Below are 57671 nucleotides of genomic sequence, written 5' to 3' on the forward strand. Positions count from 1 at the left end.
CGGCGGTTTCGGTGGCCATGTCGTGCGGATCAGCCATCTTTGTCAGCTTTCTTGCGAATTTGAATTGGAGCGAATGTTTCGCCCTGTCGGATTTCGATTTGCCCCGCCTTTGCCATTTCAAGCGATGCAGCAAACGTCGCGGCTGTTGCACTGCGGCGGCGTTTCGGGTCTTCACCCCAGCCTTCAGGAAGGTAGGTTTCCAGCCCTGTCCAATCCCCTGCATAGCCGATCAGCCCACGCATTCGATCAAGCGCCTGCTCCATTGTCAGGATGGCGTCACGATCCATCACAAAGGGGCGGAACTCATCTTTGGTACGGATACGGGCGTACCCCTGCATCAAATCCAGCAGCGTGGCCGAATATGTAACCTTACGAACGCGCTCCACAGTTTCCGGAACCCCGCGGGCAAAGAAATCTCGGCCCAGTTGATCTCGTCCCATGAGCTTTGCAGCGCAATCACGCATAGCCTGCAGGCGCTCAAGTTGAAACGCGAGGTGCGCAGCCAATTCTTCGCCGGTCGGCCCCTCTTCGCCTGGTTCTGGTGGCAAAAGCAGACGTGATTTCAAAAAGGCCAACCACGCCGCCATCACAAGGTAATCCGCCGCAAGCTCAATCCGCAGGGACTTGGCATGATCGATGAACCGCAGGTATTGCTCTGCAAGCTCCGTGACGGAGATCACCCGCAGATCAACCTTCTGCGTACGACTCAGTGTCAGGAGAAGGTCAAGCGGCCCTTCGTATCCGCGTACATCAACAATCAGCGCCTCGGCCGCCATCCGTTCGGCAACGGATTGAGTGCTGGCCTGTTCTTCGGAGGCGAATAGATTGTCCATCTGCGGGGGCGGCTCCTCTTTGCTTATCTTGCGATCATCGCGTTACCAGTGGCACACATTCGGAATTTTCAGCCTTAAGCGCAACACAGAAACGCCGCGCGTCGCTTATATCGGCAAAGCCATGCGCGCGCAGGCGGTAGAAGGTTCGGCCACCGCTGCTTGCAGATTGAATGACGCGATCCTTTCCAGCCATAAACCCTTCGTGCTTCAACGACAGCCGCGCCCATTCTGCGCGCGCGATATCAATTGAGGCAAAGGCACCAAGCTGCACGAGGTTGGTGCCGACGGGAATTTTGTCAGGTTCAATATCGCGTACAAGGTCTCCGGCTTGCGGCACCACAACACCTTCTGGCGCGTTAACCGCCTCGGCAAGCGCCGCTTCAACCGCGCTCGCCTGATCTTTCTGTGCACTTACAACTGAAGCGAAATTCGCTGGCCGAACGGCTGGACGCGCGGACTTGGCAAGACCTGGAACACTTGCCGGTAGCCTGTCTTCATGCACGTCATCCGCTTCGGGAACGGCCTCTTCTGCAATCGCTTCGCCAACAATCGGCAGATCATCCGGTGCCGCGGCCACGGCAATCGGCTTTGGAGCCGCAAGTTCCGGAGCTGGCGCTGCGAGCGTTGCAGGATCTTGCTTTAGTGGTGAAGGTTTCGGCACGGGGACGATTGCAGGTGCGGTGGCGACGACGGGGTCGCTTGGCAAAACATCCACAGTTTTCGGCGCAAGTTGAAGACGTTCCGCCGCTGGCTCTGCCTCACCCTCGGCCTGAACTGCATTCACGGAAAGCCCCTGATTTGAGGCGAGTTGCCCTCCCGGATCATCGGGCTGAACACGCGATGGCCCTTCAAGAGCGCGCACAATTGGCAATCCGGAAACATCCCGTACCGCAAGCTGATAGCCCCACACACCAAGCCCAACGACAAGCGCTAGCGACGTTACCGCGCCAAGCACATGCATGAAGGTTGCGCCCTCCTCGCTGCCTTGCCCATCAGATGGCGGCACAGACCCGCCATGCTGGCCGGTGTTCGGTTGTGTGTAATCAGGCTCGGGCTGGTAGTACGCCTCGGTTTGCGGGCGATCTACGCGCGTTGGCTGGCTGTGCGCAGCGTGTTGGAGGGCGTGTGGCTCGGTTGCCTGCGGCGCATGTGTCTGTGAATGTGGGGCGTGCAATGGCGGCTCTGTTGGAGCAGCGCCCAAATGAGGGTACCCCGCCGGCGGCGCATCTGCGCGCGGCTGGAAGTGACCCTGCTCAGATGTGGGATGCCCATCGTGTCTTTGAATGGAGTCTTGCGTACGCCCTTGGTCGCGATCAAAACCGCTCATATCCTGCCTCACCGTCATTACAGGCAGTCGTTGCTGCCTTTCTTGCCGGTACAGTGTGCTGTCCGGCCTCTGCCACAACGCCGGTGGGGGCTGATCATTATTGCGTGGGTGTCTCCCAGGCTGGTGTCAGCGCATTTCCTCGACCGGTGTCACGCCAAGAATACCAAGACCTGAGGAAATAACAACTGAAACGGCCTTTGCGAGCGCGATTTTCGATTGTGACGTGGCCACATCGCCCTCTTGGATGAACCGCAAGCCAACCTCGTCGTTGCCGCGGTTCCATAGCGCGTGGAAATCCGAGGCAAGATCATAAAGGAAGAACGCAATCCGATGTGGCTCGTTTGTGCGCGCTGCAATTTCGACCAAACGCGGCCATTCGGCCAGCGATTTAGCAACCTTTAATTCGGACTCATGCGTAATGCCAGACAAGTCCGCCGCTGCAAGTGTCGCGTCATCAACGTCGATGCCCGCTTCCTTAGCCTTGCGCAGCACCGAATTCACCCGTGCAACTGCATAGTTCACATAGAAGACAGGGTTGTCTTTGCTTTGCTCCAGAACTTTGTCGAAATCAAAATCAAGCGGCGCATCGTTCTTGCGGGTCAGCATGACGAAGCGGGTTACATCAGGGCCAACTTGCTCCACCACATCGCGCAGCATGATAAACGTACCCGCACGCTTTGACATTTTGAACGGCTCGCCATTTTTGAACAGGCGGACAAGCTGCGTAAGCTTGATATCAAGCGGTACCTCGCCAGCGGAAAGCGCCGAAACGGCTGCCTTCATCCGTTTGACATAGCCGCCATGATCCGCGCCCAAAATGTCGATCAACTCATCAAAACCGCGCTCGATTTTAGTGTAGTGATAGGCGATATCGGGGGCGAAATAGGTCCAGCTTCCGTCGGATTTCTTGATGGGGCGGTCCACATCATCGCCATGGGCGGTGGAGCGGAACAGGGTTTGCTCACGCGGCTCCCAATCTTCCGGCATTTTGCCTTTGGGCGGCTCGAGCACACCATCGTAGATCAGGCCTTGCGCTTCTAGCGCAGCAATTGCGCCTTCGATCTGCCCTGTGCCGTAAAGCGATTTTTCGCTATAGAATACATCCATTTCAACACCGAGCATCGCAAGGTCGCTGCGGATCAAATGCATCATCGCATCGGTGGCATAGTCGCGGATTTCAGGAAGCCATTCTTCCTCACGAACGCCGACGAGCTTGTCGCCATAGGCCTCGGCCAGCGCCTTGCCTACGGGAATTAGGTAATCCCCCGGATAGGTGCCGTCTTCAAACGCGACTTCCTGTCCAAGAGCTTCAAGATAACGCAGGTACACAGAGCGCGCCAAAACATCGACCTGTGCGCCGCCATCGTTGATGTAATATTCGCGCGTGACGTCATATCCGGCGAAATCCAGAAGGCTCGCCAGCGCATCACCAAAGACAGCGCCGCGTGTATGACCGACGTGAAGCGGGCCAGTTGGGTTTGCGGAAACATACTCAACGTTAACTTTGCGGCCCTGCCCCATGTTCGAGCGGCCATAGCTTTCGTCCGTGAGAGCCGTGCTAATCACGCCCTGCCAAACACCATCTGCGAGCCGCAAGTTAAGGAAGCCCGGTCCGGCCACTTCGGCCACTGTGATGCGATGATCCTCGGCAAGCTTGGCGGCCAGCGCCTCAGCAATGTCGCGCGGCTTCATCTTGGCGGGCTTCGCCAAAACCATTGCTGCATTGGTTGCCATATCGCCGTGGGCCGCATCACGCGGCGGCTCGACCGCGACGTTCTTCATCTCAAGACCAGCAGGCAGAAGCCCCTCGGCTGTCAGCTGATCAAGGCTATCGATTACAAGCTCGCGAATATCGGCAAAAAGGTTCATCTTACGGCGTCCTATTGTTTATCCGCGCGGTTTAGCAGGATTAGCGAAACATTCAACCACATGCGCGCGGCTTAATCCTTCAACTTCACCCGTCCGGTCACGATATTATCGGGCTTCACACCACCAATCAGGCGTTGGTGTTCCTGAATGGCAAAACGGTCTGTCATCCCTGAAATATAATCGGCCACGATCCGCGCGAGAGTCGTCTCATCCTTGGCTTCGGCGATTTCCTTGCGCCATTGCTTGGGCAACAAATCCGGCTGCGCCATGAAGAGCGGAAACAGCTCATCAATCATGCGCGTCACCTTCTCTCTCATCCGCACGACCGAAGGCGCGCGATACATGCGCACAAAAAGGAACTTGCGGATCACTTTAAGGTCACGCCAGACAGGGTCGGAGAACTGGATCATCGGCTGACCCGCTGCGCGAATATCCTCAACCGATTTCGGATTAATCTCGGCCAGCAATAGGTTGCTCTGGGCAATTACATCCTCAACCAGAACACCAAAGAACCGGCGCAGAGCTTCGTGACGACGGCGGTAATAGTTCAAGTCCGGATACTTTGCATCTACGCGCGCAAAGCAATCATCCAGAAGCGGCAACTCGGCCAGTTCATCGGTTGAGAACAACTCTGCGCGTAGGCCATCGTGTAGGTCATGGCTGTTGTACGCAATATCATCAGACAGCGCAGCAACCTGCGCCTCCGCACTCGCGTAGGTATCAAGCTCAAGGTCGTGGCGGGCGTTATATTCCGCCAGCGCATAGGGCAATTCGCCGGTTTCGGGATCGCCCGTTACGGGGCCGTTGTGTTTTGCGATACCTTCAAGGCTTTCCCACGTGAGGTTCAGCCCATCAAACTCTGCGTAGTGCCGCTCTAAGTTCGTGACGATCCGAAGCGCCTGTGCGTTGTGATTAAACCCGCCATAGGGCGCCATGAGCGCGGCCAGTGCATCCTCGCCTGTGTGTCCAAAAGGCGTATGGCCAAGGTCATGCGCCAGCGCCACGGCTTCGGTCAGTTCCTGATTAAGCCCAAGCGTCCCCGCAAGGGTCCGCGCAACTTGGGCAACCTCAATGGAATGGGTCAGCCGTGTGCGGAAATAATCGCCCTCATGCTCAATAAACACCTGTGTTTTATGCTTGAGCCGCCGAAACGCACTCGCATGAATGATCCTGTCGCGGTCCCGTTGGAACGGCGAACGATGGGCGCTCTCTTCCTCAGCATACAGTCGTCCCTTACTGCGTGCCGGATCGGAAGCAAATGATGCAAGCATTTGTTACCTACCTGTTGTCGCTATGCCTTTTGGACCTTATATGTGACAGGTAACAGAATGGAAACGTGTTATGAATCTACCCCCTAAGGTCACCCCCCGCGCCTTTGAGCGCCTCGCAGAGATCGGAGCCGCCGCGCAAGGAAAAGCGTTGCGCGTTGCCGTTGAGGGCGGCGGATGTTCGGGCTTCCAATACGAGATCGAGCTGGATGACCCTGCCGACGAAGACCTTGTGCTTGAAGGCAACGGCGAAAAGGTCGTCGTTGACAGCGTCTCCCTGCCGTTTCTGGCAAATGCTGTGATCGACTTTACCGAGGAACTGATCGGCGCCCGCTTTACGATCGAAAACCCGAACGCCACCTCGTCTTGCGGCTGTGGCACCAGCTTCTCGATGTAGCGCACCCCAAAAGAGCAGAAACGGGCAATTCTATGAAAATCGCGACCTTCAACATTAACGGCATCAAAGCCCGTATCAATGCGCTTCCGGATTGGCTCAAGGAGGCAGAGCCCGACGTGGTTTTGCTTCAAGAGATCAAATCCATCGACGAAAATTTCCCTCGCGAGATATTCGAGGATATGGGCTACAACGTCGAAACCCACGGCCAAAAAAGCTTTAATGGCGTGGCAATCCTCTCGAAACTGCCGCTCGAAGATGTAAGCCGTGGACTTCCCGGCGATGACAGCGACGAACAGGCCCGCTGGATCGAAGCAACCGTCGTGGGCGAGCAGGCCGTGCGCGTTTGCGGGCTCTACCTGCCCAACGGCAATCCGGTTGAACTCGACCAAGAAGGCGCGCCGATTGAGGGCGGCAAATATGCATATAAATTGGCATGGATGGAGCGGCTTCACACACGTGCGAAACAGCTTCTGGAGGATGAAATGCCTGCATTGATGGCGGGGGATTACAACATCATCCCCCAACCCGAAGACGCCGCCCGACCCACGGCTTGGGAAGGGGACGCGCTCTATCGCCCTGAAAGCCACGAAGCATGGCGCAAGATTCTCAACCTCGGCTTTACCGAGGCGTTCCGCGCCCGCAATCAAGCCCCTGAAAACTATAGCTTTTGGGATTATCAAGCTGGCGCATGGAATAGAAACGACGGCATTCGCATCGACCATTTCCTTCTCACACCGCAGTGCGCCGATCTCTTGCTTGAATGCAAGATCGACAGCGAAGTGCGTGGACGTGAAAAACCTTCGGATCACACACCTGTTTGGGTAGAGCTCGCCGCTTAACCCGCAGGGAGACCGACCCGTCTAGACGGTTTTGGTCACGTCGTGTGCGTAAATCCAGTCAAATTGTTTGGCCGCCATATGGGGGGCAACGGCGGTCCCAAGCCGCAGTGCCGAATGCGCCAGAAACCGAACGGGCCCAGACGGCAAGTGATAATTGCGGGCGTTCTTATTGGCCGCTTCGATCACGCGGGTGACGCGCGGGACGCGCTGCGCCTGATAGTGCGCAAACCCGTGGGCGACCGTATCGCCCATGGCCAATGACGCCGCCAAAACCCAAGCATCCTCAAGCGCCATATTCGCGCCCTGCGCCATAAACGGCAGCGTCGGATGCGCGGCATCACCTAGAATGGCGACCTGCCCGCGTGTCCATGTGGCAGCAACTGGATGGCGGAACAGCCCCCACCGATAGACTGATTGCACCCGATCCAACAGCGCGCGGACATCTGGCGTAAAACCAGAGAAGGCCGCGCGTAGGTTGTCTGGGTCGTCCTCGTGGGACCACCCCTCCTCGGCCCAATTCGCGGTTTCTTGGACAGCGACGAGGTTAAGCTGGTTTCGATCACGCAACGGATAGGTCACGAGATGGCGGCGGTCGCCCATGTAAACCTTGGCCACCGGATCCGCGTCTTGCGTCGGAACAATTGCCCGCCACGCCACCTGCCGCGTAAAAAACGGCTTCGCTTCGCCATTGAGAGCAGCACGAACCTTGGAATGAAGCCCGTCGGCCCCGATCAGAATTTCCGGATGGGCCTCGGCACCTTGAGCCGTGCGAACAACGGGCTGGCCATCTTGAAAGGATACATTTTCAATGTGATGGAGAAGTTTGATCTGTACACCTGCTGCGCGCGCGGCTTCGGCCAGAACGTCAATCAAATCAGCACGATGTACAAATAGATATGGGCGCTCTCCGTCTTGTGGCTCAAGGCCCATACGGAACACCGTTCCGCCGGCCTCACCATCTATGAGCCGCATAGAGCGGGCACGCGGGCTGCGCGTCTCAACAGCTTCGGCAACGCCAAGCGCTTTCAATACGGCGTAACCGTTGGGCGAAACCTGAATTCCAGCGCCAACTTCCTTAACAACTTCGGCCTGTTCAAACACAGTGACCTGCGCACCGCGCAGCGCCAACGCGAGAGCCGCAGAAAGCCCGCCGATCCCCGCGCCTAGAATATGTATTTTTTGCCCAATCAACATAATGAACTGCCCTTACGAAAAAACGCCGCAGCGTGAAAGCCCCGGCGTTTACTTCGTTTTGATCTGTGTCGCGATTAATTGTCGCGTCTAGTCGTCACGGTGGACTTTTTCGCGGCGCTCGTGGCGCTCTTGCGCCTCAAGTGACAATGTCGCGATAGGCCGTGCATCCAGACGTTTAAGCGAAATCGGCTCGCCCGTGTCTTCGCAATATCCGTATTCCCCCTCGTCGATACGGCGTAGCGCGGCGTCGATCTTGGCAACCAGCTTGCGCTGGCGATCACGGGTACGCAATTCAAGCGCACGATCAGTTTCTTCGGAGGCGCGATCCGCCACGTCGGGAATATTCCGCGTGCCGTCTTGCAATCCTTCGATGGTGTCTTTGCTGCCAGCCACCAGCTCGTTTTTCCAATTTAGCAATTTGCGACGGAAATACTCGACTTGGCGTTCATTCATAAACTCTTCGTCCTCAGCGGGACGATAGTCTTCTGGCAAGAAAACTTGTGCTTTCATACCTGCTCCCTCATGCAGGCCGTCTGAACTGTCTCTTGCTGAGTCGGTCATCGGGCTCCTCATTCTGGGGGTGGTCTATTCCAAACCAGAGAGATTGTCACGAGGTTAAAAGCCGCAGTTGAGTCAAAATGTGGCAATTGGTAAAGGTGAGGAAGGAAAACCACATAGGCTATGAAAATCTCAATGAAATTTACCGGAACAGACGCCTATGTGGCGACAGAAGACCTGACCGTTGGCGTAAACGCGGCCATCACACTGGAGCGCCCGCTGCTTGTTAAGGGCGAACCGGGCACCGGAAAAACCGAACTTGCCCATCAAGTTGCCCGAGCGCTGGATATGCCTCTGCTGGAATGGCACATCAAATCCACCACCAAAGCGCAGCAGGGTCTTTATGAATATGATGCCGTTTCCCGCCTGCGCGATAGCCAGTTGGGCGATGAACGGGTCAATGATGTGCGCAACTACATCAAGAAGGGCAAACTGTGGCAGGCTTTTGAGGCCCCAAAACGCGCCCTCCTCCTGATTGACGAGATTGACAAAGCCGACATCGAGTTTCCAAACGACCTGCTGCAAGAGCTCGATAAGATGGAATTCAACGTCTATGAAACCGGCGAAACCATCCGTGCAACGCATCGCCCTGTGGTGATTATCACGTCAAACAATGAAAAAGAGTTGCCGGACGCGTTTTTGCGGCGCTGCTTTTTCCATTACATCCGCTTTCCCGAAATGGAGACCCTGCGCGCGATTGTCAAAACGCATTTCCCGGATATCAAAGACCGCCTGCTCACCACGGCACTGACCCAGTTCTACGAGATCCGAGATACGCAGGGCTTAAAGAAAAAACCATCGACTTCCGAAGTACTCGATTGGCTCAAACTGCTTCTGGCGGATGACCTCAGCCCCGAAGATTTGGCCAAAGACAGCAAAGATGCCCTGCCGAAACTCCATGGCGCATTGCTCAAGAACGAGCAGGATGTCGCCTTGTTTGAGCGGCTCGCATTCCTTGCGCGTGGGCAGAGATAACACACTCGGGTTCACCGGAAAGGATACTTATGGCTCTCGAAATCCGCCCTATTTGCGCTGAAGACAAGCCAGAGTGGGCAAAACTCTGGACAGGGTATCTCGCGTTTTATCAGACCGAACTACCCGAAGAAGTTTTCGACAGCACCTTCTCTCGCCTTCTGAGCGACAATCCACATGATTTCAATGGGTTGATCGCGGTTCTAAATGGCAAACCCGTTGGCCTCACGCACTATCTTTTTCACCGCCACGGCTGGAAAATTGAAAACACGTGCTACCTCCAAGACCTCTGGGCCGAGCCTGATGTGCGCGGTCACGGAATTGGACGCGCTCTTATTGAGGCGGTCTATGCAGAAGCCGACAAGGCGGGCGCCCCGTCAGTTTATTGGCTTACACAAGAAGATAATCTCCCCGCGCGGCAGCTTTATGATAGAGTTGGGAAATTGACACCGTTTATAAAGTATCAGAGACCCTAGGATGCTTCGAAACATCGCCGTTCTCCTCCTGCTCGCAGGGTGTGCCGTCCCGGAGCAATCCGGCGATACCAGCCGCCAAAATTCAACCGAGAAAACAGAAGCCGATTACACGGCGATGAAGACGTTCAGCGGTCCGGTTAAGACACAGCTTAACCGCTCCAACAGTGAAACAGCCCGCGACTTCCTAGACCTTACGTTCGCGCTTGAAACGGGCCGCGAACTGCCCGTCATGACACGTTTCGACACGCCGATCACCGTGCGCCTGAACGGCGCAACGCCACCCGCTGGCCGACAGGAACTATCCCGTCTACTCAAACGGTTACGAACCGAAGCTCAAATAGATATTCGGCAAGTTGACGCCAGCGCTCCCGCCGCCGTCAGCATCGAAACCCTTCCCCGCAAAGACCTGCAACGACACCTGCCTGACGCAGCATGTTTCGTTGTTCCGCGCGTCTCGAGTTGGGAAGAGTACCGCCGCAACCGCCGCAGCAACATAACCGATTGGGCCACGCTGGAAACCCGTACAAAAGCTGCGATCTTTATCCCCTCCGACGTAAGCCCACAGGAATTTCGCGATTGCCTCCACGAGGAACTCGCCCAAGCTATCGGGCCACTCAACGATCTCTATCGGTTGTCAGACTCGGTGTTCAACGACGACAATTTCCACACAATTCTAACAGGCTTCGATATGTTGGTTCTGCGCGCGTACTACTCGCCTGAGCTCGCTTCCGGCATGACCCGTGGCGACGTGGAAGCCCGCCTCCCTGCATTACTCAAACGCATAAATCCTGCTGGCGGCTCCGTAACGCCGCTGACGGCCCAAACAACGCCAGACAGCTGGAAGAAAGCAATAGAAACGGCCATGTCGGCCAATCGGCCCCGCCAAAATCGGCTCGCCGGCGCGTCTAAGGCTTTGCAAATTGCCCAAAACAACGGCTGGACCGATTCCCGCCGCGCTTTCTCGCTTTATGCCTACGGCCGGATGATTATCGCCTCAGACGCCGAGGAAGCCCTTCAGGCCTTCGTCTCTTCGCAACTCATGTACAAAAACCTCGGCAACGCGGAAATTCAACAGGCTCATGTGGGCATGCAACTGGCGGCCTTCGCCCTCACCGACGGCAATCCTGAATTCGCACTGTCCATCGTGAATTCCTATCTTCCTGCTGTTCGCGCCGAAGAAAATGCCGCCCTGCTCGCAACGCTGCTCTTGCTCAAGGCCGAAGCGCTCGACGCAATTGGCCGCGCCTCCGAAGCGCGCGCAACACGGCTCGACAGCTATGGTTGGGCGCGGTATGGCTTTGGCGATGACGCGGTGATCAAACGCCGCCAGAAAGAAATCGCGCAACTAAACCGCCCTCCGCGGATCTAATTGCGCCGTAAGACCTGGCCTTGGGCCGAACTGGAGATCCACATGAACACACTATTCGCTTTGCTTGCCGGTGCATTGGTTGGCGCATTGCTCGCCCGCCGTCGCGATGGGAACCCCCTTGATTACGCGCAGTACATGGTTGTTTTCGCACTCATTTTCGCCGTTGTCGGCATGTTCCTCACAATCCTCGTGACCCGCATGGCCTAAGGATGTTTCTGCGCTTCTTTGAAACCCTAAGATCGGAAAATGTCCCCGTGACTCTACGGGAATTTTTGATGTTTCTTCGTGGGTTACAGGCAGGAATAGCCACATACGACATCGACGAATTCTATTACTTTTCTCGCGCGGCCATGGTGAAGGACGAGCGCCACATTGACCGGTTCGACCGCGCCTTCTCTGCCAGCTTTAGCGGTTTGGCCGAAATCTCGGTCGATGATGTGCTGAACGCCGTTGATATCCCCGCCGACTGGCTTACCAAACTTGCCGAAAAGCATCTAAGCGAAGAAGAAAAAGCCCAAATCGAATCCGCTGGCGGGTTTGAGAAACTGATGGAAACGCTGAAAGAGCGACTTGCCGAGCAAAAAGAGCGCCATCAAGGCGGCAGTAAATGGATCGGCACCGGCGGTACATCGCCGTTTGGCGCCCATGGCTATAACCCCGAGGGCGTGAGGATCGGACAAGACAACAGCCGCCATCAACGCGCCGTAAAGGTTTGGGACAAAAGAGAATTCAAAGACTTTGACGACACGGTCGCCCTTGGAACGCGTAACATCAAAATCGCGTTGAAGCGGTTGCGCAATTGGGCGCGTTCCGGTGCGGACGGAGAGCTTGACCTCGGCGGTACAATCCGCGCAACCGCGCACAATGGCTTCCTTGATATCAAGACCCGCCCCGAGCGTCACAACGCGGTAAAAGTCGTTTTATTTCTAGATGTTGGCGGCAGCATGGATGCCCATATTCAGCTCGTCGAAGAACTGTTCAGCGCCGCACGCAGCGAATTCAAGCATCTCGAGCATTACTATTTCCATAACTGCCTTTATGAAGGCGTCTGGAAAGACAATGCCCGACGCTGGAATCAGCAAACGCCCACATGGGAGGTTCTCCGCCGATTTGGCAGCGACTATAAGTGCATTTTTGTCGGCGATGCCGCGATGTCACCCTATGAGATTGCCTATCGTGGCGGTGCAAACGAGCATTGGAACGAGGAAACTGGCGAGGTCTGGCTGCGCCGTGCGTGTCAGCAATGGCCAAGCCACCTTTGGATTAATCCTGTACCAGAAGCACAATGGCGCTACACGCAATCCACGCAAATGATCCGAGACATTTTTGAAGATCGTATGGTCCCCATGACGCTTGAGGGGCTGACAAAGGGCATGAAAATCCTGACCTAAGCCTTTGGTTTTAAAAAGACACTGCCTTAGCAAATCGCGGCAGCCTTGCCTTTTTAAAGAGCTTGCGCATGTCTTGATCTTCACCCGACAAACGACTTGCCTCGAGCCGGATACGCTCGGCAAGATCCTGCATCGCGCCGGGATCGCGTTGAAACAGGTCGAACAGGAAATGATCAGGGTCCAATCGCTTCACATCTTCCTCCGCCAAAATATGCGCGGGAAAATCTTTGCGGTTAAGAGTGACGATCGCATCCGCATGTCCGGAAACCGCAGCCGCCAGCACGTGAATGTCATTCGGATCAGGTAAATAAAGCCGTGCCTCTACGCCTTTGGCGACAGACACGCTTGCATTTGGAAACTGAGATTTCAGGACAGCAATTTCACCACGGGCAATTGTTTCCGCACCTGCCCCCAGTTTGATCGTTGCGCGTGCCCATTCTTCCAATATCCGTTCAGACCAAAGCGGTGTGTAGAGCCCAGCTTTTGCGGCACCAATCAACGCCTCTCGCATGACAGTTGGATACAGAACGCAGGCATCAAGAAGGATTTTCACTGTCAAAAACCCTTAGATATCAAGGCGGAACGTCAGCGATTTGAGGTAACCGCTTTCGGCAAGGTGCGGGAGCAGCGGGTGATCAGGGCCTGCGAATCCGGTGCGGACAAGTTGCATTCTCCGCCCCGCACGTCCGATACCCCGCGCGCTCGCGTTTCGGAATTTTGTAAGATCAGCAGCATGGGAACAGGAGCAAAGCGTTAGGTAGCCACCGGGTTTCACCAAAGGTGCTGCCAATCGCGCAACGCGTTCATAGGCGCGTAGCCCCGCCTCCAGCGCCTTTTTGCTTGGTGCAAACGCAGGTGGATCGCATACAACTACGTCGAATATCTCGCCCTCTTTGGCCAGTTCTTCGAGCATTGCGAAGGCGTCGCCCTTACGGGTCGCAAACCGATCAGCAACGCCGCTGGCCTCTGCACCCTGCTCCGCGAGCGCGAGTGCGGCTGCGGAACTGTCCACAGCAAGTGCGGATTTAGCGCCTCCAGCGAGCGCGGCAAGAGAAAATCCGCCAACATGGCTAAAGACATCGAGCGTTTTTGCGTCTTTGCAAAGCCGTTGCACAAAAGCGTGGTTTGGCCGTTGGTCAAAGAACAGGCCTGTTTTTTGTCCGCCGAGAATATCTGCCATATAGGTTGCGCCGTTCATTGGAACCGGAACAGGAGCGTCGATGCTCCCCTTCACGACCGTCAACTCTTCGTCCAACCCTTCAAGCGATCGCGCACGGCCAGACCCGTTTTTCACGATGGTCGAGACGCCGCTCACCTGCTCGAGCGCTGCGGCAAGAACGTCGAACATGCCGTCTGCATAAGCGGCATTCGGCTGGATAACGGCAACATCACCGAAGCGATCAACAATCACACCCGGCAGGCCATCAGCTTCGGCATGCACGAGGCGATAGAATGGTTCGTCAAACAGCGCAGTCCTATGGGCCAAAGCGCGTTCAAAGCGTGTCTCGAACCAGTTCTGATCGATTGTCGCGGTCGGGTTGCGGTCCAACATACGCGCAATGATCTTGCTACCTGTGTTCACCGTCACAACGCCCATGGCTTTGCGATCGCTGTCTTCAAGAATCGCAATGCTTCCCGGTTCGAGCGCTTTTGTACGTCGGTCCGTTACGAGTTCATTTGCATAGACCCAAGGAAATCCATGCCGGATGGCACGCGCTTCTGCTTTGGGTTTCAGTCGGACAGTTGGATAGGCTGAATGTGTCATGCCCCCTCATAGGATGTTAAACACCGCTGCGAAAGAGGCATTCCGCGCCAGACCGCTATGCGCCGCTCTCCTCAAGGTAAATAACCGCGAGTTCTCGCTGAATAACGAGCGCCAAGTGGTTGGTAACGCGCACCTTCTGGGTTTGTCCGTTGAAATCGGCTCTAACAGCGTCATCCCCGCCAAATGCTTCCAGATCGGCATGAACTTCGCGCGCGGGCGCAATTGGCTGCCCAGTCGCGGCATCGGTTACCGATAGAATAAAGCGAATTGAATGGGTGCCACCGTAAGCATAGCGCGCGCGCTCCGTTAGCGAATGAAAACGCGTAACCTGAACATTTACGTTCACAGATTTGCTGCCGCTGAGCGCCTTGGCACCGCGGCCCATGCCCTCTTCAAAGATGGCTTTCACTTGCTTGTGGCGATCACCAGGGGGATCACCGCGCCAAACGATATCCGCATTCGGGTAGTACTGATTGGCCTCTGAAACCACGAGTGTTTCCGGCACGCTGATGTTTATGCTGGAAATTGTATAGGTGTTTTGCGGAATTTTTCCGTCCGGAAACTCATATTTGGTTTTGCCTCCGCCGGAACACGCGGCCAAAACAAAAGCAAAAGCAACGGCCATAGTCGCCTTGAGTACAGACATATAAATCCTCCAAAACGCAAACTGGTTCGAACCAACCACATAGCCAATGCTCATACAGGTCGATTTTTGAAATCACCAGAAGCGAACTCATTAAAAACATTCGTCTTCTGAAAGAGTATCGTTGCAAATCAGTTAAGAAAACAAAAAAAGAGGCACGAAATCGCGCCCCTCTTCAATTAGTTGTTAGGTCTCGCCGAGCTTTGACGCTGACTTATGCCGCAACAGGCTTTTTCCGCCCTAGAAGCGTAAATGGCTTCGCGATTGCGCGGCCCAATGCAACTGTGAGGTCGCGGGCCATTTCCGCACGCATGCGGTGCGCACGCTTTTCGATTTCGTGCATGTCGATTGCGTCGATGTCTATATCTGTGGTCACTTCGGGCATTTTTGTCTCCGATCACCTTCAATTTCGTTAACCTTAATTTAGGTCAACAAGACTGTCCTTACTACTGACAGTTTCACATTTCCGTATTGCGCTGAGCGAATGGCTCAATCGAGGCCGGAATTGTGCTATCGTTGAAAAGAAGTGTCTGGCAGGGTATTGTTAGCGCTAACAGGATATGCTATGTGCCCGGTGAAGCAACACGACTCTCTGGCCCAAAGGTAAGTCACATGTCTCTGAATCCAACTGTAGCCGCCGTAACCGAGCGCATTATCGAGCGGTCTCGTCCGACCCGAACGCAGTATCTTGCCCGTATGAAGCAAGCCATCGAAGAAGGCCCGCGCCGTGCGCATTTGTCCTGCGGCAACCAAGCTCACGCCTATGCGGCGATGGGGGGTGATAAAGACGCTCTGGTCGCGGAACGTGCCGCGAACCTCGGGATTGTGACGGCTTACAATGACATGCTGTCGGCCCATCAACCCTTCGAAACATATCCGCAAATCATCAAGTCTGCGGCCCGCGAAATCGGAGCAACGGCGCAGGTTGCAGGCGGTGTACCCGCCATGTGCGACGGCGTCACCCAAGGCCAAGTCGGCATGGAGCTCTCGCTCTTCTCGCGTGACACAATTGCGCTGGCCGCAGGGATCGCTCTAAGCCACAACACGTTTGATTCCGCAGTTTTCCTTGGCGTCTGTGACAAAATTGTGCCCGGTCTTGTGATGTCAGCGGCAACGTTCGGATACCTTCCATCGGTGTTTATTCCAGCGGGCCCAATGTCGAGCGGCTTGCCAAACGATGAGAAAGCGCTGGTTCGCAAGCAATTCGCAACTGGTGAAGTTGGGCGTGATGCGCTGATGGCGGCGGAGATGGCGAGCTATCATGGTGCCGGAACCTGTACCTTTTACGGTACCGCCAACTCCAACCAGATGCTGATGGAATTCATGGGACTGCACCTTCCCGGTGCAAGCTTTGTGCCGCCAGAGGGTGATTTGCGCGAGGCTCTGACCCGCACCGCCGCACAGCGCGCGCTGGCGATCACTGCACTTGGCAATGAGTTTACACCGGTTTGCGACGTTCTGGACGAGCGCGCATTTGTGAATGGAATCATCGGCTTGATGGCAACGGGTGGCTCAACCAACCTTGTGCTGCACCTTCCTGCGATGGCGCGCGCTGCGGGCATCATCCTTGACCTGCAAGATTTCGAAGACCTCTCGAAAGTCGTACCGCTCATGACCAAAGTTTACCCCAACGGCCTTGCCGACGTGAACCATTTTCACGCAGCCGGTGGTCTCGGATTTGTCATCGGTGAACTGCTTGGCAAAAATATCCTGCACGATGATGTGAAAACTGTCGCGGGTGACGGCCTTAGCCGTTATGCGCAAGACCCGAAGCTGGTTGACGGCAAATTGACATGGGTTGAGGGGCTTGGCCGCTCGGAAAACGAAAAGATCCTGCGACCTGCATCTAACCCGTTCAGCGAATCCGGCGGCCTCAAGCGCCTGTCCGGCAACGCGGGAACCGGCATGATGAAAGTCTCCGCCGTAAAAACAGAGCATCAAAACATTACGGCCCCCGCCCGCGTTTTCACCACGCAAGATGCAGTTAAAGACGCATTCAAAGCCGGCGAATTTACCGAGGATACAGTTGTCGTTGTCCGCTTTCAGGGTCCAAAATCCAACGGCATGCCAGAGCTTCATGGCCTGACGCCGTGCCTGTCTGTGCTGCTTGATCGTGGCTTGAAGGTCGCGCTCCTGACGGACGGACGCATGTCCGGTGCATCGGGCAAAGTGCCTGCCGCAATCCATGTGTCTCCGGAGGCCGCTGTCGGAGGACCGCTTGCTAAAATCCGCGATGGCGACATGGTTGAAGTCAACGCAATCACTGGCGAAATCAACGTGCTCGAAGATGATTTCGAAGCGCGCCAACCCGCCACGCCGGACCTTTCAGACAACAGCCACGGCATTGGACGTGAACTCTTTTCCGTGTTCCGAGACACCGTTGGCGCATCAACCGACGGGGCAGCAGTTGTCGTTTAGGCAAGCGCGCACTATAAGGCCACCACGGCCCAACACAGATGCGCTTTCCGCGCCCCAATTCATTCAGGAGATCCAAGAGTGACCCCGCAAGAAGCCAGCCTCCGTGCCGCAGAAATCTGCCGTTTGGCCCCCGTTGTTCCCGTACTCGTTGTTGACGATGCCGCACATGCCCAACCTCTGGCCGAAGCGCTAGTCAAGGGCGGCCTACCCGCACTCGAGGTTACACTGCGCACAGATGCAGCCCTTGATGTGATCCGCGAGATGGCAAAAGTCGAAGGCGGCGTTGTTGGTGCTGGCACACTACTCACCCCAGACGATGTTAAAGCTGCGGTTGATGCAGGCGCGAAATTCGGCGTGTCCCCGGGCGCGACGGACACGTTGCTCGACGCTTGCGAAGAAGCTGGCCTGCCGCTGCTTCCTGGTGTTGCGACGTCTACCGAGGCCATGCGCCTGTTGGAGCGTGGATATACAACGCAAAAATTCTTCCCCGCAGAAGCGAACGGCGGCGCCAAGGCGCTCGGTGCAATCGGTGCGCCACTTCCACAGGTCAAGTTCTGCCCAACTGGTGGCGTCTCCCTTGCCAACGCACCGGATTACCTCGGCCTGAGCAACACGCTCTGCGTCGGCGGCAGCTGGGTTGCGCCGAAGACCCTCGTTCAATCTGGGGATTGGGCAGGGATCGAAAAACTCGCTCGCGAAGCAGCAGCCCTTTAGGCCTGAGTTTTCCGCACCTCAAAGCTATTCTATTCCAAGGGCGCCTCGGCGCCCTTTTTCACATCTAGGATTTAACGCGCGTCTTGCGGCCGCCCCGCCGCCCTTTGATCTCTGGCGTCAACAACCCATCGCGCAGGATTTCCAGCATCGGATGATCTTCCGGCGCGCTTTTGTGCTGTTCCAACAATTCGGCAATCGCCGCCTTCGGATCAACTTCGTTTGGCAAGCTCAACGACCAATCGATAAAGATCGACCTGCATTCTGCCGAACTAATTCCTTCAATCCGAAAACTCTCACGTATTAGCCCCTTGGGGTCGGCGGTCGTGTTTTTATGAGTTTTATCAATCATAAACGTCAATCTTGCTCCGGAACGGGAAACAGCCGATCAATAACCACGCGGGCCTGATCGGCAACCTTTGCGACGGTTTCTTCCATGTCCGCAACGCTGCTGCAACCAGTTTCGCGCAGTAGGAACTCGCGCCCCCCTTGTTCGATCTCATCGGCGCCCACGGGCTGCTCCATCAAAAGGCGAGACGCTGCCTGAAGCCGCCACATCAGGTCGCCTGAGTTCACCAATGCACCGGTGTCAGACGCTGGCAAATCGCCCGAAGCAATCTGCGCATTCACGCCGCGCCCATCAAATCCCGCCATAAGCGCGATTGCCTGCGCGGTAAGCTCCACATCCTGAAGCCGCCCCTGTCCGAGTTTCGCCTCGTAGGGGGAGTTCGCAGGTGTCGCAGCTTTGATCCGCGCGCGCATTTCACCTGTTTCTTTGATCACACGCGCCTTATCGCCCTTCTCGACCAGAACACGTTTGCGGAAAGCGTCAAAATCCGCAGCCAACTCCGCACTTCCAGCAACTGGTCTGGCGCGGGTGAGCGCAAGGTATTCCCACACCCACGCCTCAGTCTCCTGATAGCTCTGATAGGCGGCCCAGCTTGTGGCGACGGGCCCCGCCTTCCCTGATGGGCGCAGCCGCATATCAACCTCATAAAGCCGACCTTCGGCCATCGGAACCGTAAGAGCGGTCACAAATGCCTGTGTCAAGCGCGCATAATACGCCCTTGCCATTAGGGGGCGGCGACCAGTGCTTTCTTCGGTGCCGTCGGCATCATAGATAACGATCAGATCAAGGTCAGAGCGATAATGTAGCCGCTTGGCCCCAAGGCTACCCATACCCAAAACGATCGCGCCACGTCCCGGGAGCGGCCCGTGTTTCTCCGCAAAGTTCTCGCACACAACGGGCCAGAGTGCGGCCAGCACCGCATCGGCCAAATCCGCATATTGCGCGCCCGCTTGATCGGCATCAATCAAGCCACGAAGATGATGAACGCCGATACGGAAATGCCATTCCTTGGCCCACCGCCGTGTTTCATCAAGGCGGCTTTCATAATCTGCAAGCGGAGCAAGCTGCGCGGTCAACGCCTTGGTGAGTGCTTCTTTTCCTGGCCAATCGCTAAAGAAAGACCCGCCAATCACCGCGTCGAATACACTTGAATTCCGCGACAGATAGCTCGCCAAATCAGAGGATGTGCCAACGATATCAAGAATAAGATCAATAAGTTGCGGATTGGCCTCAAACAGGGAGAACAGTTGAACGCCAGCGGGCAATCCTTTTAGAAACCCGTCAAACTGGCGCAGCGCCTCATCCGCGCGGGCGGATTTCTGTATGCGAGCCAGCAGGTCAGGTTTGAGACGCTTGAAAATCTCATTTGCACGCGCAGAACGTAACGCGGGATAAGCATACCACCCCTCGACGATCTTGCGCGTTTCCTCGGGAAGCTCGGGCTCAGGCACCGAAAGTCCCGGCGCAAAGAACCCCTCGGTAAGATGATGAACCTCTTCAAGTCGCGCTTTGATATCGGCCTTGAGCTTTGTGACATCGCCCTCGCCCATGAAATTGGCAAGACGTTCGAAATCCTCCTCGGTTTTTGGAAGGCAATGGGTCTGGGCGTCCGCAATCATCTGAAGGCGATGTTCCACTTCACGGTGCGCCTTGTAATGGTCGGTCAAAACCTCAGCTGTTTCCGGCTCGACCCATCCTTTCTCTGCAAGCGCTGCCAAGCCGTCGACCGTACTGCGCACCCGAAGCGATTTATCGCGGCCGCCCGCGATCAGCTGTCGTGTCTGGGTAAAAAACTCTATCTCGCGGATACCACCACGCCCCAGCTTCATATTATGCTCTGGTAGGCTGATTTCGCCCGTAAACCCATTGTGCGCACGGATTTTCAAACGAATGTCATGGGCATCTTGAATCGCGGCAAAATCCAGATGCTTGCGCCAGACAAAGGGCGATAGCCGTTTAAGATATGCTTCACCCGCCTCGATATCGCCTGCGGCCGCTCGTGCTTTGATATGCGCGGCCCGCTCCCAAGTGCGCCCCAAACTCTCGTAGTATCGCTCCGCAGGATCCATCGCCATACAAACAGGCGTTGAACTCGGATCAGGCCGAAGCCGCAAATCTGTGCGGAAAACATAGCCCTCCGCCGTATTGTCATTCAGCAGCGCTGACATGCGTTTTGTCGCGCGGATCAAACTCGTGCGGGCATCGAAATAGAGATCGGGGTCATATTGGCTCTCGTCAAACAAGCAGATGAGGTCAATGTCAGAGGAATAGTTCAACTCCCCCGCACCCATCTTGCCCATCGCCAACGCCACAAGACCACCTGTCGCCTCTTCGGTATCGCGCGCATAGCCGGGAAGTTTGCCGCGTTTGGCCTCTCGGGTTACTTCGGCCTTGATCGCGCGATCCACTGCTAGATCAGCCAGATCAGTAAGCGCACCCGTCACGTCCTCAAGCTGCCATACCCCTGCCAGATCGGCCAAACCCGCCAAGAGAGCAACCCGCCGTTTGGCCACGCGCAATGCAACGCCAAGCTCATCCGGCGCGGTTGCACGCACATCCTCAAACACTTTCGCCAAGGCGTCCTCGGGCGAACCCGCCAAGGCCTCCGCGAGCCAATCCCCCTCCCGTGTCATGAGGTGAAGCAAATAAGGCGAGCACCCGCCTGCCCCTGCGACCAAATCAGCAAACTCCGGTGCAAGCTCCGGCACACAGGCAAGCGCATCCTTGCTGCGTTCGAGGTCATACGGAATCGGGGAACGGGTCATTCGGCTGGCAAAAGTCATAGCGCAATCGTGATGCCCATTCAGAGGGGCGTCAATACGGCTTGCAGCCACATGCAATTTTTGAAACCCTCCGCGCAAAGAAAACACATCTACGGACATCCCATGAGCAAAAGCCTGAAACGCGTGAAAGCCGCCCTAGAGGCCGCAAACCTTCCCCAAAACGTTAAGGAGCTAAGCGAGGGCACAAAAACCGCACAGGCCGCCGCAGATGCCGTTGGCGTTGATGTGGACCAGATCGCGAAATCCATTATCTTCGCCAATGCCGAAACCGGCGAGGCTGTTTTGTTTATCACGGCGGGCGGCCAACAGGTATGTCCGGAAAAAGCCAGCGCTCTCGTTGGCGCAGATTTGGGCAAGGCCGACGCCAAACTCATCCGCGCCCAAACAGGGTTTGCCATCGGCGGCGTAAGCCCAATCGGACACCTCACGCCACCACGCACATTTTTCGACAAAACCCTGCTTCAGTTCGACGAAATTTGGGCTGCTGCGGGTACTCCACACCACGTTTTCGCGGCAAACCCCGAAACACTCGCAAAAATTTCCGGCGCAGAAGTATCTGAATTTATTGTATAAATAAAGTTAATGTAAAAAACATTCACATTTTCTCTTGCATTTCACGGCTACGTGACCATTTCTGTTAATGTGAAAACGCTTCACATTGAACAAAACAGAGGAGAGACACGCATGAGCACCGTCGGCACTTGGCCCACCCAGGCAGAAACCTGGCTGGATGAAAAAGGGAAAGGCGCATGGATCGCTGCAATGATCCTCGGCTTTATCTTCTTCTGGCCTGTTGGCCTCGCCCTTCTTGCATATATGATCTGGAGTAAACGCATGTTCGCAAAATCCAATGGTGGCTGTGGCCGCCGCTCTCGCCGCTATAGTTTCCGCTCCTCCGGCAACACCGCGTTTGACGCCTATAAGGCCGATACGCTGTCGCGCCTAGAAGAAGAGCAGCAAAACTTTGAAGCGTTCCTTACGCGCCTTCGCGAAGCAAAGGACAAAGCAGAGTTCGACGATTTTATGGACGAGCGCGAGAAGAAAGCACGCGACGCCAAGAAATCAGAGCAGGACGACACAATCGAAGCCTAATCCCGCTTCTTAGGGTGTAGCGCTCCCCGTTCCTTAGCGCTCCCTCTGTGTCACATCGGCCCCGCCGCCTTTCCAACGCGCTGCGGGGCCGATATACGCCACTTAGGCTCAACTTCCACCAACGGCCCTCCACCCATCAACGGACACCGAAATGTCATACGACGATTTTTCCCAAAGATCAGATTTTAACCAACGCACGTCCGGCCTTCCCGATCCGGAGTTTCACGCCGAATTCTATCAGGATGTGACGGCCAAGCGCTTTTTCGCATGGGTGATTGATACCATCGTCATTGGCATCCTGACCGCACTGGTGATTGTATTCACCGCTTTCTTAGCGGCGTTCATCGCACCGCTGGTATTTATGGTGATCGGGTTTGTTTACCGAACCGTCACCATCGCAAAGAACTCAGCGACCCCAGGTATGTGGCTCATGGCGATCGAATTGCGCACCCATCGCGGCGAGCGCCTCGACACCTCCATGGCACTTCTGCACACCTTGGCCTTTACCGTGTCGTTCTCGGTCGTGATCCTGCAAATCCTGTCGGTCGGCCTCATGGCACTCTCGCCGCAGGGCAAAGGCCTAGGCGATCACCTCCTTGGCACCGCCATGATCAACAGAATCTCGCGCTATTAACTCAAATTTTAGCTAGGGCTTGGCGCATGCAAACTCGCTTGCTATCCTCTAAATCAGGAAACAACACGAGTAACCATGCGCCACAGTCTTCCCATTGCGCCGCAATTCTATGTAACGGCCCCGCAACCCTGCCCCTATATCGATGGTCGCAAGGAGCGGAAACTGTTTACCTCGCTCCAAGGCGAGTTCGCCACACACCTCAATGACAGCCTGTCAAAACAAGGGTTCCGGCGCAGCCAGAATGTGCTTTATCGCCCGTCATGCGCAGAATGCGCAGCCTGTTTGTCAGCGCGCATCCGCGTAGCAGATTTCAAGCCCAACAAAAGCCAGCGGCGCGTTACCCGCAAAAACGCGTATCTGAAACGCGACGCGCGGTCGCCTTGGGCCACCGAAGAGCAATTCGAACTGTTCCGCTATTATCTCGCCTCGCGTCACGCAGACGGCGGTATGGCCGATATGGATGTCTTTGAATTCGCTGCGATGATCGAGGAAACGCCGATCAAAACGCGCGTGATCGAGTACACAACGCCGGATGATACGCCCAACGTGGATACTGGCTTAACCGCTGTTTGCCTGACGGATGTGTTGGATGACGGGGTGTCGATGGTTTATTCCTTCTTTGATCCCGATCTCGCCAAAAACTCGGTCGGCACATACATTATCCTCGACCATATCGAGATCGCTCGCGAACTTGGCCTCCCCTATGTTTATTTGGGCTATTGGGTGCCAAACAGCCCGAAGATGGGCTACAAGGCGCGCTTCTCGGCACTTGAGGTGTTTAAAGATAACGAATGGGTTAACGTCGATGACCCCGAAACGTTTGACGCGGAAACACACCCACTCCTGACCGATCCGATTGCCGAACAGGTTGCGCAAATCGCCCTGCCCGACAGCCGCGTGGCGGGTCCGCCTGTATCGCTCAAAGAGTAGTGGCGCAGCAGATTTCCCTCGTGGCGCTTGTGGTGCCGGACTATGACGCCGCGATTGCATTTTATTGCGACATGCTTGGCTTTTCCCTTATCGAAGACACCAAACAATCGCCAACCAAACGTTGGGTTGTTGTTGCGCCAAGCGGCGCGGGATCAACACGCATCCTTCTGGCCAAAGCGGACGGCCCCGAGCAGGAAGCCGCAATTGGCAATCAGACCGGTGGGCGCGTTGGGTTCTTTCTTCAGACCGATGATTTCGACGCAGATTTTGCACGGATGAAAGACGCGGGCGTCACGTTCCTTGAGGAGCCGCGCGATGAGCCATACGCCAAAGTTGTTGTCTGGCGCGACCCGTTTGGCAATACATGGGATTTGCTGCAACCGCGCTAGCATCCCACCGCTTATTACACACGCATAGCGAAACAATACGTTTCCTTATTCGAACCAAAATGCACGCCCTGCGCGTGTTTTTTCGGGTAAGCGTTGTCCATTTCCGAAATACTCACAAAGCTTTCCACAGCGCCGGTGAAACACTCCCTAAAACGCAAAAAGGGCGCCCGAAGGGGCGCCCTTCTCTATACTTGATATGGGTCAGCTTCTAGCCGCCCATCAGGTTTGGCACGATAGTCACCACCGAAGGCACCAGCCACAAGAGCGCGAGCCCAAGCACTTGGATCAGCACGAAGGGAGCAACACCGCGATAGATGTGTCGCGTCGTGACTTCCTTCGGAGCAACCCCACGCAGATAGAACAGCGCGAAGCCAAACGGAGGCGTCAGGAAGCTGGTTTGCAGGTTCACCGCGATCATGATGGTAACCCATTTCGGATCCATCGTGCCGCCGTAAATCACTGGCCCAACAATCGGGATCACGATGTAGATGATCTCGAGGAAGTCGAGCACGAAGCCCAGAATGAACAGCACCAGCATCACGATCAGGAAGACCGTGAACTCATTGTCAAAGCTGCGCAAGAACTGCTGAATATAATGCTCACCACCAAAGGAGATCACCACGAGGTTCAGGAGCTGCGAGCCGATGAGAATGGTAAACACCATGCTCGTGACCTTGGCCGTTTCCCGCACGATTGGCGGCAAAACCTTACCGCGCAACAGGACCCAGCAGCTAAAGAGGATACCGAACATCGCAATCAGATAGGCACTAAGCGCAACGAAGTACGCCACCCAATCCTCGAACGGAACCGAGTCGCGTGTGATCCGCAGATCGAAGTTCACGCCAACAAGGATCATAACGATGATCGAGAATGCCGCGATCAGGATGACCTGCCCGCTACGTCCTTCGTCGTGGAGCTTGCGGTATGCAGCAAGCATCAACGCCCCACCTGCACCAAGTGCGGCCGCAGGTGTTGGGTTGGTAATCCCGCCAAGGATCGAGCCAAGCACCGCAATGATCAGCACAAGCGGCGGGAACACAACGCGCAGAAGCTCGTTGCGGCCCAAAAGCTTGATCGCATGGACCAGACCATAGAGCACCAGCGCCATCGGAATGGCCAACAGGACAGTGGCAGCGCCCGAGCTTGTTGTCGGTGCGATCAGCAGGATGTCGACGAGGAAAGCCAGAACAATCCCTGCCCCACCGATCAACAACGGACGGCTGTCAGCGTTCGGAGCAACACCGCGCGCAGTTGTCAGAACCAATGCGAGGAACACGAAGAAGATCGCAACACCTGTGCCGATTGGCGCCGCATTGGCGATTTTCTCAGCGAGAGCGGTTTCGACTTCTTCTTCAGAGAGCTCATGGCTCACCACTGCTCCACCGGACTCTTCAATCGCTTGCTGCTCGGCAATGGCTGTATCCCAAGCTTCCTGCCCGTGCAGTTCGATCATCGAGGCCTTACACTGCTCGCCCACATTGGTGCGCAGGCTGGCGCCCTCGGACGCATCCGAATAGCTGGCCACAGTGATGTTCTGGCTGCCGATCACATTGACCTGCCCCAGAAGCAAGCTACCACCGATCAGGATAACAGGAACCGCAAGGAACCATGTCAGGCTGTTGCGGCGACCCGTCCCCGGAACCGGAACTGCATCGTCATCCAAAACAACAGCAGGCGCTTTGGACGGATTCAGTAGCGCATAACCAAAGGCATAGAGCCCATAGAGCAGCGCCAGCAGCACACCCGGTAGGATCGCAGCCTGAAAGAGAGTACCAACAGACACAACAGCAGCTTCGCCAAGGTATGTCAGAGCGTCAGTACAGCCCGCTTCGGTTGCCCGCGCCTCTTGCGCGGCGGAATAAAGATCGCCCGCGAGCGTTCCGAGAAGAACGATCACGATTGAGGGCGGAATGATCTGTCCAAGCGTACCGGACGCCGCGATCACACCCGTCGCCAACTCAGGCGAGTAGTTGTTCCGAAGCATGGTCGGCAACGAAAGCAGACCCATAGTCACAACAGTCGCGCCCACGATACCAGTAGAAGCCGCAAGGAACGCGCCCACAACCACAACCGAAACAGCAAGACCACCTGGAAGCGGGCCAAACACCCGCGCCATGGTTGTCAGCAAATCGTTGGCGATTTTGGAACGTTCAAGCGTAATCCCCATCAAAACAAACATCAGAACAGCAAGAAGCGTTTCGATGGATTGCCCCGCGAACACACGTTCGTTCATGCGGTTGACGATGAAAGAGATGTTGCGGTTCAGCGCGGTTTCCCAACCGCCAACAAGCAACGGCTCGATCACCAGCGGCAAATCAGGATAGCGGAATTTCGAGATCGTATCGGGATGTATCCCCGTATTTACAAGGTCTCGGAACGCCTCGCTGCTTTGATCCACAGCTTGGTGATAGAGGATACCGGCGCTGTCGAGCGCGGCAATAATTCCGAAGGAAATAATCCCAGCCCCCGCGATGGCAAAAGCCACCGGAAAGCCGGAAAGAATACCTGCGAAGAGGCTAAGAAAGACGATGATAAGGCCGACTTCAACGCCATCAAGTCCGAATAACATAGGTTCTGCCCTTTAGATTAATGCGTGCCTTCGTAGGCTTCTTCGCCCTCGCCGAGTGTGTCACGGTCGAGGAATTTGCCTTCGCTTGCCGGCCCTTCTTTGCGCTCGAGATAGGAGCGGTAGAAGAAGGCCACGGCTTGGATGAACACCAGCGCCGTAAACAGCAAGAGCAGGATTTTGAACAGGAAATAGCCGTTGAACCCGTTTGGCGAGAAGCCGATGGTTTCAACATTCCACTTGAGGATACGCGCCTTTTTCTCGAGCAGTTCGAGCTTGTCCGTCGCGGAAATCTTCGGGGTCACGAGGTGACGCCACATAAAGAACCACGCGTACATCCAGATCAGAACGGCCATCGGCATCATAAAGAAGATCGAGCCGAACATGTCGATTGCGCGTTGGGTGCGGAACTTAACAGCGGAATAGACAAGGTCCACCCGCACATGCCCGCCCTGAACAAAGGTATAAGAGACACAGAGCGCCACCACGAGCGCGTTGTAGAACTTGAGTTCTTCGCTCCACCAAGAGATGTCTTTGGTGAGCGCGGGACCAAAACCGAAGCTGATCTGCGCCTGCGTAAAGATACGCTGCACAAAGACAATGATGATCTGCTGAAGCACCATCGCAAGGCCAGCCCACGCAAAGATGCGACCAACCCAGTTGCCGATCCCCTCAAAGAGCCGCACGCAGCCCCACATGAAGCTATTGCGCCAAAGGCCAATCACCGTCAGCACAAGGAAGGCATCAAGCACCACAAAGAAGAACTCGACCGATCCACCGTAGTAGATAAAGTTCATCAACGCGGCTTTGTCAGACCAGTTGAGCCACAAATGCGGATGCGTCACAGCGTATCCGAAGTTGTAGAACCCGAGTAAGATGTTCTTAAAGAACCAGATAATGCCATCCAGCATTTCCGTCCCCCTGTTCTCTTTAAATTAGCTGAATTGCACGTCGGGACCGGCGGCAATTCCTGTCGAGGAAAAGTGTTACGTGCGCTCTCTATGTGGGCCTTGCCCCCGAGCTACATGCGCAACTCACTCAACGTCAGAGGGCCCTCTGCGATTGCGCAGAAGGCCCCAATATTGTCACACGTCTTGGCTTAGCCGCCGAGAACCCGTGTACGCTGAGCTACATAGTAGCCGTCAGACTTCTGGATCCAAGAAGCAGAAGACGCCAGAGATGTTTCAAAGCTCTCGCGGACTTTTGCGAAGAGCGGATCATCCATGTTTTCGTCCATAACTTCTTTAGAAGCCGCACCGAAGCTATCCCAAACATCATCAGAGAACTGAAGTGTTTTAACGCCCTGCTGCTGCAGACGGGCAAGAGCTGCACCGTTGTTCGCAAGAGTTTGGCTGAGGTTGTAGTGCGTTGTCGCCATAGCAGCGTTCGCAATGATGGACTGCTGCGATGGTGTCAGGCTGTTGTAAACGTCAAGGTTCATACCAGCGGAGAGGCCAGAACCTGGCTCGTGGAAGCCCGCAGTGTAGTAAACTTTGGCAACTTCCTGGAAGCCAGCGCGTTCGTCAGCGAATGGGCCAACCCACTCCAGACCGTCAAGAGCACCGGAAGACAGCGCTTGGTAAAGTTCGCCGCCTGGGATGTTCTGAACCGACGCACCCAGTTTGCCGAGAACCTTGCCGCCAAGGCCAGGCATACGGAACTTGAGGCCGTTGAGGTCTTCTGCGGAATTGATTTCCTTGCGGAACCAACCACCAGACTGGGAACCGGAGTTACCAGCAAGGAACGACTTGAGGTTGAAGATTTCGCCAAGCTCGTTGTGAAGCTCGTGACCGCCACCATGCAGGTACCAGTTTGTCAGTTCCTGACCGGTTGCGCCGAATGGCACAGCGGTGAAATACGCATATGCTGGGTGCTGACCGATATAGTAGTAGTCAGCGGAGTGATAGAGATCAGCCTGACCGGAAGAAACAGCGTCAAACACTTCGAGAGCGCCAACGAGCTCGCCTGGAGCTTTCTTCTCGATGGTCAGCTCGCCATCGGACATTGTGTTAACAGCCTGCTCGAAGTAGCTGGCGGCATCGTCAAGAACAGCAAAACCGCGTGGCCACGATGTAACCATGGTCAGTGTGCGTTTGTTTTGCGAAAGGCTTGGTGTAGCGAGTGTCGATGCTGCAGCAGCTGTCCCGCCAAGTGCGGATGTGCGCAGGAATGAACGGCGATCCATAAAGGTCTCCTCCCCTTTGGAAAACCCGGCCCCTGTGACCGAGTCATTGTTGAAAGTGTTTGGACCATACAAAGAGAAGCGAAATTGGCAAATACCAACAACTACGCAGAAACGGGGTATTTCCCTCGAATTTTGCCGATTTCTTTAATGAATTCGGGCGTTTCAGGCTTTGTGTTGTACGGAGTCTGGGCTTTCGCTGCGGTTTTAGAGTACTCTGCCGCAACTCAAATGACTCGCCCCTAACCAAATCGCCGGAACACCCTGTGTCAGGACTGCTCGCCAGATTGAACAACAAGCTCCATCTGTCCTACGGGCAGAAGGTGTTTTTGCTGGCCTCAGTCCCGCTGATTGTGGCGGCGGCGGCGATCTCTGTTGTGGTGACGTTGCAATCCCAAAAGCTCGCAGATCAGGAAATCGGCCAGCTTGAGCATCAGTTGATAGAAGCCAAGAAAACCGAGCTTAAGAACTATGTAAACCTCGCTCGAAGCGCGTTCTTCTTTATCTATGGTCGCGCTGCACCGGATGATTATGACGCCAAGCTGCGTGTCACCCAAATCCTCTCGGCAATGACATTTGGCGAAGATGGGAGCTATTTCGTTTTTGATTATGACGGCAACAATCTTGTTTCCCCACGCCGCACCGAACTCATCACCAAAAACTGGGCGGGCCTTGCCGACGAGGAAGGCACCCCGATCGTAGACACGCTCATCGCGCAAGCCCGTACGGGCGCTGGCTATCACACGTTTCTTTGGGAAAAACCCTCGACTGGCGAAACCGGACGAATGATTGCCTATGTCATCGGGCTACAGAACTGGCGGTGGGCTGTTGGTACGGGCGTATTTATCGACGATGTCCTCGGCACGGTCGCCACGGCCCGCGCGACGGTTGAGGAACGTATTCAAGCCACTTTTGTATATATCATGGCGATCACGCTTGGCGCTCTGCTTGTGGTTTTCTTCTCGGGGCTACTGCTAAACATCCGCGAGCGCCGCCTTGCCGACGCCAAGCTCAAAACCCTGACACAGCGTATTTTCGACACCCAAGAGGAAGAGCGCGGTCGCGTGGCGCGCGAGCTTCACGACTCGATCAGCCAAATCCTTGTGGGCGTGCGTTATGCGCTGGAACTGGCGCGGCGCAAGATTGCCAATGGTGACGCGACCGCCTCTGACAGCCTTGAGAAAGGGGTTTCTCATCTAAACGGTGCCATTCAGGAAGTCCGCCGCATTTCTCGCGACCTGCGCCCCGGCATCCTCGACGACCTTGGCCTCGGACCAGCGCTGCAATCGCTAACCAAGGATTTCACAGCGCGCACGGGTATCAAGACCGACTTTGAAACGGCCGTGTTCCGCAATCGGCTCGATCAGGAAAGCAAGATCGCCCTGTATCGGATCGCGCAAGAGGCCCTGACCAATATCGAACGTCATTCCGGCGCCACCTATGTAAGCATGCGCATTTCAGGCCACAAACGTGGCGCAACGATGCGCATTGCCGACAACGGACACGGCCTACCCGACAGCGCGAGCCTACGCCGCGAAAACGGCATCGGGCTGCGCAACATGCAGGAACGCGTCGAGCAACTCGACGGCACCCTGCGCCTGACATCCAGCGCCAAAGGCACGGTGATCGAGGTTCGTATCCCTCTGAGCCACCTGCTCGCGCCCGAACGCCCTGCAAAGGAAATAGCATGACCACCAACGCCCCTACCCGCGTGCTGATCGTTGACGACCATCCGATGGTTGCCGAAGGCATCCAATCCATCATCGAAACCTACCCAGATATTGAGGTGATCGGAACGCTCACCAATGGACGCGAACTGATCGATCAGGTCGAGACACTTGCACCTGATGTGATCCTACTTGATCTCAACATGCCTGAAATGGGTGGGCTGTCTGCGGCCGAAATCGTCTTGGAAATACGTCCAGAGGCCCGCATCCTGATCCTGTCGATGCACGACACACCGGAATATATTTCAACGGCGCTGTCCCACGGCGCGCGCGGCTATCTGCTTAAGGATGTGCCGACCGAAGAAATTAAAACCGCAATTGATACCGTGATGAAGGGTGGCAGCTATCTTTGCACGGGTGCAACTGCCGCTATCGAGCCGAAAACCCATGATGGCCGCATGCCTCTCACCAGCCGCGAGCAAACCATTCTACTCGAACTCGCGCAGGGCCGCTCGAACAAGGAAGTGGCCAACAGCCTCAATATCTCTGTGCGAACTGTCGAAACACATCGCAAGAACATCAAGCGAAAACTCGGCATCAGCTCCACCGCCGGCCTAACTCGATACGCCATGGAGCACGGGGTTCTTCAAGGCACAGGCGTGTCGTTTTGAGCGGGAAAACCGCATCCAATAGACCGGACCTATCCGAATTCGGGCAGATTGAAATACTACGTCCACTCAAAGGAAGCACGCGAAGCTGCGTTTACCTTGTGACCGACGGCAAGAAGCAGTTGGTGGCGAAATCAACAGCCGAACCTGAGGCCTCGCTTGAATGGCTGCAAGAAGCCAAGCGCCACGCAGAGGCAGTTGGGTTCATCACCCCGCGCAGTTACCGGACACGTGGCGGCGCGCTGGCACAGGATGGCTGGACACTTGAAAGCTTCGAGTTCGGTACACCCTACCCCACAAGCTCCCTGCCTGATCTCGCAAGTTCAATGCGCGAATTCCGTGCTGCGACGTCCAACATGCCGCAACGCCCCGGATGTCTGGCGAGCTGTGACTATCTCTATCAAGACAAAGGCCCTGACATCGACTTTAGCAGCCTTCCCGATGAAATCGCGGCGGCCGCGCGTGCGGCGTGGGAAAATTTCTGCACCAATCCGCTTGAGGTAATCCATGGTGATCTCGGGGCCGGAAATATTCTGATGACGGGAAGCGGCCGCGCCGTGCTGATCGATTGGGATGAAGCCCGCAGGGATATTGCGCTGTTTGACGAATTCCCGCTCCTGCCCTTTGACCGCACCACAAAAAACGAACAGCGCGCTTATTATGCTTGGGAAGCGGCAAGCGGCTGGGACAAAGAGCCTGAGTATGCTCGTCGGATGGCCGATTTGTTGCTCGCGCTGTCATAAGCGCAGTGATGTAACGCGCGCCCTTAGAATAGCCGAGATCGTCGAAACTTGTGTAACACCCAAGGTTTCTCCGTACCAAAACTGGAAAACCATGCAGCCACACCCCTGTATTCACCGTCCAGATTTGCGAAAATTACCCCTCAACCTCTATAACTCGCAACTTTCGGCAATATTTTATCCTTTAGACGACACATTTGTCGCATTTTCGGTGTTGACGCTCGGTTTTTTTGTTGTAATGTCCCCAAAGCATACAGAGGAGCCGCGACAATGTCGTTTGTTGTCATTCTAGTCGAAAAGATGCGCATGGGCCGGTAACGGAAATCCAGATTTATCCCCATGCGCCCTCGGAAATTTCCGGGGGCTTTTTTGTAGCAGAGTTAAGATCGTGCAAGGCACGCAATTATTGGAGCATAAGATGAAACGGCAGATGACCGGAGCAAAAATGATCGTCCAAGCCCTGAAGGATCAGGGTGTGGATACAATCTTTGGATATCCCGGTGGCGCTGTCCTACCCATCTATGACGAGATTTTTCAACAGAACGACATTCGCCATATCCTTGTTCGTCACGAGCAAGGGGCTGTTCACGCTGCCGAAGGCTACGCACGCAGCACCGGCAAGCCCGGCGTTGTTTTGGTAACTTCTGGCCCTGGCGCGACCAACGCTGTTACGGGGTTGACCGATGCGCTCCTTGACTCAATCCCTCTTGTTGTTCTCACCGGACAGGTTCCGACCTTCATGATCGGCACCGACGGTTTTCAAGAGGCCGACACGGTTGGCATCACCCGCCCCTGCACCAAACACAACTGGCTGGTGAAGGAAACGGAAAAGCTTGCCGAAACGATCCACCAAGCTTTCCACGTTGCGACCGAAGGCCGCCCGGGCCCGACGCTTGTTGATATTCCGAAGGATGTTCAATTCGCCAAAGGCACATATACGGAGCCGAAAACAGCGAATGTCGCGAATTACCAGCCGTCAATGAAAGGCGACGTTGAAGCGATCACCGCAATGGTTGAACTGCTCGAAACAGCCGAGCGGCCAATCTTCTATACGGGCGGTGGCGTCATCAACTCCGGTCCCGCCGCGAGCCAGTTGCTTTGTGAATGGGCCGATGCCGCGAATGTTCCAGTAACTTCGACCCTCATGGGGCTTGGCGCCTATCCTGCATCAGGCAAAAACTGGATCGGTATGCTCGGTATGCATGGTCTCTATGAGGCCAACATGGCGATGCACGACTGTGACGTGATGATCAACATCGGCGCGCGGTTTGATGACCGGATCACAGGCCGCCTCGATGCGTTCAGCCCCAAAAGCACCAAGGTTCACATCGACATTGACGCCTCTTCGATCAACAAAGTGATCCACGTTAATGTTCCGATCATCGGTGACGTTGGCCATGTGCTTGAGGATGCGCTCAAGATCTGGAAGGCTCGCGGCCGCAAAACCAACGCCGAGGCGCTGTCCAAATGGCACGCGCAAATTGACGAATGGCGTGCCCGTCGCTGCCTGTCCTATATCAATTCCGACAAGATCATCAAACCACAGTACGCGCTGCAACGTCTTGAAGCGCTTACGAAAAAATATGATCGCTATATCACGACCGAGGTTGGCCAACACCAAATGTGGGCAGCGCAATTCCTTGGCTTCGAAGCACCAAACCGCTGGATGACATCCGGCGGGCTTGGAACGATGGGCTATGGGTTTCCCGCCAGTATCGGCGTGCAGGTTGCCCACCCCGACGCGCTTGTGATCAACGTTGCTGGCGAAGCGAGCTGGTTGATGAATATGCAGGAAATGGGCACAGCGGCGCAGTATCGCCTTCCGGTAAAGCAGTTCATTCTGAACAACGAGCGCCTCGGCATGGTGCGCCAGTGGCAAGAACTCTTGCACGGCGAGCGCTATAGCCATTCGTGGAGCGAAAGCTTGCCTGATTTCGTCAAGCTCGCCGAAGCCTTTGGCGCGAAAGGCATCCTCTGCACCGACCCCGCAGACCTTGATGACGCGATCATGGAAATGATCGAATACGACGGTCCGGTGATCTTTGATTGCCTTGTCGAGAAGCACGAGAACTGTTTCCCGATGATCCCGTCCGGCAAGGCACATAACGATATGATCATGGGCGAAGCCGACACCTCCGATGCTATCGGTGATACCGGCGCGGTTCTAGTTTAAGGAAGGTCTGTAAATGTCTGCTCTAAAAATCAAAAAAGGCTCTTCAAGCCACTCCGCCTATGACCTACGCGACCCAAACGCGGATGTTGTTGAATCCCACACACTGGCCTGTGTTGTGGACAACGAAGCTGGCGTTCTGGCGCGGGTGATCGGGCTGTTTTCGGGCCGTGGGTATAACATCGAAAGCCTGACCGTGGCTGAGGTGAACCACGAATTCCACCGCTCCCGCATCACAATCGTAACCTCGGGAACACCGCAGGTGATCGAGCAAATCAAAGCCCAGCTTGGCCGCATCGTCCCTGTTCACCGCGTCCATGACCTCACGGTCGAAGGTGCGAGCGTGGAGCGGGAATTGGCGCTGTTCAAAGTGGCAGCAACAGGCGAGCAACGGGTGGAATCCCTGCGCCTTGCTGATATTTTCCGCGCAAATGTTGTCGACAGCACGCTCAACAGCTTCATCTTCGAAATGACCGGCACCAGCGAAAAAATCGACGCCTTTGCCGATCTCATGCGCCCTCTTGGCCTCGTGGAAACCGCACGTACCGGCGTTGCCGCTCTTGGACGCGGCCCCGAAAAATAAGGCTATAATCGCAAAAAATCCCCTCAAAACGGTGCGAATATACCGCTCCGTTTTGAGGAATTCGTCAGTTGTGGCATACTCTCGCTTTTAGAATGGGGAGTATGTGATGAAGACTGCCGTAATTCAGGAACCACCCGTCTACCTCGATCTTGCTAAAACCATGCAGCGCGCCGCCGAACTTGTCGAAGCCGCCGCGCGGGATGGCGCGGGGCTTGTTGTTTTCCCAGAAGCCTGGTTTCCAGGGTATCCCTCCTTTGTTTGGCGCCTGACGCCGGGCAAAGATATGGGCAAAACCGATGATATCTATGCCCGCCTTCTGGCCAATTGCATCGATCGCAGCCAAGGCGACCTCATGCCGCTACAAGATGCCGCCCGCGAACATGGGGTGGTGATTGTAGCAGGCTATCAGGAAAAAGATGGCACCGCTTCGGGAAGCACGATCTTTAACAGCGTTTGCATCATTGATGCAGACGGCAAGCTATTGAACAACCACAGAAAACTGATGCCGACCAATCCGGAACGCATGGTCTGGGGTTTTGGCGATGGCAGCGGTCTTCGGGTCGTCGACACCGCCGTGGGACGCGTTGGTGCGCTGCTCTGTTGGGAAAACTATATGCCACTCGCCCGCTATGCGCTCTACGCCCAGAACGTAGAGATATACTGCGCGCCCACATGGGACACGGGCGAAAGCTGGCTTGCAACCATGCAGCATATCGCGCGTGAAGGAGGATGTTGGGTCATCGGTTGTTCCACACAGCTTGAGGGCAAAGACATCCCGAAAAACACCCCGCATCGCAAAGAGATATTCCCTGACGATAAGGAATGGATCAACGACGGAGACGCAGTGGTTTACAAACCTTTTGGTGGATTGGCCGCAGGGCCGATGCGCAAAGAGAAAGGCATACTCTGGGCGGAGGTTGACGCCAGCTTAGCGACTGCCGCGCGCCGTAAGTTTGATGCGACAGGGCACTATTCACGACCGGATGTATTTACGCTTAACGTGAACCGCGAAGCACAACGCCCTGTCGAGTTTCCGAACTAATCCAGCGCTAAACCACCGCGATCAAATAGAAAAAAGGGCCCCCGAGGGGACCCTTTAGTTTCGCTAATCAGGCTCATTCTAGTGTACCGCCCGGTATTCTGCCTGCGGCCTGATCCGCGTCAGGGACGAGCGCACCCGCCCCGGATCTCTAATTAACTACAGCCGGATGTCCCGCCGCAGGTGTTGCATTTCATACAGGTGCCGTTGCGCACCAAAGTGTAGTTGCCGCAATCGCCGCATGGGTCGCCTTCGTAGCCTTGCATCTTGGCTTTGGAGCGCGCGTCCATCTGAGTGGCGGAGCTTGCCACTGTGCCACTTGAGACCGCAGTTGCGTCAGCAGCCGTGTCAGGCACCATAGTTTGCAGCGCCGCCGTTGCGTCGGTTGCATTGTCGAGCGCGGTTGCGCCAGCACTTCCTTGGAGCAAGGACAGGTCTGTTGGAACCCGCTTGCGCAGATAGCCTGTCGAGCTGATTTGTTTCAACACTTCCAAGGACTTGGACGCTGCTGTTTCGCTCATCTCCTGAACGTTTGCCACGCCTTCTTCCTCGCCACGGCCAAGGCTGTCAAAGCTTGCGCCTTCTGGCTTCACATGGGCCAGATCTGTCCGATCAAGGTAAGACACAGCGAGTTCGCGGAAGATATAGTCAAGGATCGACGTCGCATTCTTGATGCTGTCGTTGCCTTGAACCATGCCCGCAGGCTCGAACTTGGTGAAGGTGAACGCGTCAACGAACTCTTCAAGCGGAACGCCGTACTGAAGCCCAACCGAAACCGCGATGGCAAAGTTGTTCATCATGGCGCGGAAGCCCGCCCCTTCCTTGTGCATATCAATAAAGATTTCGCCAAGGTTGCCGTCTTCGTATTCGCCGGTCCGCAGATAGACCTTGTGCCCGCCAACAACCGCTTTCTGTGTATAGCCCTTGCGGCGCTCCGGCATTTTCTCGCGGTGGGATTTGACAACCTCTTTGAGAACGATCTTTTCAACGACCTTCTCGGCCAGAACAGCGGCTTTTTCCTGAGCGGAACCGGATTCAAGCGTTTCTTGCGCGTCCTCGTCATCCTCAACCAGCGCAGCTGCAAGCGGCTGGCTTAGTTTGGAGCCATCGCGGTATAGCGCGTTGGCCTTGATGCCGAGGCTCCAGCTGAGCTCATAGGCTTTCTGGCAATCCTCGATAGTGGCGTCATTGGCCATGTTGATCGTCTTGGAGATCGCGCCAGAGATAAAGGACTGCGCCGCTGCCATCATATAGATGTGGCTGTCAACACTCAGGAAACGCTTACCTTTCTTGCCGCAAGGGTTCGCACAATCAAAGATGTTGTAGTGCTCTTCCTTGAGGTGCGGCGCGCCTTCAAGTGTCATGGTGCCACAGACGTGGTCATTTGCGGCTTCGATCTCTTCGCGGCTAAAGCCAAGGTGGCGCAGCAGGTCGAAGTTTGGATCGGTGAGCTTAGATTGCGGGATGCCAAGTGTTTTGGTGCAGAAATCATCGCCCAAAGTCCACTGGTTGAACACAAAGCGGATGTCAAAGGCGCTTGGAAGCGCGGCTTCGATCTTGTCCAACTCTGTTTGGCCAAAGCCATGTCCGATCAGCGATGTATGGTTGATGCCAGGTGCGTTGCCGATGCTGGCGTGGCCCACGGCATAGCTGACGATCTCTTCGATCTGAGCAGAACCATACCCAAGCTTTTCAAGCGCCGCAGGTACCGAGCGGTTGATAATCTTGAAGTAACCACCGCCTGCGAGCTTCTTGAACTTCACCAGAGCGAAGTCTGGCTCAATACCCGTTGTGTCGCAGTCCATCACGAGGCCGATTGTACCGGTTGGCGCAATCACTGTTGTCTGTGCGTTGCGATAGCCGTGTTTCTCACCCAGTTCGAGCGCCTCGTCCCACGCTTGTTTCGCGAGCGAAATCAGCCGCTTATCAGGGCAGCTTGCATGATCAAGTGCAAGCGGCTTGATGTCGAGGCCTTCGTAGCCCGTTGTTTTTCCATAAGCCGCATTGCGGTGGTTACGGATTACGCGGAGCATGTGATTGGCGTTTTTCTCGTACTTCGAGAAGGCGCCAAGCTCAGACGCAATTTCCGCCGACGTGGCATAGGCAACACCGGTCATAACCGCCGTCAAAGCACCACAAAGCGCGCGACCCTCATCGGAGTCATATCCATACCCCATGTTCATCAGCAGACCGCCGATGTTGGCATAACCGAGGCCCAGAGTACGGAAATCAAAGGATCTCTGTGCAATCTCTTGGGACGGGAACTGCGCCATTGTCACGGAGATTTCCAGCGTCAAAGTCCAGAGGCGCGTGGCGTGGACGTAATCTTCGGCTTGGAACTCGTCATCCTTCAGGAAGGTCAGCAGGTTCATCGACGCGAGGTTACAGGCCGTGTCATCGAGGAACATATACTCGGAACACGGGTTGGAGCCGCGGATTTCGCCATCTTCTGGGCATGTGTGCCATGCGTTTACGGTGTCGTGGTACTGGATCCCTGGATCAGCACAGGCCCAAGCCGCATGACCAACCTGCTCCCACAATTCACGGGCACGGATCGTCTTGTTCACGCGTCCGGTTGTGCGGTCGATGAGCTGCCAATCGCCGTCGTCCTCAACGGCCTTGAGGAAGGCGTCTGTTACACGAATGGAGTTGTTGGAGTTCTGGCCGGAAACGGAGTTATAGGCTTCGGAATCCCAGTCTGTGTCATATGTCGGGAATTCGATGCTATCATAGCCCTGCTTTGCATAGTCGAGCACGCGCTTGATGTAAGTCTCTGGAATCTTGACCTTTTTCGCTGCGCGAACTGCCTCTTTGAGGGCGTCGTTCGACTTGGGCTCATAGGCATCTTCAACTTTGCCGTCCCACGCTTTGATTGCTGCGAAGATCGCGTTGAGCTTCTCTTCGTGCATCTTGGAGCCAGCGACGATCGAAGCCACTTTCTGCTCTTCAAGCACCTTCCAGTTGATGAACTCTTCGATATCGGGGTGATCCGCATCGACAATCACCATTTTCGCCGCACGGCGTGTTGTACCGCCCGATTTGATCGCACCCGCTGCACGGTCACCGATCTTGAGGAAGCCCATCAGGCCGGAGGAACTGCCGCCACCGGAAAGCCCCTCACCTGCTGCGCGCAGTGAGGAGAAGTTGGTGCCAGTACCAGAGCCATATTTGAACAGGCGTGCCTCACGCACCCAAAGATCCATAATGCCGCCGTCGCCGACAAGGTCATCGTCAACCGATTGGATAAAACAGGCGTGCGGTTGTGGGTGCTCATACGCCGAGGTCGAGCGCGTTAGTTTTTCTGTCTTGTAGTCGACGTAATAGTGACCCTGACCAGGACCGTCGATGCCATATGCCCAATGCAGACCAGTGTTAAACCACTGTGGCGAGTTTGGTGCAGCGCGTTGGCTGGCGAGCATGTGGCGCATCTCGTCATAATAGGCGCGCGCATCTTCCTCGGAGCTGAAATAGCCGCCCTTCCAGCCCCAATAGGCCCATGCGCCTGCCAAACGGTTGAACACCTGTTTCGCACTGATTTCGCCGCCTGTACGGGTCTCTGCTGGCAGCTTCTCAAGCGCTTTGTCATCAGGAACCGAGCGCCACAGAAACTCTGGAACGCCCTTTTCTTTAACTTTCTTAAGTGCCGCAGGAACACCAGCCTTACGGAAATACTTTTGCGCAATTACATCGCTGGCCACTTGGCTCCAGCTTGCGGGAACTTCAACGTCATCAAGCCGGAAAACGACTGTGCCGTCCGGATTGCGGATTTCAGAGGAAGTTTCGGTAAATTCGAGGGTTTCGTATGCGTCTTTGCCGGCTTTTGTAAACTTGCGTTCTATTTTCATTGTATCGTTGCCCCGTCACCGGCCTGTCGCCGCCTTAAATGTGTTCTCGATGCTGTGTTCTGACTGAACCAGCGCGGTTTCGTGCCAGTCGGGGGCGTATTTTAAAGGGCGCAAAAATCTGCTCCGCGGCGCACAAAACCGTCGGCCAAAGAGCGAACCCAGTGTTTCGCATCTCAGTGTAAGAAATCTGTCCCTTTTGCCGCTCTACCACTAAATCTTGTGGCTTCCCCGACCGGCTCCCACAACTTGGCGTATATCCGCCGGTTTGGTCAACGGATTTATTTGCATTTTTTGGGTCGATTTTCAGTTGACCCAATATGGCGAGCGCGAATCCCCGCAGCGGTACTTGATTCTGAGTTGCGCATCACGCGAGGCACGCGATTTTGTCCACATTCGATTTTCTCAATACGTCAGGGCCTTTAGAGGAATCCGTTAAGAATTCACGCAAACTTATCCACAAATGGTTAACGCCAGAGTCGGCATCTCGCGGAGGCTCACAAAGACCTGAAAACCTATGGTTGAAAACTTTGCGCCAAAACAACCGTTGCTTAAAAACGCTACATTTATGCAGCACACCGCAACGAGAACGCTACATAATGTGGCAGAACGATGATGACCGAGAATCAACACCGCCCGGAATCGGCGGCACTTTGATGCGTTTTCTTCGGGTGTCGGCCAGCGGCATCGATACCACCACTGCACATAGCTTTAGCGAAACACTAGATATAGATGCGCAACGTGATCATCTGCAGCGTTTGGCGGCGCGAAGGATCCAAAAGGTGCTGCTCATCTGAAATGCGCGATGTCGTATTGCTGTAATTAACTAGAGGTCCACGAACCTGCGCGCACAGGAAAGCACATCAAAGCGTCAGGCAAACTGCCACGCCTGTGCACCGTATGTATTCAATTTCAAACTGAGAGAAGTTGGTCGGGACGGCAAGATTCGAACTTGCGACCTACGGTACCCAAAACCGTCGCGCTACCAGGCTGCGCTACGCCCCGACTGAGCGCTTCTTTAAAGTGACTGCGCGGGAATGAAAAGCCCTAAGACGCCTCACAAGGCCACTTAGCGCCAAATTTTTCAAAAAAATTATGCTGCACTTCGGTTCCGGCTGTCATTCCAAAGGTTTCGGCCAATCCGCCGTTGATTTCGAGCACCGCAATCGCCCCGTCAGGCCCCGGAATCAGGGTCTCGTCGAGCGGTTTTGCCATCTGATGGATGTGCAGAACCTCGCCTTGTGGCGAGATGAACAAGATGTCGAGAGGAATCAGCGTATTTCGCATCCAGAATGTCATCGCGCGGGGCGAATCATAAAGAAACAGCATTCCTGCGCCGCGCGGCATAGATTCGCGATTCATGAGACCGGTGGCACGGCTGCGCTCTGTGTCGGCAATCTCGACCGTGAACTGCGCCTGTCCCCATGGGCCACGCAACGACACGCGATCCGACGCGCATTCGGCGATGGCTCCAGAGGTCATAGTAGATGCCGCAATCGCCACACAGGCCGCTGCGGCAGCACGTTTCATTACATTAACTAGGCGAGTAGCCGTGCGATCAGCAGGTTTGGAACGCGCGCGGCCTATTATAAAGCTCACACGCGCCACACCACTTACCCCTGATCCGTAAAGGTCGCATCCCATGGCGTGACCGAAGAGGCCATCCGCCCTCGTTTACCATCGACAACCCGCATGGCAATCGCCTCGCCTGGTTGCAGATCGGCAAGACCAGCAAGACGCAAAACCTCAACGTGCACAAATACATCCTCGGCACTGCCGAAGGTATTGGCAAACCCAAAACCTTTGGTTTTGTCGAACCATTTCACCCGTGCAGGCACCAATGGAACATGCGAGTCATCACCAAATGGCGCGAAATCATTGCTTGGTTCTTCGTCCGGCTTCGCAGGCGTGGGCGGGCTGATCTGCAGCACCTCCACGGCCTGAAGGCCTCTCGTCGATTCCTGTACACGAATTTCAATGCCGGACCCTTCGGCCACCGACCCCTGTCCAAAGTTGCGAAGCACGTTTGCATGCAAAAGGATATCGGGCCCACCTTCCGGTGGGATTACGAATCCGAACCCTTTAACAGGGTCGAACCACTTTACCTGTCCTAGGACGATCGGTCCTTGCGCGTTTTCTTCTGTCATCCCCATCACGCCATTCTGGCGCCTAAATTACCTACTGCCCACAAGTGTTTTGGCTATACAACCCAGACGTTTCAAGCGAAAAAAAAATTCTCCACCATAAAATGACCCGACGTACACCAGAATGTCACGGATTTAACCGCTGGATATTCCAAGCATCTGCCAAAGTCTCCCGACGCCAAACAAAGCGATCATGGAGCCTGAATTCCCCGTCAGCCCAAAATTCTATCTCGGTTGGGTAGATACGAAATCCGCCCCAAAATGGCGGGCGTTCGGGGTTAGAACCTTTACCTAGCGTCACTTTTGCAACTTTTGCAACTAAACTCGCGCGTGAGGCGAGTGGTCGAGATTGCTCCGATGCCCATGCGCCAAGGCGACTTTTGAGCGAACGGCTGGCGAAATACTCATCTGCCTGCGGCCCTTCTTCGCGCTCAACGGTACCGCGCACGCGAATTTGGCGGCGCAGGGATTTCCAGTGCATTACAAAAGCAGCTTTGCCGCTTGCTGCGAGCTCCTGCCCCTTTGCGCTCTCGTAATTCGTATAAAAAACAAAGGCTTGCGCCTCTATCTCTTTGAGCAAAACCATCCGCACATTGGGCAGCCCATCTTGATCGACCGTCGCAAGGGCGATTGCATTCGGATCGTTCGGTTCGTTTTTCTCCGCCTCCGCAAGCCAAGATTGCGCTATTACGAAAGGGTCATCGCCCCGAAAAATTTTAGGCATATCGCTCATGGAATTCGCTTTTTTACGAGTCGTTGGCGCCAAATTGACCACGGTATCAGGCTTGATGCAACTCGCCCAATACCGTAAGTCGAATGAGGATAGAGGCACTCACTAATGGACATGCTATGAAACTGATGGACGGCAAACGCGGGCTAATTATGGGCCTGGCCAACGACAAATCAATTGCTTGGGGCATTGCGCAGGCCTGTGCCGAGCATGGCGCCGAACTGGCATTTACCTATATGGGAGAGGCCTTCAAGAAACGCGTCGCGCCACTCGCCGAACAACTTGGTGTGGACACGCTATTTGATTGTGACGCGACAGACGAAGCCTCGCTTGACCGCGTTTTTGCAGAGATCGAAGCCAAATGGGGCAAGATCGACTTTATCGTCCATGCGATTGGTTTTTCCGACAAAAACGAGCTTCGTGGCCGCTACGTCGACACAAGCCGCGAAAACTTCAACATGACGATGGATGTGTCAGTTTACACGTTCACAGCTGTTGCGCAGCGCGCCGCAAAGTTGATGCCGGAAGGTGGCTCGATGCTTACCCTGACTTATTACGGCGCCGAGCAGGTCATGCCGCATTATAATGTGATGGGTGTTGCCAAAGCCGCGCTTGAAGCTTCGGTCAAATACCTCGCCGAAGACCTTGGCAAGGACGGTATCCGCGTTAACGCGATTTCCGCCGGTCCGATCAAAACTCTGGCCGCCAGCGGCATTGGCGATTTCCGTTACATCCTGAAATGGAACGAATTGAACTCGCCGCTTCGCCGCAACGTGACCCAAGAAGAAGTGGGTAAGGCCTCTGTCTATCTGCTCTCAGATCTGGGAACAGGCACAACGGGCGAAAACCTGCATGTGGATGCGGGCTATCATGTTGTCGGCATGAAGGCCGTTGACGCGCCCGATATCGACGCTGTCACCGGCCGCAAGTGATCCGGCGTAAAGGAGCCGTCGCGTGACGTTGAGCGCTTTTCTGGCCATCGCGTTTTTGCATGCGATGGCCGCCATCAGCCCCGGCCCTTCCGTTCTTATGGCTGCACGCACGGGCGTAACCCATGGGTTCCGCGCCGCAACGGGCGTGGCAATCGGCATAGGAATCGGTGGCGTGATATGGGCCATGGCAGCGCTGTTTGGGTTGTCGCTGCTCTTTACTTATATGCCCGCCCTACTCTGGGCGTTCAAACTCTGTGGCGGGGCATTCCTTGTCTATATGGCGGTAAAGCTCTGGAAACAGGCCGACACCCCAATCGAAACTGACGGCTCTGCAACGCTACCGAGCTTCGGGCGCGGTGTTGTACTTGGCCTCGTCACGCAGCTTGCCAATCCTAAACCTGCGGTGCTGTTTGCGGCGATATTCCTCGGCACGGTCCCTGCTGGCGTAGGCATCGAAGTCTATGCTGCGCTACTTGCCGTAGTGTTCTTTAACGAAACTGCTTGGAATATTCTTGTCGGGCGGATATTTTCCCTGCCAGCCACCCGCCGCAGCTATCTGGGGCTTAAGGGCGCCATTGATCGAGTCTTTGGCGGTCTCCTTGCCGCACTGGGTGTTAAAATCGCCGCCACATAGGCTTCCGTTACAAAGTCGCAAAAGAGATAAAAAATGACTGATCGTTTACCCCATGAAAAAGGCTTCCACATCAGCTGGGATCAGATCCACCGCGACAGCCGTGCGCTTGCGTGGCGGCTTGATGGCGAAGGGCCGGATGACGGCGCGTGGAAAGCGGTTGTTGCGATCACGCGCGGCGGCATGGCCCCAGCGATGATTATTTCGCGCGAGTTGGATGTGCGCACGGTCGATACGATTTCGGTCAAATCCTATCACTCCACTGGCGGCAAAGCCGATGATCGCCGCGAAGCAGAGGTTCTTAAATCGCCAGATCCTGAATTGATGGGAGACGGAACAGGTATCCTCATCATCGACGATCTTGTCGACAGCGGCAAAACACTTGAGCTTGTCCGCCAGATGTACCCAAAGGCCCATTTCGCATGTGTCTATGCCAAGCCAGAGGGCGAGAAACAGGCCGATACTTATATCACCTCGGTCAGTCAGGATACGTGGATTTTCTTCCCTTGGGATATGGCGCTGCAATATGTAGAGCCCTATCGCGGCACCGACTAAGCCGGATTGCTCACTTAGGATGACCAAACCCTCCCTCGCCCGAAATCCGGCCATGTTGGCCACCGCGCCGCCGCCCGTCATGGAAGCGCGGCGCTGGATTGAGGGCGTGGAGTTTCCGTCCGAACGCCCGCTCCTAAATGTGAGCCAAGCCGCACCTGTCGAGGTTCCACCGCAAGAGATGCGTGCGGCCATGGCCGATGCAATCTTGTCCCGCGCCGATAGTCACCTCTATGGCGCGGTGCTTGGCCGCCCTGATCTTCGTGCCGAACTGGCTGGCCAATGGGCCGCGCATTACGGCGGATCAGTTACAGCCGAAAACGTCGCAATAACAGCGGGGTGCAACCAAGCCTTCGCCGCAACAATTGCCACGCTTGCGGGCGCCGGTGATGAAGTCATCATCCCCACACCGTGGTACTTCAACCATCAAATGTGGTGCGAGATGCAAGGTGTCCGCGCAGTGCCGCTTCCGGCGCGCGCGGGACTGTTGCCAGACCCGGAAGAAGCCGCAAGCCTTATAACGCCACGCACCCGTGCGCTTGTTTTGGTTAGCCCGAACAACCCCGGTGGCGTTGAGTACCCGGCAAGCCTCATTGCCGCCTTCCGAGATCTCGCACGCCAACATGGCATCGCGCTGATCCTCGACGAAACCTACCGTGATTTTCACAGCCAATCAGGCGCGCCGCATGACCTTTTGCAAGACGCAGATTGGTCCGACACGGTGATTCAGCTGTATTCATTCTCCAAAGCCTACCGCCTAACGGGGCATCGCGTTGGCGCAATCATCGCCGCGCCGAGTTTCCTGAGCGAAATCGAGAAATTTTTGGATACAGTCACCATCTGCCCGAACCAGCTTGGTCAGATCGGAGCGCTTTGGGGGCTGCAAAACCTCGCCGATTGGCTCGCAGGTGGGCGGCGCGAAATCCTTGCACGTAAGGATGCAATTGTGGCGGGCTTCCCTGCACTTGCCGAACAAGGCTGGGAGTTGCTCGGTGCGGGCGCATATTTCGCCTATATGCGCCATCCTTTTGCGCAACCTTCCAATGAAATCGCTCCGGCGCTGGTCGAGAAAGCCTCGGTTCTCCTTCTTCCGGGGACCATGTTCAAACCCGCCCAAGACCCCAGCGGCGCGCGCGAATTGCGTGTGGCATTCGCCAATATCGACACGGCGGGCATCTCTACTTTGTTTGATCGTCTAAAAACCCTGCAATTCGAGCCTCTGGGCGCGCAGCGCCTCTTGCTCCCCCCCATGCAAAGCCCTAAACATTCGGGAACAATTGAAAAAGGGTTGGAGAAATATGTCGAGCGGTTCCAAGAGTGGTATGTCCAAATTCTTCGCGTGGCTTTTGGTCGGGATGCTCTGCATCGGTCTTGCCGGTTTCAGTATTACGAGCTTTGGCGGCGGAGCGACTCCAGTTGCAAAGGTCGGCGATACCGAAGTGACCGCGAATGAATACGCTCTCGCGTTACAGGCCGAGCTGCGCGGGTTTTCCCAGCAAATGGGCGTGAATGTAACGCTTCCAATGGCCGTTGAAGCCGGCGTAGATCGTCAGGTTCAGGCACAATTGATCAACCGCGCGACCCTAGACAATGAAACCGCAAAGGTCGGCCTGTCCGTTGGTGACGAGCATGTGGCGCGCCTTCTGGCCGAAACACCGGGCTTTATCGGTCTTGATGGATCGTTCGACCGCGAAGCATATCGGTTTACCCTCCAACAATCCGGCCTGACGGAATCGCAATTCGAAGAGTCCGTGCGCGCAGACGCCGCCCGCAGCCTCTATGAGCAAGCAACACTCGGCGGCATCACCGCACCTGAATCTCTGGTCGATAACGCCCTTGCCTATGTTGCAGGTCGCCGTGATTTCACATGGGCTATCGTTGACGAAGCTCTGCTTGACGAAGAACTTCCCGAAGCCACCGAAGAAGACCTCGTGGCCTATCATGCAGCCAACGAAGATGCATTCACCCTGCCCGCCCGTAAGCGCATCACCTATGCTTGGGTGACGCCAACTGATCTGATCGACGAAGTTGATGTGGCCGAAGAGGAGTTGCGCGCGCTCTATAACGACCGCGCAGAGCAGTATCAGGTGCCAGAGCGCCGTTTGGTAGAACGCCTTGTGTTCTCCTCCGAAGAGGCCGCCGCTTCAGCGAAATCCATGATTGATGCAGGTGAAACCACATTCCAATCTCTGGTCGAAGGCCGCGGGCTGACCATGGGTGACGTTGATCTTGGCGATCAAAGCAAAGCTGATCTCGGCGAAGCTGGTGACGCGATTTATGCGATGGAAGAGCCTGGCATCATCGGCCCGCTTCCAACGGACCTCGGCCCAGCCCTGTTCCGCATGAACGCAATCCTGAGCGCACAGACAACGACCTATGAAGAGGCCCTTCCCGAATTGCGTGAAGAACTTGTGGGCGATGTTGCCCGCCGCCGCATCGAGGACAGCCTTGAAGAGATCGACGACAAACTCGCCTCCGGTGTGTCACTTGAGCAGTTGGCCGAAGAAACATCACTGACGCTCGGTACCATTGAATGGTCAGAGGATGTTACGGACGGGATTGCCGGTTACGGTGCCTTCCGTGAAGCAGCTGCAGAGCTGCAAGAAGGCGATTTTGAACAGGCGATCCTTCTTGAAGATGGCGGCGTGTTCGCAATGCGCTTTGAGGCCGAAGTTCCACCGCGCCTGCAAGACCTTTCCGAAGTCCGCGCAGATGTACGCGAAGCCATCCGCAATGAGCGTTTGCAAGAGGCCCTGACGGCCAAGGCCGAAGAACTTCAAGCCGCAATCCAAGCTGGCGCTGATCCTGTGACACTTGGCCTAACCGTCACGATCGAAACCGACCAAACCCGCACGGCTTATATCGAAGGAACCCCTGCGGACTTCATGGAAACCGTGTTCGCTATGGAGATCGGCGAAGGACGCAACATTCCGACCGAAAACGGTGTGATCTTTGTGCGGCTCGATGCCAGCAACGGCCCAGACCTAGAGAACCCCGAAGTTGTTGCCCTACGGAGTGCGCTCGAAGCAAGCCTTGGCCAGTCGATCACACAAGATGCGCTTGCCGCGCTGTCTGATACCTTGCGTGCCAGCGAGGGGCTGACAATTAACGAAGCTGTGGTGAACGCGGTTCACGCAAACTTCACACAATAACAGCGGCCTACGGGGCACAAGACAAGAAGATTTGAGGAGGCGCCTGTGGCCCTTACGCCCAGTTTCGACGAATTCGAGTCCGGCTATTCTGCGGGGCGCAATCAGGTGGTTTATACCCGCTTGGCGGCTGATCTCGACACGCCGGTTTCGCTGATCCTCAAGCTCTCCCAAGCGCGGCAAGACAGCTTCGTTCTGGAAAGTGTGACGGGCGGTGAAACCCGCGGGCGCTACTCGATCATTGGTATGAAACCGGACCTCATCTGGGAATGCAACGGCACTGAAAGCAGGCTGAACCGCGAGGCACGGTTTGATCGCGAGGCCTTTGTGCCTTGCGAAGAAGACCCTCTTACCGCCCTGCGCGCCGTGATCGAAGAGAGCCGCATCGATATGCCACCGGAGCTTCCGAGCGCGGCGGCCGGGCTGTTTGGGTATCTTGGATACGACATGATACGGCTCGTTGAGCACTTGCCGGATGTGAACCCCGATACGTTGGGCCTTCCCGATGCGGTGATGATCCGCCCGTCGGTTGTTGCTGTTCTGGATGGGGTAAAGGGCGAGGTTACCGTTGTTTCGCCCGCATGGGTGCGCGACGGTCAATCCGCCCGTGCTGCCTATGCCCAAGCCGCAGAGCGCGTGATGGACGCTGTGCGTGACCTTGAACGCCAGATGCCTAGCGAGAGCCGCAACCTCGGCGCACAAGCAGAGCTTGGCCCGCTAGAGTCAAATTTCACCCATCAGGGCTATCTGGATGCGGTTGAGAAAGCCAAGGAATACATCCGCGCGGGCGACATCTTTCAGGTTGTGCCGAGCCAGCGCTGGACACAGGAATTCCCGCTGCCGCCCTTTGCGCTTTACCGCAGCTTGCGTCGCACCAACCCGTCACCGTTCATGTTCTATTTCAATTTCGGCGGCTTCCAGATTATCGGAGCAAGCCCCGAAATCCTCGTACGTGTCTTTGACAAAGAGGTCACCATTCGCCCTATCGCTGGCACCCGCCCACGCGGCGCAACTCCGGCAGAAGACAAAGCGTTTGAAGCAGACCTCATGGCCGACAAAAAGGAACTCGCAGAGCACCTTATGCTGCTCGATCTGGGCCGCAACGACACCGGCAAGGTGAGCAAAATCGGCACAGTCCGCCCAACCGAGCAATTTGTTGTCGAGCATTACAGCCATGTGATGCATATCGTATCGAATGTCGTTGGCGAATTGGCCGACGATCAGGACGCCCTTTCAGCCTTCTTCGCGGGCATGCCCGCAGGCACAGTCTCTGGCGCACCTAAAGTCCGCGCAATGGAGATCATCGACGAGTTGGAGCCGGAAAAACGCGGCGTTTATGGCGGCGGATGCGGCTATTTCGCGGCCAACGGCGATATGGACATGTGCATCGCCCTGCGCACCGCTGTCGTGAAAGACCAAAAGCTCTATATTCAGGCGGGTGGCGGCGTTGTCTATGACAGCGACCCAGAGGCCGAATATATGGAAACCGTCAATAAATCCAAAGCCATACGCGCCGCTGCAGAGGACGCAGGCGTCTTCTTGGCTAATGGTAACGGGTAAGAATTCCTACTGCTTTTGGTGGTTGGATAGAGCGCCGCTCGCCCAGCGACGCCCTTCGCGCGGGCTCGTTCGAACTTACCATTAGGCAGCTTGCCCGATTCTGAGTTTGTTACTGTTGCGGCCAGCTAAGCTAGCGCGTCGAACCTGCTCCCAAGACAGCAGATACCGGCGCCATAGTTATCGAGGCCGGCCGATCCGCGACGCCCCATTCCAACAGCGCACTTAGAGTTGCGTCATCGGCATGGGCCAAGACAACCACAGAGCCGTCCTGTGAGGCGCGGAAGATGGCGCGGTTCATCTGAGCACGCAGGCTTTCCGGCGTTGTTTTTGGCTCCACCACACGCTGGATAAGTGTATTTGGAACGCCAGCGCGATCTGCAAGCTGTCCGATGGAGTTCAATCCCATCTTTTGCGCAACGATACCGTGGCCCGTTGCCGATGCGATTGCCGTAACCTGCGCAAGCGAAGTACGCGGCGGCATGCTGCTTCCTGGTTTAGGCAGGACGGCAACGGCGTTCTGCAAAATCGAAAGCCCCTGCCCCAAGTTCACCTCTACGTCTTGCGCTGTGGCCCCTTGCGGGAACGCTGGCATCGCAAGGATTTCAGCTCCGGCATCATAATAAGCCGCCGCTCGCTCTGCACTGCGCTCAGACAGCGGATCAATCGCCACACTCACAGGAACGCCCATAGCTTCGATAAATCCTGCGAGGTCGGTTTCGGCCACTCCCTCATCAAGCAAGACAAGTGAAACGATCGGTAACCCTGTATCGGTAAACCCCTGAGAATTATCGCGCAAAGCGTTGGGTTTTGACGGATTCTGAAGCGCGGAACCTGTGGCCTCTTCGCTTTCGCGGCCAATGCTCGGCAAACGGTTTGTCAGCACGGTTTCGGCCCGATCAGAGAAGGTCGAGACGCGTTTGCCAATGGCACGAGGCGCATCAGGTGTGCGAACCAAGGCATTGGGCGGCGCGTTTTCGGATTCCGCTTCGGATTGAATGCGAGGCAACTCTTCTTCTGGGCCTGCCTCTGGCTCCGGATTGCGCAGGACCGGATTTTCGCGCGCATCAATCCGGACGGTCTGGCGCTCTTCGGATGCTTCCGCTTCCTCTGCTTCAGGAGCATCTGGAGCGATCTGCGGCAGCTTCAACGCTTCTGGCGCGGGTGGCGTATCCGGTACAGTAGAGACCTCAGGCGATTGCTCGGGCGCGGCTTCCGCGATTTTAACAGTTTCCGGCAATGTTGTGGATTCCGTTACGGGCTTTGCATCAGGTGCTTCAATCGCCGAAGGCGCAACAGGCGCAGAAGGCTCTTCAGTGGCAACCGCGACTTTCTGGGTTGGCTCGGGGATAACAATGCTACCATCGTCTGGCGCCGGAGCTTCAGGACGGGCGGGCGTCGCCCCTGCGCGGGCATCCTTTTCCGCTTCGGTCGAAACAGCAGGCACATCCGCCAGATCAGGCGCAGCAAGGGCAACATCCTGATCAACAACCGATGCAGGCGGTTCGCTATGTTTGGCCTGATCCACTGGCGGCGCAAGAACCGCAGCCACAACAAAGATCACAACGGCCAGAAACAGGCCCAGAATCGCACCTTTCAAGAATCCCTGCATATACCTCGTCCTTTTTCACATCCTCACAGGACATGCTGATTTCATGGCCATTTTCCCTGAAATTCGGGCCAAGCCAGCGCAAATACCGGCTTGCCTCTTGACCCGTGGGTGGCTCTCTGAGCAAGTATAGCCCGAAACAATCGCCGCGTTCACCCGAAATTCGCAAAGGCCGCAAAATGCTCCTGTTAATCGACAATTATGACAGCTTTACCTACAATCTTGTGCATTATTTGGGCGAGCTTGGGGCCGATATCAGGGTTGAGCGGAACGATGCTCTTTCGGTCAAAGAGGCGCTCGCATTGAAGCCAGAGGCGGTTTTGCTCTCTCCTGGCCCCTGTGATCCCGCGCAAGCTGGGATTTGCCTCGATATGGTTAAGGCGGCAGCAGATGAGGAATTGCCCTTGATGGGGGTATGCCTTGGGCATCAATCCATCGGCGAGGCCTTCGGCGGCGAGATCATCCGATGCCACGAAATCGTACACGGCAAAATGGGCGCGATGCACCACGACAGCAGCGGCGTCTTCGCGGGCTTGCCAACGCCGTTTGAAGCGACGCGCTATCATTCATTGGTGGTAAACCCCGAAAGCCTGCCTGACAGCCTTTTGGTTAATGCCAAGCTTGAGGATGGAACGATCATGGGCCTGCGCCACGAGAGCCTGCCGATCCACGGCGTCCAGTTTCACCCCGAAAGCATCAAATCCGAACACGGGCATAAGCTGCTTGAGAACTTCCTCAACATGCTCCCCTCCTCGCAGGATCGCCGCCCCCTGAGCACAGGAGCAGCAGCATGAGTGAGGCGATGAAACCCCTGATCGCCGCCGCCGCCGAAGGGCCGCTTACGCCGGAACAAGCTCGTGCAGCGTTTGAGATTCTGTTTACGGGTGAAGCCACGCCGAGCCAAATCGGGGGCTTTCTCATGGCCCTGCGCACGCGCGGCGAAACCGTGGCCGAATACGCCGCTGCTGCGACTGTTATGCGCGAGAAATGCAACAAGGTAAAAGCCCCCGAAGGCGCGATGGATATCGTCGGCACTGGCGGATCGGGCAAACCGACCCTGCAAATCTCCACCGCGTCGGCCTTTGTTGTTGCTGGCGCTGGTGTTCCAGTGGCGAAACACGGTAACCGCAAGCTGTCCTCGAATTCAGGCGCTGCGGATTCCCTTGGCCAAAACGGTGTTGAAGTGATGGTCGGGCCAGAAACCGTTGAACTGGCGCTCGAAAAAGCGGGCATCGCGTTCATGATGGCCCCGATGCATCATCCCGCGATCAAGCATGTGATGCCAACGCGTGCCGAACTCGGAACGCGCACGATCTTCAACATCCTCGGCCCCCTGACGAACCCTGCGGGCGTGAAATTCCAACTCACCGGCGCCTTTAGCCGTAGCCTCATACATCCGATGGCCGAAACGCTTCTACAACTCGGTACCGAACGTGCGTGGCTTGTCCATGGCTCAGATGGCACAGACGAACTCTCCATCACTGGCGTAAGCTGGGTCGCAGAGGTCCGCGACGGCGCGGTCCATGAGTTCGAAATCCATCCCGAAGATGCAGGCCTGCCGGAACATCCGTTCTCCGCAATCACCGGTGGCACACCAGAGGAGAACGGCGCGGCAATGGCCGCACTTCTGGGCGGGGAACAATCGGCCTATCGCGATGCGGTTCTGCTCAACTCCGCCGCGGCCTTGCTGATCGCAGGGCGGGCGAAAAACCTACGCGAAGGCGTTGTTCTTGCAAAAGACTCCATCGACAGCGGCCGCGCCATCAAGAAACTTCTCAAGCTTGCCAAGATAACATCCGGACAAAACTAACGCACACGCACATAGCCGCATTCGCGGCGCAAATTACAAACGGGCGCGGGTTCGCCATTGCCTCGCCCCCCAAAGCAAGAATAAAACAAAAACATGACCACCGTTCTTGATAAAATCAAAGCTTACAAGCTTGAGGAAGTCGCCGCTGATAAGGCCGCCGTACCCTATTCCGAAATCGAAACTCAGGCAAAGGCCGCTCCTGCTACACGCGGTTTTGCCGATGCGTTGATCCGCGCGGGGCAGCATGGCTATGGGCTGATTGCCGAAGTCAAAAAAGCCAGCCCGTCCAAAGGGTTGATCCGCGAGGATTTTGAGCCCGCAACGCTGGCGAAAGCCTATGAAACTGGTGGGGCAACATGCCTTTCGGTGTTGACCGACACGCCAAGTTTCCAAGGCGCAAAATCATTCCTGACCGAAGCGCATTCGGCCACTTCATTGCCCGCGTTGCGCAAAGATTTCATGTATGACGTCTATCAGGTCACCGAGGCCCGTGCGCTGCATGCCGATTGCATCCTGATCATTATGGCCAGCGTATCTGATGCGCAGGCCCAAGAGCTTGAAGACGCCGCCTTTTCTTGGGGCATGGATGTGTTGATCGAGGTTCACGACGAAGAAGAGCTAGAGCGCGCCACAAACCTCAAATCGCCGCTGATCGGTATCAACAACCGTAATCTCAAGACCTTTGAAACCAGCCTCGACACAACGCGCCGCCTCTCGAAACTTGTGCCCGCAGGGCGCACAATCGTTGGCGAAAGCGGCTTATCAACCTCGGATGACCTCGCAGACCTCGCCCGTTATGGCGTGCGCAGTTTCCTGATTGGTGAAAGCCTGATGCGTCACGAAGATGTGGCCAAAGCCACGCAAAACCTGCTGTCTCACCCGCTTACTTCGGTTGGGTTCTAATGGCAGATCTCACCCATTTCGACGGCGCGGGCCATGCGCATATGGTTGATGTGTCGGAAAAAGCTGTGACAAGCCGAGAAGCAACCGCCGAGGGCTTTGTCAAAATGGAAGCCGAGACCCTCGCCATCATCACAGAAGGCCGCGCCAAAAAGGGCGATGTGCTGGCCGTTGCGCGGCTCGCTGGGATCATGGGCGCAAAGAAAACCGCCGATCTTATCCCGCTCTGTCACCCGCTTCCGATCACAAAAGTAGCGCTTGATCTCACCCCTGATAGCGCCCTTCCCGGCATCCGCATCACTGCGACGGTCAAAACCTCGGGGCAAACTGGCGTCGAGATGGAGGCGTTGACCGCTGTATCCACTGCCGCGCTCACACTCTACGACATGGTCAAAGCCGTTGAAAAGACAATGGAAATTGGTGGCATCCGACTCCTGCGCAAATCCGGTGGAAAATCCGGCGTGTTTGAGGCCCCATAGATGATTTCGGTCGACGAAGCCCTCGCCAAAACACTTGCGCTCGCAACGCCCACTGGCACCGAAACCGTGCCACTGGCCGAGGCTGCGGGCCGCATGCTGGCCGAGGATATCGTCGCCACCCGCAACCAGCCCCCTTTCGCAAGCAGCGCCATGGATGGCTACGCGGTTAAAGCCGTTGAAGTCGAACCGCACGCAATGTTTTCCGTCATCGGGGAATCCGCCGCTGGCCATGGGTTTGATGGTAAGGTCGGTGCGGGACAAGCGGTTCGGATTTTTACCGGCGCACCCGTTCCAGAGGGCGCAGATCGCGTTGTAATTCAAGAAGATGTCACGCGCCGCGGCAATCTTATCACCCTTGAAACCGAGCTTGATTCCGCGAGCTACGTTCGCCCATTGGGTGATGATTTCAGTGTGGGTGATCGCATCACCGCCCCACGCGTCCTGAGTGCAGGCGACATTGCGCTCGCCGCCTCTATGAACACGCCCGAGGTCACCGTCGCCAAGCGCCCCGAAGTCGCACTGATCGCGACAGGTGATGAACTTGTCATGCCCGGCGAAGACCCTGGACCAGACCAGATCATCGCCAGCAACAGCTTTGGCCTGAAGGCTATGTTGGAAGCCGCCGCCGCCCACGTGCGGATGCTTCCGATTGCCAGAGATACACGCGCGAGCCTTAATCAGACCTTTGATCTCGCCGAAGGCGCGGACCTCATTGTAACCATCGGCGGCGCTTCTGTTGGGGACCATGACCTTGTTGGTGATGTGACCGAAGAGCGCGGGATGGAGCGGTCGTTCTATAAAATCGCGATGCGTCCGGGGAAGCCATTGATGGCGGGGCGTGTTGGGGATGCCGCGATGATTGGCCTTCCGGGAAATCCAGTATCCTCAATGGTTTGCGGTCAAATCTTTATCTTGCCGATGATCCGCAAGATGCTCGGCCACCCAACCCCACTCACCACGCCTAAACGTGCAAAAACAACCATCGCAATGCCGGCAAACGGGCCTCGCGCCCACTATATGCGCGCGGTTCTATCCACCGATGACAGCGGCGACACCGTGATTACCCCCCTTATGCGCCAAGACAGCGGCCTCCTCACCGTATTGTCCGAAGCCAACGCCCTATTGATCCGCCCTGCACACGCAGAGGCAATCGAAGCGGGCACGCAGGTGTCGTATCTCGACATCTAAGCGTTCCTGTTGACACAAAACGGGAACAGGGGTAGAACATTTCAGAACAAACCGTGGAATTCGCAAGAGTTTCAACATCGGAGCCGCCCGCCCGCAAGAAACGCGCCCTTGGCCTATGCGCCACCATAAAGAGGGCCAAGCGACATGAGGAAGAGACAGATGCTGACCAAGAAGCAATTGGAATTGTTATCTTTTATCGATAAGCGCGTGGCGCGAGACGGTGTACCCCCTTCTTTTGACGAAATGAAAGACGCGCTCAAGCTGCGGTCAAAATCCGGTATTCACCGGTTGATCACTGCCCTTGAGGAACGCGGGTTCATCCGTCGGCTGGCACATAAGGCACGCGCGATCGAGATTGTGAAGCTGCCAGAGGCCCTCGGCGGAACGCCAAGTGCGCCCGAACCCAGCAGCTTTTCTCCGCGTGTGATTGACGGCGACCGTGTCGGCCAGCCGCCCGCCGCTATGCCTGTCAGCAGCGGCGCGATTGAGCTGCCTGTTATGGGCCGCATTGCAGCCGGTACTCCGATCGAAGCCATCTCGGAATCCTCCCACAACGTGGCCGTTCCAACGGGGATGCTCTCCAACCAAGGCAACCACTATGCTCTTGAAGTCAAAGGCGATTCCATGATCGACGCGGGCATCAACAACGGCGACGTTGTGGTGATCCGCGAGACAGGAACAGCAGACAACGGCGATATCGTCGTGGCCCATGTCGAAGGGTATGAAGCCACGCTCAAACGCTTCCGTCGCAAAGGTGAGATGATCGCGCTTGAGGCCGCCAACCCTGCCTATGAAACGCGCGTCCTGCCTGCGGGTCAGGTTAAGGTGCAAGGCAAGCTTGTTGGGCTTATCCGCACCTATTGAGCTCCATAGCTTTCATCATTTCTCAGGTTTGCGCCGCGGCACCCAAAGCCGCGGCCCCTGTGCCTCTTGCGCCGATGTAACGGCAAAGCCGTTGTCCTGCGGCTCTATGGCAAGGCTCCCCGTAATCCTTAACTTGGTCGCGTCATAAAGTTGGCAAGGTCCAGCCTCTACCTTCACGGGCGAAATAACCAAGTCATGTGAGTGACAAGCGTCCGCCGCCCGAAGTGCCGCGTTTCGTCCTGTGATATGCGCCATCGTCTGATCCCCAAACCGCAAGATCTGAGCACCCTTCTCTCCTTCAAAACCCTCGCGCGCGTGGGCTTCTTCTTGCGTGGCAGTGTCGCCATCGTTCTCAAGCCAGCTTTGTGCAACGAAGCCTTCGCCGCGCGGTTTACTTAGGGCGCGCCCCTCTGATCCCAAAACACCAATCAGCCCTCCTGTATCCGCAACCAGAATTGTCGGTCGCTCCGACACGGCCCACATCCCAATCGACACCAAAACCAAAGGGATACCGATAACACGCCATTTGCCCTGCCAAATAATCGCAAAAACCCCGCCAATCGCCATGATGATAAGTACATAGGCTGCCGGGGTCGGCACCAACCGTACCGCGCCCTCAAGCGATGCGATCACCTCGGCCACCCCCAATATCCAGCCAATGCACAGCGCCATGACCTTGAACGCCAACCCCGCCAATCCAATCGGCGCAAGGAGCGCAGAAATCACCGCCGCCGGCATCACAAGAGCGCCCATCAGCGGCACAGTCAGCACATTCGCCAGCAATCCGTACTGGCTTACCTGATTGAAATGAAACGCCGAAACGGGTGCGGTCGCCATGCCCGCGATGAAGGATGAAAGAACAACAGCCCCCGCAACTTGGAACGGGCGCGGCACATGCGGAAGTGGTGCATCTCGTAACGCGCCAAACACCGCAACAAGCGCGGCCGTCGCCGCAAAGCTCATCTGAAATCCAGGCCCCGTTAGGCTCTCGGGCCGCCACAGCAGGATAATTAGCGCTGCAATCGCAACGGCCCTTAAGGTCAAGGCGCGCCGATTGAGCAGGATCGCCGCAAACATAACCGCGACCATAATAAACGCCCGCACCGTGGCCACATTGCCTCCAGAAAGCGCCAGATAGCCCGCCCCGAACAGAATTGCCGAGAGAGCCGCGATTTTCTTGGTGGGCAGGCGCATCGAAAGAGAGGGGCTGAGCGCGAGCAACAGGCGCGTCGCGGCAAAGACAAATCCCGTTAGCATCCCCATATGCAGCCCCGAAATCGCCAATAGATGCGCAAGGTTGCTCGCCCGCAGATCAGCGAGCGTGTCTTGTGACATCGCAGAACGGTCCCCCGTCAGGATCGCCGCTGCAAACGCGCCACGCTCGCCCTCAATCTGTGTTTGCACGTAGGCCGATATCTTTTTGCGCAGACGGTGGATGAAAAGCCCCGCGCGTCCCTTTTCT

General features: G+C 56.1%; 53 protein-coding genes, 1 tRNA gene and 1 pseudogene (1 of these 55 only partly in view). 33 read left to right on the top strand and 22 right to left on the bottom strand.

The window, feature by feature from the left end; translation table 11 throughout:
* Positions 1-29: 29 nt before the first annotated feature.
* The 4 genes from OU789_RS07405 to OU789_RS07420 form a co-directional block, all read right to left on the bottom strand.
* Positions 30-833, bottom strand: coding sequence for a segregation and condensation protein A (locus OU789_RS07405; RefSeq protein ID WP_274654649.1), 804 nt, complete (start codon positions 831-833; stop codon positions 30-32).
* A 34-nt stretch (positions 834-867) separates the two neighbouring features.
* A complete protein-coding gene (locus OU789_RS07410; protein ID WP_274654651.1) occupies positions 868-2160 on the bottom strand; it encodes an SPOR domain-containing protein in 1293 nt (430 codons plus the stop codon).
* A 126-nt stretch (positions 2161-2286) separates the two neighbouring features.
* Complete coding sequence (argS, locus tag OU789_RS07415) at positions 2287-4029, bottom strand: arginine--tRNA ligase (protein WP_274654653.1); 1743 nt, start codon at positions 4027-4029, stop codon at positions 2287-2289.
* Positions 4030-4100: 71 nt separating this feature from the next.
* Positions 4101-5300, bottom strand: a complete 1200-nt coding sequence (locus OU789_RS07420; RefSeq protein WP_274654655.1) for a deoxyguanosinetriphosphate triphosphohydrolase — start codon at positions 5298-5300, stop codon at positions 4101-4103.
* A gap of 70 nt (positions 5301-5370) precedes the next feature.
* Here OU789_RS07420 and OU789_RS07425 point away from each other — a divergent pair, with 70 nt between their 5' ends.
* Together OU789_RS07425 and xth are read left to right on the top strand one after the other, a co-directional pair.
* Complete coding sequence (locus OU789_RS07425) at positions 5371-5694, top strand: HesB/IscA family protein (RefSeq protein ID WP_263953038.1); 324 nt, start codon at positions 5371-5373, stop codon at positions 5692-5694.
* A gap of 32 nt (positions 5695-5726) precedes the next feature.
* The gene (gene xth, locus OU789_RS07430; protein ID WP_263953037.1) at positions 5727-6533 is read left to right on the top strand and encodes an exodeoxyribonuclease III; all 807 of its coding nucleotides are present in this window, start codon (positions 5727-5729) and stop codon (positions 6531-6533) included.
* A gap of 21 nt (positions 6534-6554) precedes the next feature.
* On the opposite strand, the gene OU789_RS07435 is transcribed toward xth, so the two are convergent.
* Entirely contained in the window at positions 6555-7730 is a 1176-nt protein-coding gene (locus OU789_RS07435; protein WP_446719178.1) for an FAD-dependent monooxygenase, read from the bottom strand.
* An 84-nt stretch (positions 7731-7814) separates the two neighbouring features.
* On the bottom strand, positions 7815-8237 hold the full coding sequence (gene dksA, locus OU789_RS07440) for an RNA polymerase-binding protein DksA (RefSeq protein ID WP_263953296.1): 423 nt from the start codon (positions 8235-8237) through the stop codon (positions 7815-7817).
* Between the two features lie 183 nt (positions 8238-8420).
* Here dksA and OU789_RS07445 point away from each other — a divergent pair, with 183 nt between their 5' ends.
* From OU789_RS07445 to OU789_RS07465, 5 genes are read left to right on the top strand one after another with little or no spacing between them, the layout of a single operon-like run.
* Positions 8421-9260: an AAA family ATPase gene (locus tag OU789_RS07445; protein WP_274654660.1), complete on the top strand. Its 840-nt coding sequence runs from the start codon at positions 8421-8423 to the stop codon at positions 9258-9260.
* 29 nt (positions 9261-9289) lie between these two features.
* The gene (locus tag OU789_RS07450) at positions 9290-9733 is read left to right on the top strand and encodes a GNAT family N-acetyltransferase (RefSeq protein WP_274654662.1); all 444 of its coding nucleotides are present in this window, start codon (positions 9290-9292) and stop codon (positions 9731-9733) included.
* 1 nt (position 9734) lies between these two features.
* Positions 9735-11102, top strand: coding sequence for a DUF2927 domain-containing protein (locus tag OU789_RS07455; RefSeq protein WP_274654664.1), 1368 nt, complete (start codon positions 9735-9737; stop codon positions 11100-11102).
* Between the two features lie 42 nt (positions 11103-11144).
* Entirely contained in the window at positions 11145-11309 is a 165-nt protein-coding gene (locus tag OU789_RS07460; RefSeq protein WP_274654666.1) for an apolipoprotein acyltransferase, read from the top strand.
* 2 nt (positions 11310-11311) lie between these two features.
* Positions 11312-12493: a vWA domain-containing protein gene (locus OU789_RS07465; RefSeq protein ID WP_274654668.1), complete on the top strand. Its 1182-nt coding sequence runs from the start codon at positions 11312-11314 to the stop codon at positions 12491-12493.
* A gap of 10 nt (positions 12494-12503) precedes the next feature.
* On the opposite strand, the gene OU789_RS07470 is transcribed toward OU789_RS07465, so the two are convergent.
* From OU789_RS07470 to OU789_RS07485, 4 genes are all read right to left on the bottom strand, one after another.
* On the bottom strand, positions 12504-13046 hold the full coding sequence (locus tag OU789_RS07470; protein ID WP_274654670.1) for an RSP_2648 family PIN domain-containing protein: 543 nt from the start codon (positions 13044-13046) through the stop codon (positions 12504-12506).
* Between the two features lie 12 nt (positions 13047-13058).
* On the bottom strand, positions 13059-14258 hold the full coding sequence (locus tag OU789_RS07475) for an RSP_2647 family RNA methyltransferase (protein ID WP_274654672.1): 1200 nt from the start codon (positions 14256-14258) through the stop codon (positions 13059-13061).
* A gap of 55 nt (positions 14259-14313) precedes the next feature.
* Positions 14314-14904: a DUF6778 family protein gene (locus OU789_RS07480; protein ID WP_274654674.1), complete on the bottom strand. Its 591-nt coding sequence runs from the start codon at positions 14902-14904 to the stop codon at positions 14314-14316.
* 211 nt (positions 14905-15115) lie between these two features.
* The gene (locus OU789_RS07485; protein ID WP_274654676.1) at positions 15116-15286 is read right to left on the bottom strand and encodes an RSP_7527 family protein; all 171 of its coding nucleotides are present in this window, start codon (positions 15284-15286) and stop codon (positions 15116-15118) included.
* Positions 15287-15513: 227 nt separating this feature from the next.
* On the opposite strand from OU789_RS07485, the gene edd reads away from it, so the two are divergent.
* Positions 15514-17319 carry a phosphogluconate dehydratase gene (gene edd, locus OU789_RS07490; protein WP_274654678.1) on the top strand — a complete coding sequence of 602 codons (1806 nt, stop codon included), beginning with the start codon at positions 15514-15516 and terminating at the stop codon, positions 17317-17319.
* A 78-nt stretch (positions 17320-17397) separates the two neighbouring features.
* Positions 17398-18033: a bifunctional 4-hydroxy-2-oxoglutarate aldolase/2-dehydro-3-deoxy-phosphogluconate aldolase gene (gene eda / locus OU789_RS07495; protein WP_274654680.1), complete on the top strand. Its 636-nt coding sequence runs from the start codon at positions 17398-17400 to the stop codon at positions 18031-18033.
* A 64-nt stretch (positions 18034-18097) separates the two neighbouring features.
* On the opposite strand, the gene OU789_RS07500 is transcribed toward eda, so the two are convergent.
* Positions 18098-18382 (bottom strand): hypothetical protein, encoded by a 285-nt coding sequence (locus OU789_RS07500; RefSeq protein ID WP_274654682.1) that lies wholly within the window; start codon positions 18380-18382, stop codon positions 18098-18100.
* Positions 18383-18387: 5 nt separating this feature from the next.
* Positions 18388-21162: a [protein-PII] uridylyltransferase family protein gene (locus OU789_RS07505; RefSeq protein WP_274654684.1), complete on the bottom strand. Its 2775-nt coding sequence runs from the start codon at positions 21160-21162 to the stop codon at positions 18388-18390.
* A 102-nt stretch (positions 21163-21264) separates the two neighbouring features.
* On the opposite strand from OU789_RS07505, the gene OU789_RS07510 reads away from it, so the two are divergent.
* The 5 genes from OU789_RS07510 (at position 21265) to OU789_RS07530 (ending at position 24207) form a co-directional block, all read left to right on the top strand.
* Positions 21265-21735, top strand: coding sequence for a YbaK/EbsC family protein (locus OU789_RS07510; protein ID WP_274654686.1), 471 nt, complete (start codon positions 21265-21267; stop codon positions 21733-21735).
* Between the two features lie 111 nt (positions 21736-21846).
* Positions 21847-22254, top strand: coding sequence for a DUF2852 domain-containing protein (locus OU789_RS07515; protein ID WP_263953021.1), 408 nt, complete (start codon positions 21847-21849; stop codon positions 22252-22254).
* Positions 22255-22405: 151 nt separating this feature from the next.
* The gene (locus OU789_RS07520; RefSeq protein ID WP_263953020.1) at positions 22406-22888 is read left to right on the top strand and encodes an RDD family protein; all 483 of its coding nucleotides are present in this window, start codon (positions 22406-22408) and stop codon (positions 22886-22888) included.
* A gap of 75 nt (positions 22889-22963) precedes the next feature.
* Positions 22964-23818: an arginyltransferase gene (locus OU789_RS07525; RefSeq protein ID WP_274654689.1), complete on the top strand. Its 855-nt coding sequence runs from the start codon at positions 22964-22966 to the stop codon at positions 23816-23818.
* Positions 23818-24207: a VOC family protein gene (locus OU789_RS07530; protein WP_274654691.1), complete on the top strand. Its 390-nt coding sequence runs from the start codon at positions 23818-23820 to the stop codon at positions 24205-24207. Before OU789_RS07525 ends, OU789_RS07530 begins: the two co-directional genes overlap by 1 nt.
* 208 nt (positions 24208-24415) lie before the next feature.
* Here OU789_RS07530 and OU789_RS07535 read toward each other — a convergent pair whose 3' ends face one another.
* The 3 genes from OU789_RS07535 to OU789_RS07545 form a co-directional block, all read right to left on the bottom strand.
* Positions 24416-26776 (bottom strand): TRAP transporter large permease, encoded by a 2361-nt coding sequence (locus OU789_RS07535; protein WP_274654693.1) that lies wholly within the window; start codon positions 26774-26776, stop codon positions 24416-24418.
* Between the two features lie 17 nt (positions 26777-26793).
* A complete protein-coding gene (locus OU789_RS07540) occupies positions 26794-27684 on the bottom strand; it encodes a TRAP transporter small permease subunit (RefSeq protein ID WP_263953016.1) in 891 nt (296 codons plus the stop codon).
* Between the two features lie 188 nt (positions 27685-27872).
* On the bottom strand, positions 27873-28958 hold the full coding sequence (locus OU789_RS07545; RefSeq protein WP_263953015.1) for a TRAP transporter substrate-binding protein: 1086 nt from the start codon (positions 28956-28958) through the stop codon (positions 27873-27875).
* Between the two features lie 263 nt (positions 28959-29221).
* Between OU789_RS07545 and OU789_RS07550 the strand changes: the two genes are divergently transcribed.
* The 6 genes from OU789_RS07550 to OU789_RS07575 all read left to right on the top strand — a co-directional run bounded on the left by OU789_RS07550 (position 29222) and on the right by OU789_RS07575 (position 35825).
* Positions 29222-30646 carry a cache domain-containing protein gene (locus OU789_RS07550; protein WP_274654696.1) on the top strand — a complete coding sequence of 475 codons (1425 nt, stop codon included), beginning with the start codon at positions 29222-29224 and terminating at the stop codon, positions 30644-30646.
* Positions 30643-31293 (top strand): response regulator transcription factor, encoded by a 651-nt coding sequence (locus OU789_RS07555; protein WP_263953013.1) that lies wholly within the window; start codon positions 30643-30645, stop codon positions 31291-31293. The genes OU789_RS07550 and OU789_RS07555 overlap by 4 nt, the downstream gene beginning before the upstream one ends.
* Entirely contained in the window at positions 31290-32033 is a 744-nt protein-coding gene (locus tag OU789_RS07560; protein WP_274654698.1) for a phosphotransferase, read from the top strand. The genes OU789_RS07555 and OU789_RS07560 overlap by 4 nt, the downstream gene beginning before the upstream one ends.
* A 415-nt stretch (positions 32034-32448) precedes the next feature.
* The gene (locus tag OU789_RS07565) at positions 32449-34203 is read left to right on the top strand and encodes an acetolactate synthase 3 large subunit (RefSeq protein WP_274654700.1); all 1755 of its coding nucleotides are present in this window, start codon (positions 32449-32451) and stop codon (positions 34201-34203) included.
* 13 nt (positions 34204-34216) lie between these two features.
* Positions 34217-34783: an acetolactate synthase small subunit gene (gene ilvN, locus OU789_RS07570; protein ID WP_263953010.1), complete on the top strand. Its 567-nt coding sequence runs from the start codon at positions 34217-34219 to the stop codon at positions 34781-34783.
* Positions 34784-34889: 106 nt separating this feature from the next.
* Entirely contained in the window at positions 34890-35825 is a 936-nt protein-coding gene (locus OU789_RS07575; RefSeq protein WP_274654703.1) for a carbon-nitrogen hydrolase family protein, read from the top strand.
* A gap of 152 nt (positions 35826-35977) precedes the next feature.
* Here OU789_RS07575 and OU789_RS07580 read toward each other — a convergent pair whose 3' ends face one another.
* On the bottom strand, positions 35978-39667 hold the full coding sequence (locus tag OU789_RS07580; protein WP_274654705.1) for a vitamin B12-dependent ribonucleotide reductase: 3690 nt from the start codon (positions 39665-39667) through the stop codon (positions 35978-35980).
* 596 nt (positions 39668-40263) lie between these two features.
* Here OU789_RS07580 and OU789_RS07585 point away from each other — a divergent pair.
* Entirely contained in the window at positions 40264-40461 is a 198-nt protein-coding gene (locus OU789_RS07585; RefSeq protein WP_274654707.1) for a hypothetical protein, read from the top strand.
* Positions 40462-40592: 131 nt separating this feature from the next.
* On the opposite strand, the gene OU789_RS07590 is transcribed toward OU789_RS07585, so the two are convergent.
* From OU789_RS07590 to pdxH, 4 genes are all read right to left on the bottom strand, one after another.
* Positions 40593-40669: transfer RNA gene (locus OU789_RS07590), tRNA-Pro, on the bottom strand.
* 42 nt (positions 40670-40711) lie between these two features.
* On the bottom strand, positions 40712-41194 hold the full coding sequence (locus OU789_RS07595; RefSeq protein WP_274654709.1) for a DUF192 domain-containing protein: 483 nt from the start codon (positions 41192-41194) through the stop codon (positions 40712-40714).
* A gap of 83 nt (positions 41195-41277) precedes the next feature.
* Positions 41278-41811, bottom strand: coding sequence for a cold-shock protein (locus tag OU789_RS07600; protein WP_263953007.1), 534 nt, complete (start codon positions 41809-41811; stop codon positions 41278-41280).
* A 124-nt stretch (positions 41812-41935) separates the two neighbouring features.
* On the bottom strand, positions 41936-42541 hold the full coding sequence (pdxH, locus tag OU789_RS07605) for a pyridoxamine 5'-phosphate oxidase (RefSeq protein ID WP_274654745.1): 606 nt from the start codon (positions 42539-42541) through the stop codon (positions 41936-41938).
* 116 nt (positions 42542-42657) lie between these two features.
* On the opposite strand from pdxH, the gene fabI reads away from it, so the two are divergent.
* The 6 genes and pseudogenes from fabI (at position 42658) to trpE (ending at position 49362) form a co-directional block, all read left to right on the top strand.
* Positions 42658-43470, top strand: a complete 813-nt coding sequence (gene fabI, locus OU789_RS07610; protein ID WP_274654747.1) for an enoyl-ACP reductase FabI — start codon at positions 42658-42660, stop codon at positions 43468-43470.
* 22 nt (positions 43471-43492) lie between these two features.
* Positions 43493-44104 carry a LysE family translocator gene (locus OU789_RS07615; RefSeq protein WP_274654749.1) on the top strand — a complete coding sequence of 204 codons (612 nt, stop codon included), beginning with the start codon at positions 43493-43495 and terminating at the stop codon, positions 44102-44104.
* A 33-nt stretch (positions 44105-44137) separates the two neighbouring features.
* Entirely contained in the window at positions 44138-44656 is a 519-nt protein-coding gene (gpt, locus tag OU789_RS07620) for a xanthine phosphoribosyltransferase (protein WP_263953003.1), read from the top strand.
* Between the two features lie 19 nt (positions 44657-44675).
* Positions 44676-45851, top strand: a pseudogene (locus tag OU789_RS07625) (aminotransferase); the annotation flags it as partial.
* Positions 45852-45975: 124 nt separating this feature from the next.
* Positions 45976-47805 (top strand): peptidylprolyl isomerase, encoded by a 1830-nt coding sequence (locus OU789_RS07630; protein ID WP_274654752.1) that lies wholly within the window; start codon positions 45976-45978, stop codon positions 47803-47805.
* A 45-nt stretch (positions 47806-47850) separates the two neighbouring features.
* Complete coding sequence (gene trpE, locus OU789_RS07635; protein ID WP_274654755.1) at positions 47851-49362, top strand: anthranilate synthase component I; 1512 nt, start codon at positions 47851-47853, stop codon at positions 49360-49362.
* 130 nt (positions 49363-49492) lie between these two features.
* Here the strand turns inward: trpE and OU789_RS07640 are convergent, their stop codons facing one another.
* Entirely contained in the window at positions 49493-50971 is a 1479-nt protein-coding gene (locus OU789_RS07640) for a divergent polysaccharide deacetylase family protein (protein WP_274654757.1), read from the bottom strand.
* A gap of 176 nt (positions 50972-51147) precedes the next feature.
* Between OU789_RS07640 and OU789_RS07645 the strand changes: the two genes are divergently transcribed.
* From OU789_RS07645 to lexA, 6 genes are all read left to right on the top strand, one after another.
* On the top strand, positions 51148-51762 hold the full coding sequence (locus tag OU789_RS07645) for an anthranilate synthase component II (RefSeq protein WP_274654759.1): 615 nt from the start codon (positions 51148-51150) through the stop codon (positions 51760-51762).
* Positions 51759-52778: an anthranilate phosphoribosyltransferase gene (gene trpD / locus OU789_RS07650; RefSeq protein WP_274654761.1), complete on the top strand. Its 1020-nt coding sequence runs from the start codon at positions 51759-51761 to the stop codon at positions 52776-52778. Before OU789_RS07645 ends, trpD begins: the two co-directional genes overlap by 4 nt.
* Before the next feature lie 93 nt (positions 52779-52871).
* Positions 52872-53681 carry an indole-3-glycerol phosphate synthase TrpC gene (gene trpC / locus OU789_RS07655; RefSeq protein WP_274654763.1) on the top strand — a complete coding sequence of 270 codons (810 nt, stop codon included), beginning with the start codon at positions 52872-52874 and terminating at the stop codon, positions 53679-53681.
* The gene (gene moaC, locus OU789_RS07660) at positions 53681-54157 is read left to right on the top strand and encodes a cyclic pyranopterin monophosphate synthase MoaC (RefSeq protein ID WP_274654765.1); all 477 of its coding nucleotides are present in this window, start codon (positions 53681-53683) and stop codon (positions 54155-54157) included. Before trpC ends, moaC begins: the two co-directional genes overlap by 1 nt.
* Positions 54158-55345 carry a molybdopterin molybdotransferase MoeA gene (locus tag OU789_RS07665; protein WP_274654767.1) on the top strand — a complete coding sequence of 396 codons (1188 nt, stop codon included), beginning with the start codon at positions 54158-54160 and terminating at the stop codon, positions 55343-55345.
* Positions 55346-55504: 159 nt separating this feature from the next.
* Complete coding sequence (gene lexA, locus OU789_RS07670) at positions 55505-56209, top strand: transcriptional repressor LexA (RefSeq protein WP_274654769.1); 705 nt, start codon at positions 55505-55507, stop codon at positions 56207-56209.
* A 15-nt stretch (positions 56210-56224) separates the two neighbouring features.
* On the opposite strand, the gene OU789_RS07675 is transcribed toward lexA, so the two are convergent.
* Positions 56225-57671, bottom strand: the 3' portion of a protein-coding gene (locus OU789_RS07675; RefSeq protein WP_274654771.1) for a ComEC/Rec2 family competence protein. The gene runs 605 nt beyond the window's last position; 1447 of the gene's 2052 nt are visible here — the last part of the coding sequence; the start codon falls outside the window, past its right edge; it ends in the stop codon at positions 56225-56227.

It is taken from the genome of Halocynthiibacter sp. C4 (assembly GCF_028823805.1).
GTDB classification, from domain to species: domain Bacteria; phylum Pseudomonadota; class Alphaproteobacteria; order Rhodobacterales; family Rhodobacteraceae; genus Falsihalocynthiibacter; species Falsihalocynthiibacter halioticoli.

Coding starts and splice junctions, on each gene's coding strand:
- OU789_RS07405 (WP_274654649.1), bottom strand. CDS start 833: ATGGACAATCTATTCGCCTCCGAAGAACAGGCCAGCACTCAATCCGTT.
- OU789_RS07410 (WP_274654651.1), bottom strand. CDS start 2,160: ATGAGCGGTTTTGATCGCGACCAAGGGCGTACGCAAGACTCCATTCAA.
- argS (WP_274654653.1), bottom strand. CDS start 4,029: ATGAACCTTTTTGCCGATATTCGCGAGCTTGTAATCGATAGCCTTGAT.
- OU789_RS07420 (WP_274654655.1), bottom strand. CDS start 5,300: ATGCTTGCATCATTTGCTTCCGATCCGGCACGCAGTAAGGGACGACTG.
- OU789_RS07425 (WP_263953038.1), top strand. CDS start 5,371: ATGAATCTACCCCCTAAGGTCACCCCCCGCGCCTTTGAGCGCCTCGCA.
- xth (WP_263953037.1), top strand. CDS start 5,727: ATGAAAATCGCGACCTTCAACATTAACGGCATCAAAGCCCGTATCAAT.
- dksA (WP_263953296.1), bottom strand. CDS start 8,237: ATGAAAGCACAAGTTTTCTTGCCAGAAGACTATCGTCCCGCTGAGGAC.
- OU789_RS07445 (WP_274654660.1), top strand. CDS start 8,421: ATGAAATTTACCGGAACAGACGCCTATGTGGCGACAGAAGACCTGACC.
- OU789_RS07450 (WP_274654662.1), top strand. CDS start 9,290: ATGGCTCTCGAAATCCGCCCTATTTGCGCTGAAGACAAGCCAGAGTGG.
- OU789_RS07455 (WP_274654664.1), top strand. CDS start 9,735: ATGCTTCGAAACATCGCCGTTCTCCTCCTGCTCGCAGGGTGTGCCGTC.
- OU789_RS07460 (WP_274654666.1), top strand. CDS start 11,145: ATGAACACACTATTCGCTTTGCTTGCCGGTGCATTGGTTGGCGCATTG.
- OU789_RS07465 (WP_274654668.1), top strand. CDS start 11,312: ATGTTTCTGCGCTTCTTTGAAACCCTAAGATCGGAAAATGTCCCCGTG.
- OU789_RS07475 (WP_274654672.1), bottom strand. CDS start 14,258: ATGACACATTCAGCCTATCCAACTGTCCGACTGAAACCCAAAGCAGAA.
- OU789_RS07480 (WP_274654674.1), bottom strand. CDS start 14,904: ATGTCTGTACTCAAGGCGACTATGGCCGTTGCTTTTGCTTTTGTTTTG.
- OU789_RS07485 (WP_274654676.1), bottom strand. CDS start 15,286: ATGCCCGAAGTGACCACAGATATAGACATCGACGCAATCGACATGCAC.
- edd (WP_274654678.1), top strand. CDS start 15,514: ATGTCTCTGAATCCAACTGTAGCCGCCGTAACCGAGCGCATTATCGAG.
- OU789_RS07500 (WP_274654682.1), bottom strand. CDS start 18,382: ATGATTGATAAAACTCATAAAAACACGACCGCCGACCCCAAGGGGCTA.
- OU789_RS07505 (WP_274654684.1), bottom strand. CDS start 21,162: ATGACTTTTGCCAGCCGAATGACCCGTTCCCCGATTCCGTATGACCTC.
- OU789_RS07510 (WP_274654686.1), top strand. CDS start 21,265: ATGAGCAAAAGCCTGAAACGCGTGAAAGCCGCCCTAGAGGCCGCAAAC.
- OU789_RS07515 (WP_263953021.1), top strand. CDS start 21,847: ATGAGCACCGTCGGCACTTGGCCCACCCAGGCAGAAACCTGGCTGGAT.
- OU789_RS07520 (WP_263953020.1), top strand. CDS start 22,406: ATGTCATACGACGATTTTTCCCAAAGATCAGATTTTAACCAACGCACG.
- OU789_RS07525 (WP_274654689.1), top strand. CDS start 22,964: ATGCGCCACAGTCTTCCCATTGCGCCGCAATTCTATGTAACGGCCCCG.
- OU789_RS07535 (WP_274654693.1), bottom strand. CDS start 26,776: ATGTTATTCGGACTTGATGGCGTTGAAGTCGGCCTTATCATCGTCTTT.
- OU789_RS07540 (WP_263953016.1), bottom strand. CDS start 27,684: ATGCTGGATGGCATTATCTGGTTCTTTAAGAACATCTTACTCGGGTTC.
- OU789_RS07545 (WP_263953015.1), bottom strand. CDS start 28,958: ATGGATCGCCGTTCATTCCTGCGCACATCCGCACTTGGCGGGACAGCT.
- OU789_RS07555 (WP_263953013.1), top strand. CDS start 30,643: ATGACCACCAACGCCCCTACCCGCGTGCTGATCGTTGACGACCATCCG.
- OU789_RS07565 (WP_274654700.1), top strand. CDS start 32,449: ATGAAACGGCAGATGACCGGAGCAAAAATGATCGTCCAAGCCCTGAAG.
- ilvN (WP_263953010.1), top strand. CDS start 34,217: ATGTCTGCTCTAAAAATCAAAAAAGGCTCTTCAAGCCACTCCGCCTAT.
- OU789_RS07575 (WP_274654703.1), top strand. CDS start 34,890: ATGAAGACTGCCGTAATTCAGGAACCACCCGTCTACCTCGATCTTGCT.
- OU789_RS07580 (WP_274654705.1), bottom strand. CDS start 39,667: ATGAAAATAGAACGCAAGTTTACAAAAGCCGGCAAAGACGCATACGAA.
- OU789_RS07585 (WP_274654707.1), top strand. CDS start 40,264: ATGTGGCAGAACGATGATGACCGAGAATCAACACCGCCCGGAATCGGC.
- OU789_RS07595 (WP_274654709.1), bottom strand. CDS start 41,194: ATGAAACGTGCTGCCGCAGCGGCCTGTGTGGCGATTGCGGCATCTACT.
- OU789_RS07600 (WP_263953007.1), bottom strand. CDS start 41,811: ATGACAGAAGAAAACGCGCAAGGACCGATCGTCCTAGGACAGGTAAAG.
- pdxH (WP_274654745.1), bottom strand. CDS start 42,541: ATGAGCGATATGCCTAAAATTTTTCGGGGCGATGACCCTTTCGTAATA.
- fabI (WP_274654747.1), top strand. CDS start 42,658: ATGAAACTGATGGACGGCAAACGCGGGCTAATTATGGGCCTGGCCAAC.
- gpt (WP_263953003.1), top strand. CDS start 44,138: ATGACTGATCGTTTACCCCATGAAAAAGGCTTCCACATCAGCTGGGAT.
- OU789_RS07630 (WP_274654752.1), top strand. CDS start 45,976: ATGTCCAAATTCTTCGCGTGGCTTTTGGTCGGGATGCTCTGCATCGGT.
- OU789_RS07640 (WP_274654757.1), bottom strand. CDS start 50,971: ATGCAGGGATTCTTGAAAGGTGCGATTCTGGGCCTGTTTCTGGCCGTT.
- OU789_RS07645 (WP_274654759.1), top strand. CDS start 51,148: ATGCTCCTGTTAATCGACAATTATGACAGCTTTACCTACAATCTTGTG.
- trpD (WP_274654761.1), top strand. CDS start 51,759: ATGAGTGAGGCGATGAAACCCCTGATCGCCGCCGCCGCCGAAGGGCCG.
- trpC (WP_274654763.1), top strand. CDS start 52,872: ATGACCACCGTTCTTGATAAAATCAAAGCTTACAAGCTTGAGGAAGTC.
- moaC (WP_274654765.1), top strand. CDS start 53,681: ATGGCAGATCTCACCCATTTCGACGGCGCGGGCCATGCGCATATGGTT.
- OU789_RS07665 (WP_274654767.1), top strand. CDS start 54,158: ATGATTTCGGTCGACGAAGCCCTCGCCAAAACACTTGCGCTCGCAACG.
- lexA (WP_274654769.1), top strand. CDS start 55,505: ATGCTGACCAAGAAGCAATTGGAATTGTTATCTTTTATCGATAAGCGC.